Origin of the sequence: Streptomyces sp. NPDC001668, from assembly GCF_042893155.1 — a bacterium.
Lineage (GTDB): Bacteria > Actinomycetota > Actinomycetes > Streptomycetales > Streptomycetaceae > Streptomyces.
This window is the reverse complement of sequence record NZ_JBIAUQ010000021.1, coordinates 55,644-112,637: the sequence shown is the minus strand read 5'-3', so window position 1 is coordinate 112,637 and position 56,994 is coordinate 55,644. Positions and strand designations below refer to the sequence as shown.

The 56,994-nt window shown below is 70.5% G+C and carries 51 protein-coding genes and 1 pseudogene (2 of these 52 running past the window's edge); 19 read left to right on the top strand and 33 right to left on the bottom strand.

From position 1 onward, the window contains the following. A protein-coding gene (locus ACFYZ8_RS41050; protein ID WP_359032298.1) for a sugar ABC transporter substrate-binding protein crosses the window boundary here: on the bottom strand, window positions 1-551 show its start. It extends 787 nt beyond the left edge of the window; only the first 551 of its 1,338 coding nucleotides appear in the window; it begins with the start codon at window positions 549-551; the stop codon falls past the left edge of the window. Between the two features lie 368 nt (window positions 552-919). On the opposite strand from ACFYZ8_RS41050, the gene ACFYZ8_RS41045 reads away from it, so the two are divergent. After that, a complete protein-coding gene (locus ACFYZ8_RS41045; protein ID WP_388541447.1) occupies window positions 920-2,074 on the top strand; it encodes an arabinogalactan endo-beta-1,4-galactanase in 1,155 nt (384 codons plus the stop codon). Window positions 2,075-2,837: 763 nt separating this feature from the next. Here the strand turns inward: ACFYZ8_RS41045 and ACFYZ8_RS41040 are convergent. After that, on the bottom strand, window positions 2,838-4,040 hold the full coding sequence (locus tag ACFYZ8_RS41040) for an FAD-dependent oxidoreductase (RefSeq protein ID WP_359032300.1): 1,203 nt from the start codon (window positions 4,038-4,040) through the stop codon (window positions 2,838-2,840). Between the two features lie 73 nt (window positions 4,041-4,113). Further along, window positions 4,114-5,352, bottom strand: a complete 1,239-nt coding sequence (locus ACFYZ8_RS41035) for an ATP-grasp domain-containing protein (RefSeq protein WP_388541523.1) — start codon at window positions 5,350-5,352, stop codon at window positions 4,114-4,116. Between the two features lie 275 nt (window positions 5,353-5,627). On the opposite strand from ACFYZ8_RS41035, the gene fahA reads away from it, so the two are divergent. From fahA to ACFYZ8_RS40995, 8 genes are all read left to right on the top strand, one after another. Then, window positions 5,628-6,863: a fumarylacetoacetase gene (gene fahA, locus ACFYZ8_RS41030; protein WP_388541444.1), complete on the top strand. Its 1,236-nt coding sequence runs from the start codon at window positions 5,628-5,630 to the stop codon at window positions 6,861-6,863. Between the two features lie 154 nt (window positions 6,864-7,017). Next, window positions 7,018-7,959 (top strand): M56 family metallopeptidase, encoded by a 942-nt coding sequence (locus ACFYZ8_RS41025; protein ID WP_388541441.1) that lies wholly within the window; start codon window positions 7,018-7,020, stop codon window positions 7,957-7,959. 193 nt (window positions 7,960-8,152) lie between these two features. Next, window positions 8,153-8,938 (top strand): GntR family transcriptional regulator, encoded by a 786-nt coding sequence (locus ACFYZ8_RS41020; RefSeq protein WP_388541437.1) that lies wholly within the window; start codon window positions 8,153-8,155, stop codon window positions 8,936-8,938. Between the two features lie 32 nt (window positions 8,939-8,970). Beyond that, on the top strand, window positions 8,971-9,198 hold the full coding sequence (locus tag ACFYZ8_RS41015; protein ID WP_018568287.1) for a ferredoxin family protein: 228 nt from the start codon (window positions 8,971-8,973) through the stop codon (window positions 9,196-9,198). A 16-nt stretch (window positions 9,199-9,214) separates the two neighbouring features. Continuing rightward, entirely contained in the window at window positions 9,215-10,552 is a 1,338-nt protein-coding gene (locus ACFYZ8_RS41010; protein ID WP_359032305.1) for an ABC transporter substrate-binding protein, read from the top strand. Then, a complete protein-coding gene (locus ACFYZ8_RS41005; protein WP_388541432.1) occupies window positions 10,549-11,439 on the top strand; it encodes an ABC transporter permease in 891 nt (296 codons plus the stop codon). Before ACFYZ8_RS41010 ends, ACFYZ8_RS41005 begins: the two co-directional genes overlap by 4 nt. Next, complete coding sequence (locus ACFYZ8_RS41000) at window positions 11,423-12,220, top strand: ABC transporter ATP-binding protein (protein WP_388541429.1); 798 nt, start codon at window positions 11,423-11,425, stop codon at window positions 12,218-12,220. The genes ACFYZ8_RS41005 and ACFYZ8_RS41000 overlap by 17 nt, the downstream gene beginning before the upstream one ends. 11 nt (window positions 12,221-12,231) lie before the next feature. Next, window positions 12,232-15,051, top strand: coding sequence for a fumarate reductase/succinate dehydrogenase flavoprotein subunit (locus ACFYZ8_RS40995; protein WP_388541426.1), 2,820 nt, complete (start codon window positions 12,232-12,234; stop codon window positions 15,049-15,051). Window positions 15,052-15,108: 57 nt separating this feature from the next. Here ACFYZ8_RS40995 and recQ read toward each other — a convergent pair whose 3' ends face one another. Next, a complete protein-coding gene (recQ, locus tag ACFYZ8_RS40990) occupies window positions 15,109-17,115 on the bottom strand; it encodes a DNA helicase RecQ (protein WP_388541520.1) in 2,007 nt (668 codons plus the stop codon). A gap of 221 nt (window positions 17,116-17,336) precedes the next feature. Between recQ and ACFYZ8_RS40985 the strand changes: the two genes are divergently transcribed. Then, entirely contained in the window at window positions 17,337-17,882 is a 546-nt protein-coding gene (locus ACFYZ8_RS40985; RefSeq protein WP_388541423.1) for a hypothetical protein, read from the top strand. A 59-nt stretch (window positions 17,883-17,941) separates the two neighbouring features. On the opposite strand, the gene nuoN is transcribed toward ACFYZ8_RS40985, so the two are convergent. The 14 genes from nuoN to ACFYZ8_RS40915 are packed head-to-tail and all read right to left on the bottom strand — an operon-like array spanning window position 17,942 to window position 34,001. Then, entirely contained in the window at window positions 17,942-19,591 is a 1,650-nt protein-coding gene (gene nuoN / locus ACFYZ8_RS40980) for an NADH-quinone oxidoreductase subunit NuoN (protein WP_359032310.1), read from the bottom strand. After that, on the bottom strand, window positions 19,588-21,159 hold the full coding sequence (locus ACFYZ8_RS40975; protein ID WP_388541420.1) for an NADH-quinone oxidoreductase subunit M: 1,572 nt from the start codon (window positions 21,157-21,159) through the stop codon (window positions 19,588-19,590). Before ACFYZ8_RS40975 ends, nuoN begins: the two co-directional genes overlap by 4 nt. 5 nt (window positions 21,160-21,164) lie before the next feature. After that, window positions 21,165-23,129, bottom strand: a complete 1,965-nt coding sequence (gene nuoL, locus ACFYZ8_RS40970; protein WP_388541418.1) for an NADH-quinone oxidoreductase subunit L — start codon at window positions 23,127-23,129, stop codon at window positions 21,165-21,167. Window positions 23,130-23,143: 14 nt separating this feature from the next. Beyond that, the gene (gene nuoK, locus ACFYZ8_RS40965; RefSeq protein ID WP_003974374.1) at window positions 23,144-23,443 is read right to left on the bottom strand and encodes an NADH-quinone oxidoreductase subunit NuoK; all 300 of its coding nucleotides are present in this window, start codon (window positions 23,441-23,443) and stop codon (window positions 23,144-23,146) included. Further along, window positions 23,440-24,282 (bottom strand): NADH-quinone oxidoreductase subunit J, encoded by an 843-nt coding sequence (locus tag ACFYZ8_RS40960; RefSeq protein WP_359032313.1) that lies wholly within the window; start codon window positions 24,280-24,282, stop codon window positions 23,440-23,442. The genes nuoK and ACFYZ8_RS40960 overlap by 4 nt, the downstream gene beginning before the upstream one ends. Beyond that, on the bottom strand, window positions 24,279-24,929 hold the full coding sequence (gene nuoI, locus ACFYZ8_RS40955; protein ID WP_388541415.1) for an NADH-quinone oxidoreductase subunit NuoI: 651 nt from the start codon (window positions 24,927-24,929) through the stop codon (window positions 24,279-24,281). Before nuoI ends, ACFYZ8_RS40960 begins: the two co-directional genes overlap by 4 nt. Then, the gene (gene nuoH, locus ACFYZ8_RS40950) at window positions 24,922-26,289 is read right to left on the bottom strand and encodes an NADH-quinone oxidoreductase subunit NuoH (RefSeq protein WP_388541412.1); all 1,368 of its coding nucleotides are present in this window, start codon (window positions 26,287-26,289) and stop codon (window positions 24,922-24,924) included. The genes nuoI and nuoH overlap by 8 nt, the downstream gene beginning before the upstream one ends. Next, window positions 26,286-28,790 carry an NADH-quinone oxidoreductase subunit G gene (locus ACFYZ8_RS40945; RefSeq protein WP_388541410.1) on the bottom strand — a complete coding sequence of 835 codons (2,505 nt, stop codon included), beginning with the start codon at window positions 28,788-28,790 and terminating at the stop codon, window positions 26,286-26,288. The genes nuoH and ACFYZ8_RS40945 overlap by 4 nt, the downstream gene beginning before the upstream one ends. Then, window positions 28,787-30,136 carry an NADH-quinone oxidoreductase subunit NuoF gene (gene nuoF, locus ACFYZ8_RS40940; RefSeq protein ID WP_359032317.1) on the bottom strand — a complete coding sequence of 450 codons (1,350 nt, stop codon included), beginning with the start codon at window positions 30,134-30,136 and terminating at the stop codon, window positions 28,787-28,789. The genes ACFYZ8_RS40945 and nuoF overlap by 4 nt, the downstream gene beginning before the upstream one ends. Further along, window positions 30,136-31,017 (bottom strand): NADH-quinone oxidoreductase subunit NuoE, encoded by an 882-nt coding sequence (nuoE, locus tag ACFYZ8_RS40935; RefSeq protein WP_388541407.1) that lies wholly within the window; start codon window positions 31,015-31,017, stop codon window positions 30,136-30,138. Before nuoE ends, nuoF begins: the two co-directional genes overlap by 1 nt. Next, window positions 31,014-32,336: an NADH-quinone oxidoreductase subunit D gene (locus tag ACFYZ8_RS40930; RefSeq protein WP_356587875.1), complete on the bottom strand. Its 1,323-nt coding sequence runs from the start codon at window positions 32,334-32,336 to the stop codon at window positions 31,014-31,016. The genes nuoE and ACFYZ8_RS40930 overlap by 4 nt, the downstream gene beginning before the upstream one ends. Then, on the bottom strand, window positions 32,333-33,076 hold the full coding sequence (locus ACFYZ8_RS40925) for an NADH-quinone oxidoreductase subunit C (protein ID WP_359032319.1): 744 nt from the start codon (window positions 33,074-33,076) through the stop codon (window positions 32,333-32,335). Before ACFYZ8_RS40925 ends, ACFYZ8_RS40930 begins: the two co-directional genes overlap by 4 nt. Next, complete coding sequence (locus ACFYZ8_RS40920; RefSeq protein WP_007383964.1) at window positions 33,073-33,627, bottom strand: NADH-quinone oxidoreductase subunit B family protein; 555 nt, start codon at window positions 33,625-33,627, stop codon at window positions 33,073-33,075. Before ACFYZ8_RS40920 ends, ACFYZ8_RS40925 begins: the two co-directional genes overlap by 4 nt. Before the next feature lie 14 nt (window positions 33,628-33,641). Then, a complete protein-coding gene (locus ACFYZ8_RS40915) occupies window positions 33,642-34,001 on the bottom strand; it encodes an NADH-quinone oxidoreductase subunit A (protein ID WP_007383963.1) in 360 nt (119 codons plus the stop codon). Window positions 34,002-34,735: 734 nt separating this feature from the next. Here ACFYZ8_RS40915 and ACFYZ8_RS40910 point away from each other — a divergent pair. Beyond that, window positions 34,736-35,542 carry a C40 family peptidase gene (locus ACFYZ8_RS40910; protein ID WP_388541402.1) on the top strand — a complete coding sequence of 269 codons (807 nt, stop codon included), beginning with the start codon at window positions 34,736-34,738 and terminating at the stop codon, window positions 35,540-35,542. A 208-nt stretch (window positions 35,543-35,750) separates the two neighbouring features. Here ACFYZ8_RS40910 and ACFYZ8_RS40905 read toward each other — a convergent pair whose 3' ends face one another. Then, entirely contained in the window at window positions 35,751-37,037 is a 1,287-nt protein-coding gene (locus tag ACFYZ8_RS40905) for a geranylgeranyl reductase family protein (protein ID WP_356096880.1), read from the bottom strand. 122 nt (window positions 37,038-37,159) lie between these two features. Between ACFYZ8_RS40905 and ACFYZ8_RS40900 the strand changes: the two genes are divergently transcribed. Continuing rightward, window positions 37,160-37,684, top strand: coding sequence for a GNAT family N-acetyltransferase (locus tag ACFYZ8_RS40900; RefSeq protein ID WP_388541399.1), 525 nt, complete (start codon window positions 37,160-37,162; stop codon window positions 37,682-37,684). A gap of 110 nt (window positions 37,685-37,794) precedes the next feature. Then, window positions 37,795-38,115 (top strand): PASTA domain-containing protein, encoded by a 321-nt coding sequence (locus ACFYZ8_RS40895; protein WP_359032322.1) that lies wholly within the window; start codon window positions 37,795-37,797, stop codon window positions 38,113-38,115. 441 nt (window positions 38,116-38,556) lie between these two features. On the opposite strand, the gene ACFYZ8_RS40890 is transcribed toward ACFYZ8_RS40895, so the two are convergent. Genes ACFYZ8_RS40890 through ACFYZ8_RS40875 form a run of 4 tightly spaced genes read right to left on the bottom strand, consistent with a single transcriptional unit; the run spans window position 38,557 to window position 43,218 of the window. Further along, on the bottom strand, window positions 38,557-39,252 hold the full coding sequence (locus ACFYZ8_RS40890) for a demethylmenaquinone methyltransferase (protein ID WP_388541396.1): 696 nt from the start codon (window positions 39,250-39,252) through the stop codon (window positions 38,557-38,559). Then, window positions 39,249-40,565, bottom strand: a complete 1,317-nt coding sequence (locus ACFYZ8_RS40885; protein ID WP_388541394.1) for an acyltransferase — start codon at window positions 40,563-40,565, stop codon at window positions 39,249-39,251. Before ACFYZ8_RS40885 ends, ACFYZ8_RS40890 begins: the two co-directional genes overlap by 4 nt. Continuing rightward, window positions 40,565-42,874, bottom strand: a complete 2,310-nt coding sequence (locus tag ACFYZ8_RS40880; protein WP_359032325.1) for a bifunctional polysaccharide deacetylase/glycosyltransferase family 2 protein — start codon at window positions 42,872-42,874, stop codon at window positions 40,565-40,567. Before ACFYZ8_RS40880 ends, ACFYZ8_RS40885 begins: the two co-directional genes overlap by 1 nt. Window positions 42,875-42,891: 17 nt before the next feature. Next, window positions 42,892-43,218: a hypothetical protein gene (locus ACFYZ8_RS40875; RefSeq protein WP_359032326.1), complete on the bottom strand. Its 327-nt coding sequence runs from the start codon at window positions 43,216-43,218 to the stop codon at window positions 42,892-42,894. Window positions 43,219-43,610: 392 nt separating this feature from the next. On the opposite strand from ACFYZ8_RS40875, the gene ACFYZ8_RS40870 reads away from it, so the two are divergent. Next, the gene (locus tag ACFYZ8_RS40870) at window positions 43,611-44,663 is read left to right on the top strand and encodes a chitinase (protein ID WP_388541391.1); all 1,053 of its coding nucleotides are present in this window, start codon (window positions 43,611-43,613) and stop codon (window positions 44,661-44,663) included. Window positions 44,664-44,729: 66 nt separating this feature from the next. Here ACFYZ8_RS40870 and ACFYZ8_RS40865 read toward each other — a convergent pair whose 3' ends face one another. The 5 genes from ACFYZ8_RS40865 to ACFYZ8_RS40845 form a co-directional block, all read right to left on the bottom strand. Further along, window positions 44,730-45,278, bottom strand: coding sequence for a hypothetical protein (locus tag ACFYZ8_RS40865; RefSeq protein WP_388541389.1), 549 nt, complete (start codon window positions 45,276-45,278; stop codon window positions 44,730-44,732). A 7-nt stretch (window positions 45,279-45,285) separates the two neighbouring features. Next, the gene (mqnC, locus tag ACFYZ8_RS40860; RefSeq protein ID WP_355747665.1) at window positions 45,286-46,485 is read right to left on the bottom strand and encodes a cyclic dehypoxanthinyl futalosine synthase; all 1,200 of its coding nucleotides are present in this window, start codon (window positions 46,483-46,485) and stop codon (window positions 45,286-45,288) included. A 93-nt stretch (window positions 46,486-46,578) separates the two neighbouring features. Continuing rightward, complete coding sequence (locus ACFYZ8_RS40855) at window positions 46,579-47,307, bottom strand: prepilin peptidase (protein WP_388541386.1); 729 nt, start codon at window positions 47,305-47,307, stop codon at window positions 46,579-46,581. Beyond that, entirely contained in the window at window positions 47,304-49,082 is a 1,779-nt protein-coding gene (locus tag ACFYZ8_RS40850; protein WP_388541384.1) for a serine/threonine-protein kinase, read from the bottom strand. The genes ACFYZ8_RS40855 and ACFYZ8_RS40850 overlap by 4 nt, the downstream gene beginning before the upstream one ends. Before the next feature lie 40 nt (window positions 49,083-49,122). Continuing rightward, entirely contained in the window at window positions 49,123-49,971 is an 849-nt protein-coding gene (locus ACFYZ8_RS40845; RefSeq protein WP_388541381.1) for a menaquinone biosynthetic enzyme MqnA/MqnD family protein, read from the bottom strand. 285 nt (window positions 49,972-50,256) lie between these two features. Here ACFYZ8_RS40845 and ACFYZ8_RS40840 point away from each other — a divergent pair, with 285 nt between their 5' ends. After that, window positions 50,257-50,460 (top strand): cold-shock protein, encoded by a 204-nt coding sequence (locus ACFYZ8_RS40840; RefSeq protein WP_003992177.1) that lies wholly within the window; start codon window positions 50,257-50,259, stop codon window positions 50,458-50,460. Between the two features lie 124 nt (window positions 50,461-50,584). Here the strand turns inward: ACFYZ8_RS40840 and ACFYZ8_RS40835 are convergent, their stop codons facing one another. After that, the gene (locus ACFYZ8_RS40835) at window positions 50,585-51,136 is read right to left on the bottom strand and encodes an XRE family transcriptional regulator (RefSeq protein WP_359032332.1); all 552 of its coding nucleotides are present in this window, start codon (window positions 51,134-51,136) and stop codon (window positions 50,585-50,587) included. Window positions 51,137-51,204: 68 nt separating this feature from the next. On the opposite strand from ACFYZ8_RS40835, the gene ACFYZ8_RS40830 reads away from it, so the two are divergent. The 3 genes from ACFYZ8_RS40830 to ACFYZ8_RS40820 are packed head-to-tail and all read left to right on the top strand — an operon-like array spanning window position 51,205 to window position 52,857. Further along, the gene (locus ACFYZ8_RS40830; RefSeq protein ID WP_359032333.1) at window positions 51,205-51,876 is read left to right on the top strand and encodes an AzlC family ABC transporter permease; all 672 of its coding nucleotides are present in this window, start codon (window positions 51,205-51,207) and stop codon (window positions 51,874-51,876) included. A 14-nt stretch (window positions 51,877-51,890) separates the two neighbouring features. Further along, the gene (locus ACFYZ8_RS40825; RefSeq protein WP_388541517.1) at window positions 51,891-52,187 is read left to right on the top strand and encodes an AzlD domain-containing protein; all 297 of its coding nucleotides are present in this window, start codon (window positions 51,891-51,893) and stop codon (window positions 52,185-52,187) included. A gap of 31 nt (window positions 52,188-52,218) precedes the next feature. Next, complete coding sequence (locus ACFYZ8_RS40820) at window positions 52,219-52,857, top strand: methyltransferase domain-containing protein (RefSeq protein ID WP_359032335.1); 639 nt, start codon at window positions 52,219-52,221, stop codon at window positions 52,855-52,857. 121 nt (window positions 52,858-52,978) lie between these two features. On the opposite strand, the pseudogene ACFYZ8_RS40815 reads toward ACFYZ8_RS40820, so the two are convergent. The 3 genes and pseudogenes from ACFYZ8_RS40815 to ACFYZ8_RS40805 all read right to left on the bottom strand — a co-directional run. After that, window positions 52,979-53,316 (bottom strand): annotated as a pseudogene (locus ACFYZ8_RS40815) (transposase); the annotation flags it as partial. Between the two features lie 20 nt (window positions 53,317-53,336). Continuing rightward, window positions 53,337-55,067, bottom strand: a complete 1,731-nt coding sequence (gene kstD, locus ACFYZ8_RS40810) for a 3-oxosteroid 1-dehydrogenase (protein WP_388541377.1) — start codon at window positions 55,065-55,067, stop codon at window positions 53,337-53,339. Between the two features lie 66 nt (window positions 55,068-55,133). Then, window positions 55,134-55,679: a DUF6817 domain-containing protein gene (locus ACFYZ8_RS40805; RefSeq protein ID WP_388541374.1), complete on the bottom strand. Its 546-nt coding sequence runs from the start codon at window positions 55,677-55,679 to the stop codon at window positions 55,134-55,136. A gap of 157 nt (window positions 55,680-55,836) precedes the next feature. Here ACFYZ8_RS40805 and ACFYZ8_RS40800 point away from each other — a divergent pair, with 157 nt between their 5' ends. Beyond that, window positions 55,837-56,727, top strand: coding sequence for a LysR family transcriptional regulator (locus ACFYZ8_RS40800; protein WP_388541371.1), 891 nt, complete (start codon window positions 55,837-55,839; stop codon window positions 56,725-56,727). 21 nt (window positions 56,728-56,748) lie between these two features. On the opposite strand, the gene ACFYZ8_RS40795 is transcribed toward ACFYZ8_RS40800, so the two are convergent. Continuing rightward, window positions 56,749-56,994, bottom strand: partial view of an ATP-binding protein gene (locus ACFYZ8_RS40795; protein ID WP_388541369.1) — the 3' portion only. Its footprint extends 171 nt past the window's final position; the window shows 246 of its 417 coding nt (coding positions 172-417); the start codon falls outside the window, past its right edge — the gene reads right to left on this strand; the stop codon is at window positions 56,749-56,751.

The following is a 56,994-nucleotide window of genomic DNA, read 5'->3' as shown; positions in this document are numbered from 1 at the left end:
CGGGCGGTCTCGGCGAACTCCGTCCAGGTCTTCGGGACGCTGAGTCCGTGCTTCTTGAAGAGGTCCTCGCGGTAGTAGAACATCAGCGGTCCGGCGTCCTGCGGGATCGCGTAGAGCGCGTCCGTGCCGAGGGTGACCATGCCCCACAGGCCTTCGGCGAACTCGGACTTGGTGCTGCCCGCGTACTTGGTGATGTCCGCCAGGACGTCGTTGGAGACCAGGGTCGGCAGGGACTGGTACTCGACCTGGATGAGGTCGGGGGCGTTGCCGGCCTTCTTCGCGGTGATCAGCTTGGAGACGATCTCGCCACCGCTGGCCTGCTTGGACACGGTGACCGTGATGTCGGGGTTCTTCTTGTTCCAGATCGCGGCGACCTTCTCCATGTTGGGCGCCCATGACCAGTAGGTCAGCTTGACCGGCCCGCTGTCGCTGCCGCCGGAGTCGTCGTCGGAACCGCCGCAGGCGGCGAGGGTGCTGGTGAGGCCGAGGGCTGCGGCCCCGGCAAGGACGCTGCGCCTGCTGATCTGGCGGCGGTTGAGCGACATCTTCATCTCCCCTGACTTGGAACCAGCCGGTCTCGAGACGTCGCGCGTTCGCGGCACCGCCGTGGGGGGAGGTTCTGCGGACGTGACCGAGAGGCTGTGCGCGAGGGCCGCGCGGCTCTGTGATCGTGCACAGTAGAGAATTGTTTCGGCCCCTTGTCAATGGCGAGAGCGTGCGGTTATCTACTTGTTGCCCGCCGATGACAGGGGTGAGGGGAGCTGTGCACGATCACAGAAAATGAGGGTTTTCTGGGGTCGTCAGGCGTAAGCCCGCTCTCCTCACTCCGTTCCCCGGCCTGCCCTGTGTCCCTCACCCGGCCGTCGAAGTCACCGCAGAGCCGGTATCCCCGTGACCGTCCGCGAAAGGACCCCTTGAGATGCGCAGACGCAGTGTTCTCACCGCTGCCGGAGCCGCCGCGCTGGCCGTTCCCATGTGGGGGGCGGCACCGGCCGTCGCCGCGTCCGCCACCGCCGCGTCAGCCACCGCCCGGCGCGGCTGTCTGGAGATCCGGGGCGTCGACATCTCCTCGCTGCCGAAGAACGAGGACCACGGGGCCGTGTACCGCACCGCCGAGGGCCACCGCGCGGACCCGGTCCGCCTGATCGCCCAGGCAGGCGTCACCCACGCCCGCCTCAAGGTCTGGGTGAACCCGGCCGACGGCTACAACACCAAGGCGCACATCCTGCCGCTGGCACGGCGGTTGAAGCGGGCCGGCGTCGGCATCTGGATCGACTTCCACTACTCCGACAGCTGGGCCGACCCGGCGCACCAGACCAAGCCGGCCGCCTGGGCGGGCCTGGACGTGGCGGGGCTCACCCGGGCGGTGTACGACCACACGGCCGATGTGCTGGGCGCCCTGCGGAGACAGGGCACCCCGGCCGGGCTCGTGCAGATCGGCAACGAGCTGAACGGCGGCCTGATCTGGCCCGAGGGCAACTGGGAGCACTTCGACACCATGACCGCCTTCCTCAAGGCCGGTCTGAGCGCGGCCCGCGACACCACGCCGCGGGTCCGCACGATCCTGCATCTGGCGAACGGCGGCGACAACGGGCTGTACCGCTGGTGGTTCGACAACGTGCTGTCGTACGGCGTCGACTTCGACATCATCGGGCTCTCGTACTACCCGTTCTGGCACGGCCCGATCGCGGACGCGGCCGCCAACATGGCCGACATCACCGCGCGTTACGGCAAGCCGTGCGTGATCGCCGAGACGGCGTACCCGTTCACGCTGGAGAGCGAGGACGACGTCAACGACATCCTGAACAGCCCCTCGCAGCTGACCGACGGTTTCCCCGCCACCCCCGAGGGCCAGGCCGCGTGGCTGCGGGCGGTGGCCGACCTCGCCGCCGGTGTGCCGGACGGCAAGGGCCTGGGCTACTGCTACTGGGAGGGGCTTTGGACCTACCGGGCGGGCAGCGGCTGGGACCCGGCGGACCCGTCCTCGGGCAACGCCTGGGAGAACCTGGCGCTGTTCGACTTCCAGGACAGGGAGCTGCCGGGGCTGCGGACGCTGGGGCGGTACCGGTCGTAGGCGGGGTTCTCCGCGGTAAGGGCGGCGGAGGGGTGGTCGGGCTGCATCTCGCAGAACGCCGGGGGTCCAGGCGTCCGTACGCGCGGGCCGGAGCGTACGAGGCCGTTCCTCGCGTGGCGAGGGGGCGGCGGCGGCCGGTCTGCCCGTCGCGGGACGCCGGGGGGCTGCCGTCCGTGCGCGGACCGCGGGGGGCGTACCGGACCACACGGCGCGGGCCTCGGGGGACTACCGGACCACACGGCGCGGGCCTCGGGGACGTACCGGGCCACACCTCGCGTGACGAGGAGGCGGCGGCCGGCCTGCCCGTCGCGGGACGCCGGGGGCCTGCCGCCCGCACGCGGGCCGCGGCATGTACCGGGACCGCACCCACGCGGACCAGACGGCCGCCCGGCCCACCTCTCGCGGGACGCCGGGAGCCTGCCGCCCGCACGCGCACCGCGGCACGGACCGGGACCGCACCCGCGCGGACCAGGCAGCGGCCCGACCTACCCCACGCGGGTCGCCCGGGGCCTGCCGACCGCACACAGACCCCGGCGCGTACCGGGACCGCACCCGCGCGGACCAGGCGGCGGCCGGCCTGCCCGTCGCGGGACGCCGGGACCCCGCCGCCCGTACGCGGACCGCAGGCCGTACCGGACCGCACCGCACCGCGCGGACCCCAGGGGCCGGCCCAACTCCGGCCTCGGCGAGGACACCACCCCGGGCTCCGGCGAGATCGACGCTGCCGTCGACCGGCGCTGGAGGGTCTCAGCCGCCCGTGGGGCTACCCGTGCGCCGCCGCCAAGTGCCGTGCCAGTCTCGGGGAGGCGAACTCCGTGCCGCACACGAAGCGCATCACCGGGCCGTAGGACGACGCCGCCGGCAAGCCGGTGAAGTACAGGCCGGGGACGGAGGAGACATAACCCGCGCCGAGCCTGGGCGTGCCCCGGCTGACGGCCAGCGCGGTGCGCAGTTCGTGGCCGAGGAAGCCCATCGCGGCGAGGTCGACGCGGTAGCCGGTGGCCGCGATGACGTGGTCGGCGGCGAGGCGGTCCATCGTGCCGGAGTGGGTGAGGACCTCCAGGGCCGGGTGGCCGTCGGCCGTGTCCGCCTTGAGGATGCGGTTCACCTCGGTGACCTGGACCTTGCCCTCGAAGCGGTCGCGCAGCCACCACGCGCCGAGCGGGCCGAGGACCCGTCGGACCAGGTAGTGGCGGGCGCCGGCCGGGAGTCGGCGGTAGGGGTGCGGGTAGTAGGTCAGGGCCCACAGCGACCAGGCGCGGCCGAAGGGCGACTCGGGGCGCAGCCTCGGCTGCTTCCAGGGCGGTGCCCCGAAGTCCACACTCCCGCGTCCTCGGGCGACCACCCTGACCTGCGCGCCCGCCTCCGCCGCGAGGACGGCCGTCTCCAGCGCGGACTGGCCGGCGCCGACGACGATCAGCTCCTTGCCGGAGTAGCGGGTGAGGTCGTGGTGCTGGGAGCTGTGGGAGAGCGGGCCGGTGGGGGCGGGGCCGTCGGGCGCGGCGGCGGCCAGCTCCGGGGGCAGGTGGGAGAGGCCCGACAGGCCGGTGGCGACGACGACCGCGCGTGCGGTGAACGACTCCCCCGAGTCGAGCTTGAGCTGGAAGCCGCCCCGCTCGCTGCGGTCCACGGACACGACCCGCACCTGTTCGAGCTCGGGCACCAGCTGCTGCTGGAACCACCGGCCGTAGGCGATGAAGGTCTCCACGGGGACGATGTCCTCGTCCGTCACCAGCCGGGGGATGCCCGCCGCGTCGCAGTAGTCGACGAGGGTGTGGCCGCGTTGCGGCGCGTCGAGGTTGGAGGCGGCCGGCGTCGACTTGAGGAGCATGCCCGCGGGCATGTGGTCGCGCCAGCTGACCATGGGGTCGCCGAAGACGCGCACGGGTATGCCGCGCGCCCTCAGATGGGCGGCGGTCGACAGGCCGAAGGGCCCGGCGCCGATGACTGCTACCGGTTGGATCACGAAGTCCCTCCCCAGGACGTCACGTCGTCACTTCGTGGTGGTGCCGTTGGCCGGCCGGCCGCGTGCTGCCACGTCAGCCGGTCGCGCTGCCGCGGCGGCTGGTACGCCACAGCTGGTAGAGATGTTTCGCGCCGGGCCGCACGAAGCGGCCGAGCATGGTGAGGAACGGCAACGGGTCGTCACCCGCGAGCCAGGCCAGTTCGGTCCCGCTGGGCCGCGCCGGCGCGTGCGGTGTCGTATAGCCGCTGCGGCGGTAGGCGAGCAGGGCGGGCAGGTCGATGTTCTCCACGACATAGCGCCGGCCGGCCCGCTGTTCGCCCTCCGGAACGGCCCGCCCCGTGAGGTCCAGGTGCAGGGCGCGGACGACGTCCACCCCCGACTCGCTCTCGAAGAGCCGGAACTGGGCGCCCATGCGGGGGTTGAAGTCGAGCAGTTTGTACTGGCCGTCGCGCCGGTCGAAGCGCAGGTCGAGGTCGATGACGCCGGTGTAGCCGATCTGTTTGATGAAACGTGCGGCGAGGTCGGCGAGTTCCGGGTTGTCGACGACGTACGCGTTGGCCGTCATGCCCGCGTGCGGCGGCCAGGAGCGCACCTTGACGCCGGTGAACAGGGCCAGCGGGGTGGAGTTGGCGTCGAAGTAGGCGTGCACGATCCAGTCCTCGGCCTCCTCGCGGGGCAGGTACTCCTGGAGGATCACCCCGGGCCGCTCGCCCCAGTCACGGGCGAGGGCGAGCAGCCCTTCACGGGTGGCGATGCGCGTGGTGCCGCCCACGGCCGGCCGGGTGCGCCGTACGAACGCCTCGCGGTTCTTGGCCACCACCGGGAAGCGGGCCTTCTCGGCGAAGGCCACGATGTCGTCGTACGACTGCGGGAAGGCGGCCTCGGGGCTCGCGATCCCGTGTTCCGCGCACAGTTCGTGCAGGCCCTGTTTGCTGGCCAGCCGGCGGGTCAGGCCGGGCTCCACGCGCGGGAAGAGGAACCGGCCGAGGAGGTCGTTCTGGTGCTCGGCGATCAGGACCGCCGCCTCCTCGTCGGTCGGTACGAGAACGGCGGGGCGGCCGATGCGGCGCCCGATCCGGATCAGCCCCTCCACCAGCCGGCCCGGGTCCTCGGTGCCGGTCGTCGGCCAGACGAACGCGCGGGTGAGATAGCGGGAGGCGGCCGCGGGTGTGTAGGGGTCCTCCGTGATGGCGTACATGGGTACACCGAGGCGGCCCAGACTGCGGATCGCGCCGACTCCGCCGTGGTGCAGCGGATAGTCGCCGAACTTGACGATCAGGGCCGGGACCTCGCGGTCGGCCTCGAACGGCACACTGCTAGCGCTTTTGGCCACGATCCCCCCACGCGTCCCCCGACGGACGCGACCCCACCCATCCCGTCCGTGCCTCGCAAAGGACGCTAAGCCGGAATGCAAGCCTCCGAGTATCCCGTACCAGGACATTGCGAACTCTTTAGCCATATTGCTAGCCCTTTAGCCACTCCCGCGACCGGCGCCCCGGACGTAACGTGTGGCGCGACCACCCGGACCGCCACGTGTGCCGCGACCATCCGGTCCGCCCGGCACGCGCGAGAGTGAGGCAGCACCCCATGCCCCCCTTCGATGTCCCCTACGACGTGCCCGAGGGCGACCCCTTCGGCCCGCACAACCTCCCCTACGGCGTCTTCTCGCCGGCCGGCTCCTCCGACCGGACCGTCGGCGTCCGGCTCGGCGGCCACGTCCTGGACGCGGGCGCGGCGGCCGCCGCCCTCGGCTCGCCGTACGTCTCCCTGCTCGCGCAGCCGTCGTTGGGACCCTTGCTGGCCGCCGGCCGCACGGCCTGGTCGGACGTGCGGCGCGCGCTGACCGGGTGGGTGACGGTGCCCGCGCACCAGGAGGCGATCGCGGGCTTCTTCCACCCGCTGTCGTCGGTCGACCTCCACCTGCCCTTCGAGGTGGCGGACTACGTCGACTTCTACGCCTCCGAGAACCACGCCCGGAACGTCGGCCGGATCTTCCGCCCGGACGCCGCGGACTCCCTGACCCCCAACTGGAAGCACCTGCCGATCGGTTACCACGGCCGCGCGGGCACGGTGGTGGTCTCGGGGACGGATGTCGTACGGCCGTCGGGCCAGCGGAAGGCTCCCGCGGACGCGGCTCCCGTCTTCGGCCCTTCCGTGCGGCTCGACATCGAGGCGGAGGTCGGCTTCGTGGTCGGGACGCCGTCCGAACTCGGCCGGCCGGTCGGCCTCGGCGACTTCCGGGAGCACGTCTTCGGACTGTGCCTGCTCAACGACTGGTCCGCGCGGGACATCCAGGCCTGGGAGTACGTCCCCCTCGGCCCGTTCCTCGGCAAGTCCTTCGCCACGTCGGTGTCGGCGTGGATCACCCCGCTGGACGCCCTGGAGGAGGCCCGGGTGGCGCCGCCGGAGCGGACGCACGAGCTGCTGCCGTATCTGGACGACACCGCTTCCGACGTGGAGCCGGGCGGCTACGACCTGCGGATCTCCGTCGCGATCAACGGTCATGTGGTGTCGGAGCCGCCGTTCTCCACCATGTACTGGACGGCGGCCCAGCAGCTGGCGCACATGACGGTGAACGGCGCCTCGCTCAGGACGGGCGACCTGTACGGCTCGGGGACGGTGAGCGGGCCTTCCGAGGGCCAGCGGGGGTCGCTCCTGGAGCTCACCTGGAACGGACGGGACGCGCTGGAACTCCCGGACGGCAAGCGGACGTTCCTCGAGGACGGGGACGTGGTGACGCTGTCGGCGTGGGCTCCCGGCCCGGACGGGGTCCGGGTGGGCCTGGGAGAGGTCGTGGGACGGGTGGTCTCGGGGGGCGTGTGAGGCGTCCGGAGCTGTCCGAGTCCTGCCGCGGGGCGCCCGCTCACGGCATACTGGCGGCGGGCGGCACACGTGGGACGACGTGCCGGCCGCCCCGCAGCGCCTCACCACACAGCCCCACCTCCCCTGTCTCCGATCAGGATCCGGAGCCCGTGGCATGACTTACTGCCTGCTCCTGCTGAGCACCGTCGCCGTGGCGGCCGCCGTGCCGGTGCCGCGCGCGCTCACCCGGGCCGCGTGGCCCGAACGGGAACCGGTCGTCGGGCTGTGGGTGTGGCAGTGCCTGGTCGCCACCGTGCTGCTGTGCTGTCTCACCGCGCTGGTCCTCGGGGCGGCGGCGGTCTTCCACACGGTCCGCGACCATGTCTTCGCCCCCGCGCCCCCGGCCGTGACCGCGGCGTACGACCTGTCGGCCGTGCCGGTCTGGGCGGTCACGCTGACCCTGCTGCTGGCGGCGGGGGCCGGCTGGACCACGGCGATGCTGGCCCGCGAACTGGTCGAGGCCCGGCGGCGCCGCGGGGCCGCCCGTGAGCATCTGCGGGAGCGCGCGCCGGATCTGCCGGCCGGGCTGGGCGCGGCGACGCGCGGTCCGCTGCTGGTGCTGGAGGACGAGTACCCGGACGCGTGGTGGATGCCCGGGAATCCGCCGCAGCTGATCGTGACGACCGGCGCGCTGCACCGGCTGACCGACCACCAGCTGGACGCGGTCCTCACCCATGAGCGCGGCCACGCGCGGGCCCGCCACGACTGGCTGCTGCACCTGTCGACCGCGCTGGCCACGGGGTTCCCGCGGGTCCCGCTGTTCGCCCACTTCTGCGACCAGACACACCGGCTGGTGGAGCTTGCGGCGGACGACACGGCGTCGCGGCGGTGCGGGCATCTGACGACGGCGTTGGCGCTGATCGAGCTGAACCAGCACCGGGGGGTGCTGTCGTGTGCGTCCAGTCATCGGCTGCTGGGTGAGCGGGTGGAGCGGTTGCTGGAGCCGCCGCCGAGGTTGCTGCGCAGGCAGAGGGCGCTTACGTCTGCGACGGCTGCGCTGGTGCCGTTGCTGCCGTTGCTGATCGTTTTTGGGCCGGGGTTGTCGGCGCTGGCATAGGGGTTGTTCGTCGGCTGTCGGCAGGTGGGGGTTGCTCGCGCAGTTCCCCGCGCCCCTGGGTGGGTCCACTCAGGTGGCACATCTCGTCCCGCAGCGCTGGAAAACGCAGGTCAGGAACGGATCTGTCACCGCATCAGGTGGCGCAACAATCCGGCAACACAGGTTTTCCTACCGGCTCGGTATGGTTCCAGCCATGCCACCTACCGACCGTATCCGGGACCACGCCGGCCAGGGCGCGACCACCGTCGCCGCCCGTGCCCGGCGCCGGCTGCGTGCGGACCAGGCACGGCAGCTCGCCGATCTTCTGCGCCACCAGGTCCTCACCGGTGGCTTCGAGGACGGCGCCCTCCCCCACGAGACGATCCTCGCCGCCGACTACCGCGCCTCCCGCAACACGGTCCGCCAAGCCCTGGACCTGCTCCGCGCGGAAGGCCTGGTGGAACGCCTGCCCGGCGTCGGCACCGTGGTCGTCGGCCAGAAGTACCCCCACGGCCTGGACCGTCTCATGGGCCTCGCGGAAACCCTCCGCGAACACGGCACGGTCACCAACGAGGTCCGCACCATGGGCCCCGCCCCCGCCCCGCACCCGGTGGCCCGGCGCCTCCAGGTCGATCCCGGCACCGACGTCCTCTACATCGAACGTCTGCGCCGCCTGAACGGCCTCCCCCTCTCCCTCGACCTCACCTACATCCCGCTCGACCTCGGCACCGCCCTGCTCGGCGCCGACCTGGAGAACACCGACGTCTTCCGCCTCCTGGAAGCCATCACCGGCCAGGGCCTCGGCCACGCCGAGATCACCCTGGAGGCGGTGAACGCGGACGCGCACTCCTCCGCCGTACTGGAAGCCCCGCGCGGCGCCGCCGTCCTCATGCTGGAACGCCTCACGCACCTCGCCGACGGCCGCCCGGTCGACCTGGAGTTCATCCGCTTCCGCGGCGACCGCATCACCATGAGCGGCCTCCTGCACCGCGCCCTGTAGACCCCCCTGCTCGCACATTCCTGGAGACAGCCATGCCCTTGGCGCCCCAGCGGGCCGACGTGCCCGTGACCATCGACGAGTCGAAGTGCATCGACGGCTGCACGCTCTGCGTGGACATGTGCCCGCTGGACTCCCTGGCCATCGACACCAGCAGCGGCAAGGCCTACATGCACGTCGACGAGTGCTGGTACTGCGGCCCGTGCGCGGCCCGCTGTCCCACCGGAGCCGTCACGGTCAACATGCCCTATCTGCTCCGGTGAGAGGCCCCGAACTCCCATGAAACACAAACCAGTTGTCGCCACCCTGCTGTTGCTGGCGCCGCTGACGGCCTGCGGCAGCGCCCAGGCGGGCGACAGCTCCACCGTCACCGTCACCGTCGGCTACCAGTCCAAGACCATCAACACGGTCACCGCCGGCACCCTGCTGCGCTCCCTCGGCTACTTCGAGAAGCAGTTGAACGCCCTGCACGACGGCCACACCTACAAGGTCGACTGGCAGGACTACGCCACCGGCGCCCCGATCACCGCCCAGATGACCGCCGGGAAGATCGACATCGGCTCGATGGGCGACTTCCCGCTCCTCATCAACGCGGCCCGCGGCAAGCAGCTCGGCAAGCCCACCCACCTGGTCTCGGTCACCGGCTACAACCTGCGCGGCGGCCTGAACACGATCGTCACCTCCCCCGACTCGAAACTCGCCTCGCTCAAGGACCTGAGCGGCAAGAAGGTCTCCACCAGCGTGGGCTCCGCCGCCGACGGCACCCTCGTACGCGCTCTCCAGCGGGCCGGCATCGACCCCGACAAGGGCATCGAGAAGCTCAACCAGCAGCCGGCGGTGGGTGCCTCGGCCCTCACGGCGGGCAGTACGGACGCGCTCTCCCAGTTCGTCGCCTGGCCCGGACTGCTCACCTACCAGGGCAAGGCGAAGGCCCTCTACGACGGTGCCGAGCTGAACCTCCCCACCTTCCACGGCGTCACCGCCCGCCAGGACTTCGCCGAGAAGCGCCCGGCGGTCCTGGAGGCGTTCCTGAAAGCTCAGGCCGAGGCCACCGACTACCTCAACGGCCACCCTGTCGCCGCAGCCGAGTCGGTCGCGAAGGCCACCGGTCTGCCCGCCGAGGTCGTCTACCTCTACAACGGAGCCCACGGCATCTCCACCTTCGACCCGGCGGTCAAGCCCCGGCTGATCTCCGCGCTGAAGGACGACGTCTCCGTACTGAAGGCCGCCAAGCTGACCGGCGACATCGACGTGGACTCCTTCGTCGACGACCAGTACCTCAAGAAGGCCCTCGGCGCCGGCTACGCGAGCCGCCTCGCCTCGAAGCCGCCCGCCTCCGCGAGCGAGGTCTGGCCCAAGGGCGCCTCCGCGACCCGCGGCTTCAAGACGCCCGCCGAACTCCTGGCGTACGTCTCCGCGCACAAGGACGGCATCCGCGCCGCCTACGTCCCCGACGCCACCACCGGCACCCTCTGGTTCGCCGACAAGGCGGTCTGGGTTGCCGACGGCGACCGGCTCCTGCCCTTCGTCGCCCCGGAAACCGCGCGGGCGTACGTCCTGGCCCACGGCGGCGCCCGGGTCGTCACCTACGCCGACGCGCTGGAGCGGGCGTCGTGAGCCGGCCCCTCCCGAAAGCCGGCCGGTACGCGCTCAGGGCGGCCTCGCTGGCGGTCGCCCTCGGCGTGTGGCAGCTGCTGACCAGCCTCGACGTCGACCTGTGGCTGCGCTTCTCGCAGTTCCCCACGGTCACCGAGGTGGCGAGCACCTTCGCCGACCGCCTCTCCGGTCCCGACTACTGGACCGACCTCACCGACAGCCTCACCCGCATCCTCACCGGCTTCCTCCTCGCGGCGGTGCTCGGCGTGGCGACGGGCGTGCTCATCGCGCGCTCCCGCCTCGCCGAGGACCTCCTCGGCCCGGTGCTCGAAGTCGTCCGGCCGATCCCCGCGATCGCCCTGGTCCCGGTCGCGATCCTGCTCTTCCCCTCCAACGAGCAGGGCATCGTCTTCATCACCTTCACCGCCGCCTTCTTCCCCGTCCTGGTCTCCACCCGGCACGCGGTCCGCGCGCTGACCCCCGTGTGGGAGGAGGCGGTGCTGACCATGGGCGGCGGGCGGTGGCGGATCCTCGCCTCGGTCGTCCTGCCGGGCGCCTTGCCCGGCATCTTCGGCGGTCTGTCCGTCGGCATCGGCGTGTCGTGGATCTGTGTGATCTCCGCCGAGATGATCTCCGGCCAGTACGGCGTGGGCTACCGCACCTGGCAGGACTACACCGTCGTCGACTACGCGGGCGTCTTCGTCGGCATGGTCACCATCGGCGTCCTCGGCTGGCTCACCTCCACGGCCGTGGAACTGCTGGGCCGCCGCCTGACGCGCTGGCTGCCGAGGACGTCGTACGTCGCCGGGCCCCGGCCGAGGACACCGCGCGCCGCGACCCCGGCGGCGCCCCTTCGTGAGGGACCCCGAACCGAGGCCCAGGAGGCACGCGATGAGCACCTCGTCTGACACCGTCGACACCGTCGTCGATACGGCGGCCCAGGCACCGTCCGGCTCACGCGGCACCCGCCTCACGCTCCGCGGCGCCATCCTCGGCCGCCCCGGCGCACCCGTGGTGACCGGCGTCGACCTGGACATCGCGCCCGGTGAGATCCTCACCGTCGTCGGCTCCTCCGGCTGCGGCAAGTCGACGCTGCTGCGCACCCTGGCGGGCCTGCTCCCCCTGCTCTCGGGCGAGGCCGCCCAGGACGGCCGGCCCCTGACCGGCCCCGGTGCCGAACGCGCCCTGGTCTTCCAGGAGGACGCCCTGCTGCCCTGGCGCACCCTGCGCGCCAACGTCGAACTCCCCCTGGCCGTCAAGGGCCTGCCACGCACCGAACGCCGCGCACAGGCCGAGTCCTGGCTGGACCGGGTCGGACTCGCCGACCAGGCACGGCAGTTGCCGCACCGCGTCTCCGGCGGGCAGCGCCAGCGCGCCCAACTGGCCCGCGCCCTCGCGGGAGCACCCCGCGCCGTCCTCATGGACGAACCCTTCGGCGCCCTCGACGCCCAGACCCGCGCGGGCATGCAGGACCTGCTGGTGGAGGTGCTCCGGGGCACGGGCGCGACCGTCGTCTTCGTCACCCACGACGTGGACGAGGCCCTCTTCCTCGGCGACCGCGTGGCACTCCTCGGCGGCGGCCGCCTGACCGCCGTACGCGACGTGCCGCGCCCGCGCGACCGCACGGCCCACGACGATCCCGCGCGCGTGGCACTGCGGCGCGACGTCCTCTCCTCGCTCGGAACCTGAAAGGCCCCCCGGTGACCACGCCCTCCTTGAACACACCGTTGGAGATCCCCGCCCTCACCGACGCCGAGGAGATCCGCTGTGACGTCCTCGTCGTCGGCGGCGGCACCGCCGGCACCATGGCCGCCCTGACCGCCGCCGAGCACGGCGCGGACGTCCTGCTCCTCGAGAAGGCCCACGTCCGCCACTCCGGTGCCCTCGCCATGGGCATGGACGGCGTCAACAACGCGGTCATCCCGGGCCGCGCCGAGCCCGACGACTACGTCGCCGAGATCACCCGCGCCAACGACGGCATCGTCGACCAGTCCACCGTCCGCCAGACCGCCACCCGCGGCTTCGGCATGGTGCAGCGCCTGGAGTCGTACGGCGTGAAGTTCGAGAAGGACGAGCACGGCGACTACGCGGTCCGCCAGGTCCACCGCTCCGGCTCCTACGTGCTGCCGATGCCGGAGGGCAAGGACGTCAAGAAGGTCCTGTACCGGCAGCTGCGGCGGCGCGAGATGCGAGAGAAGATCCGCATCGAGAACCGGGTCATGCCGGTGCGCGTCCTGACGGCCCCCGAGGACGGGCGTGCCGTGGGCGCGGTCGGCTTCAACACCCGCACCGGCGCGTTCGTGACGGTCCGCGCGGGCGCGGTGATCCTGGCGACCGGCGCCTGCGGCCGCCTGGGCCTGCCCGCCTCCGGCTACCTGTACGGCACCTACGAGAACCCGACCAACGCCGGCGACGGCTACGCCATGGCCTACCACGCGGGCGCCGAGCTCACCGGCATCGAGTGCTTCCAGATCAACCCGCTGATCAAGGACTACAACGGCCCCGCCTGCGCGTACGTCGCCAACCCCTTCGGCGGCTACCAGGTCAACCGGCACGGCGAACGCTTCGTCGACTCCGACTACTGGTCCGGCCAGATGATGGCCGAGTTCGCGGCCGAGGTCGCCTCCGACCGGGGCCCGGTGTATCTGAAGCTGAGCCACCTCCCCGAGGAGTCGATCTCGTCCCTGGAGTCGATCCTGCACTCCACGGAACGGCCCACCCGCGGCACCTTCCACGAGAACCGCGGCCACGACTACCGCACCCACGACATCGAGATGCACATCTCCGAGATCGGCCTGTGCGGCGGCCACTCGGCCTCCGGCGTCCGCGTCGACGACCACGCCCGTACGACCGTCCCACGCCTCTACGCCGCCGGCGACCTGGCCTGCGTGCCGCACAACTACATGATCGGCGCGTTCGTCTTCGGCGACCTCGCGGGCGCGGACGCCTCCCAGTACACGCCCTACGAAGGGGAGTTGCCACCCGACCAGCTCCGCGAGGCGCACGAGCTGATCTACCGCCCGCTGCGCAACCCGGACGGCCCCCCGCAGCCCCAGGTCGAGTACAAGCTGCGCCGCTTCGTGAACGACTACGTGGCCCCGCCCAAGTCCGGCGCCCGTCTCTCGCTGGCCCTGGAGTCCTTCGAGCGGATGCGGGACGACATCGCCGCGATGGGCGCCCGCACCCCGCACGAGCTGATGCGCTGCGCCGAGGTCTCCTTCATCCGCGACTGCGCCGAGATGGCGGCACGCGCCTCCCTGGCCCGTACGGAGTCCCGCTGGGGCCTCTACCACGACCGTCTCGACCACCCTCATCGCGACGACGCCTCCTGGTTCCACCACCTCGACCTGCACAAGTCCCCCTCCGGTGCGATGGAGTTCACGGCCCGGCCCGTGGCTCCCTATCTGGTCCCGATCGACGAGTTCACCCCGGTCGGCGGCCCCTCCCGGCACCTCGGCGAGGTGCACGCCGAGGATGTGGCAACGGCCGGTGCGCGAGACCGGGCGCCGGTGGCGGCGGGGGTGGGCCTCGGGGTGGGCCCTGGCGCGGGCCCTGGCGTGGGAGCGAACTCGCTGCCGACGGGGAGGGGGCCCCTCCCCCCTCCCCACCCCACCCCCACCCCCGAGAACTCCTCCGCCCGCCTCCTCGAACTCGTCGCCCTCGCCGAGGACGAGCCCGAACTCGACGCCCTGCGGCCCTACTTGACCGACCCCGCGCCCGCCGTCCGGCGTGAGGCCGTGGCTGTGCTGACCGAGACCCTGCCCCCGGGTACCGGCCCCGCCCTCGCCCAGGCGCTCCGGGATCCCGCCCCCGAGGTCCGCGCCGCCGCGGCCGCCTCCCTGCGCGAGCTGGTGGAGACGCTCCCGCCCGAACCCGCCCTGCGCGACGGTCTGGCCGCCGCCCTCGCCGAACCGGACCCCGTCGTCCGCGCCGCCTCCCTCGACGTCCTGCGGGCCCTGCGCCTCGGTGACACGGACCTCTTCGCCGGGGCCCTCACCGACGCGGAGATACCCGTCCGCATCGAGGCCGTCCGCGCTCTCGTCTCGGTGGACGCCGCCGAGGAGCTCGCCCGCGCGGCCAGCACCGACCCGTCCCGCGAGGTCCGCGTGACGATCGCCAAGGCTCTGGCGACGGTGTGGGCCCAACGCCCGCTGGACGCCGCCCTCGACGCCCTGACCCGTCTCACCGAGGACCCCGACGCCCTGGTGCAGGGGGCCGCCTACGGAGCGCTGGGCACCACCGGCTGCGCCGCGCCCCTGGCCGCCCGCGCCGTCGCCGCCCTGTCGGCCTCCGCGTGGCAGGTCCGCTCGGGTGCCGCGACGGCACTGTCCGCCGCCGATCCGGACGTGGCCGTCCCCGCGCTCGCCAAGGCCCTCGCCGACCCGAACGCCGACGTCCGCAAGGCCGCCGTCCTCGCCCTGACCCGCCACACGGCCACCGCCGACGCCCGCGCGGCCCTTGCCACGGCGACGTCGGACCCGGACGCGGACGTCAGGGCGTACGCGGCGCGAGCCCTGTGAGGTGACGTGAGGGCGTGCGGCACAACCGCCGCACCCCGCGCCGGAGCCCGGCGGCGGCTATATCCAGCCGTCCTCGGGCTCCGGATCCGCGTCCATCTCGGGCCAGTGGTCCGCGCCGGGATCCGTGTCCCCGGCCGGGCTCGGTGTCTTCGCGGCCGTACGGTCGTCCGTCAGTTCGGCGAGCACCCCGATCACGCCCTCCCCGTACGTCGCGAGCTTCTTCTCTCCGACCCCGCCGACGCTCCCGAGCTCGGTCACCGATGTGGGCCACACGGTGACGATCTCCCTGAGTGTGGCGTCGTGGAAGATGACGTACGCCGGGACGCCCTGCTCACGGGCCTGCTCGGCGCGCCAGGCCCGTAGCGCTTCGAAGGCCGGGACCAGCGCCTCGGGCAGCTCGGCCACCGCGGCCTTGGTCCTGCCCCGCCCGGACGAGGACGAGGAGCCGGCCTTGGCGCTCGCCGGCTTCTTCGGTTCCTTGCGCAGCGGGACCTCCCGCTCCCGCCGCAGCACCGCCCCGCTCGCCTCGGTCAGCACCAGCGTGCCGTACTCCCCCTCGACCGCGAGGAGCCCCTGGGCCAGCAACTGCCGTACGACACCTCGCCATTCGCCCTCGGAGAGCTCCTCGCCGATGCCGAACACGGACAGCTGGTCGTGGTCGAACTGGATGACCTTGCCGGTGCGCTTGCCGAGCAGGATGTCGACGATCTGCACCGCCCCGAACTTCTGTCCGCGCTCCCGCTGGAGCCGCACGATCGTGGACAGCACCTTCTGGGCCGCGACCGTGCCGTCCCAGGTCTCGGGCGGGGCGAGGCAGGTGTCGCAGTTGCCGCAGCCCGTCGGATCCGGTTCCTGGCCGAAGTAGTTCAGGAGCTGCCCGCGCCGGCACTGCGCGGTCTCGCACAGCGCGAGCATCGAATCCAGGTGGGCGGCGGCCCGGCGCCGGAACGCCTCGTCGCCCTCGCTCGACTGGATCATCTTGCGCTGCTGTATGACGTCGTTGAGGCCGTAGGCCATCCAGGCCGTGGAGGCCAGTCCGTCACGTCCGGCGCGGCCCGTCTCCTGGTAGTAGCCCTCGACCGACTTGGGCAGGTCGAGGTGGGCCACGAAGCGAACGTCCGGCTTGTCGATGCCCATGCCGAAGGCGATGGTCGCCACCACGACCAGGCCGTCCTCGCGCAGGAAGCGGGACTGGTGGGCGGCGCGGGTGCCCGCGTCCAGGCCCGCGTGGTACGGGACCGCCTCGATGCCGTTGCGGGAGAGGAACTCGGCGGTGGCGTCCACCGACTTGCGGGAGAGGCAGTACACGATGCCCGCGTCGCCCGCGTGCTCCTCCCGCAGGAAGGCGAGGAGCTGCTTCTTGGGGTCGGCCTTGGGGATGATCCGGTACTGGATGTTGGGCCGGTCGAAGCTCGCCACGAAGTGCCGGGCCGTCGGCATGTTGAGCCGCTGGGTGATCTCCTCGTGGGTGGCACGCGTGGCCGTCGCGGTGAGCGCGATCCTCGGGACGTCCGGCCAGCGCTCACCGAGCACCGAGAGCGCCAGATAGTCGGGCCGGAAGTCGTGGCCCCACTGGGAGACACAGTGCGCCTCGTCGATGGCGAAGACGGCGATCTTGCCGCGGGAGAGCAGGTCCTGCGTGGCGTCCAGGCGCAGCCGCTCCGGCGCGAGGTAGAGCAGGTCCAGCTCTCCGGACAGGAACTCGGCCTCCACCACGCGGCGCTCGTCGAAGTCCTGCGTGGAGTTCATGAACCCGGCGCGCACGCCGAGCGCCCTGAGCGCGTCCACCTGGTCCTGCATGAGCGCGATGAGCGGTGAGACGACGATGCCCGTGCCGGGTCTGACCAGGGAGGGGATCTGGTAGCACAGCGACTTGCCGCCGCCGGTCGGCATGAGGACGACGGCGTCCCCGCCGGCCACCACATGCTCGATGATCTCTTCCTGCTCGCCGCGGAAGGCGTCGTATCCGAAGACCCGGTGCAGCGTGGCCAGTGCCTCGCTGTCGCTCGTGTCCGGTGTCCCGGTGATCCCTGGCATCTCGCTGATACCGCCCATCCCGCGCATAGTCCCGTCCCCCGTACGTCGTCCCTCGACCACTGCCTCCACGATAGGGGCCGGGACCGACAGCGCCGGAGTTATCCACAGGCCGGGCCGATGAGGTGATGTGGTCATTCGATCGGCCGCTGTCACCTGGCGCACCCGTTCGAGCGTGGACATGCTGCTCGGGCGGGCTGGGGAGGTCCGCCTCTCTCCCTTCTCCCTCCAGCACCTCAAGGAGAACCACGATGGCCCCCCGGCCTCTGAAGGCAGTCCTCACCGTCGCGGCGACAGTGGCCTTCTCACTGACCGCCGTGCCCGCGCAGGCGGCCGACCCGGACCCGTTCGTCTGGACGGAGCTGACCACGGCGTACACGGAGACCGGCCAGTACGGCTATGAGCCGTTCGTGTCGAGCGACGGCTACGCCCGCACCGACGAGTGCGTGCCGCATGTGGGCTACCGCTATGTCAACGCGGCTTACACCGGCAGCCTCGACCCGGGGGAGCCCTCTGCCCTGCTGTACGAGGACGGGCCTCGCGGCCGTGAGCTGACCGCGGTGGAGTGGGCCGTCGCGGACACCGGGCAGGCGGCCCCGGAGCTGTTCGGCCAGAAGTTCGACGAGGGGCAGCAGCCGAACCAGTTCACGCTCCGCGCCTGGATCTACAAGAAGAACCCCAGCGGGTTCTTCCACCCCACCCACCCCGACGTGACCTGCGGTCCCGCCGCGGAACCGAGCACGCCCCCGGAGGCCGGCCTGCTCGCGGACATCGACTGGACCGGCCTGGTCACCTGAGCACGGCGAAAGGCCCCGGTTCCCTCTCCGGGAGCCGGGGCCTTCGTACGGAACTCAGGTCACCGCACGAACACTCCCGCCTGGTTCGCCAGGTCCAGGAAGTACTGCGGCGCCACACCGAGGACCAGCGTGACCGCGACGCCGACCCCGATCGCCGTCATCGTCAGCGGTGACGGCACGGCGACCGTCGGGCCGTCCGGGCGCGGCTCGCTGAAGAACATCAGCACGATCACGCGGATGTAGAAGAACGCGGCGATCGCCGACGAGATCACACCGACCACGACGAGCGGCGCCGCGCCGCCCTCCGCCGCCGCCTTGAACACGGCGAACTTCCCGGCGAAGCCGGAGGTCAGCGGGATACCGGCGAAGGCCAGCAGGAACACCGCGAACACGGCCGCCACCAGCGGCGAACGACGGCCGAGCCCCGCCCACTTGGACAGGTGCGTGGCCTCACCGCCGGCGTCGCGGACCAGTGTGACCACGGCGAACGCGCCGATCGTCACGAAGGAGTACGCGGCCAGGTAGAAGAGGACCGACGACACACCGTCCGGAGTGGTCGCGATGACACCGGCGAGGATGAACCCGGCGTGTGCGATCGAGGAGTACGCCAGCAGCCGCTTGATGTCGGTCTGTGTGATCGCGACGATCGCACCGCCGAGCATGGTGACGATCGCGACGGCCCACATGACCGGCCGCCAGTCCCAGCGCAGGCCCGGCAGGACGACGTAGAGGATCCTCAGCAGCGCGCCGAAGGCGGCCACCTTGGTCGCCGCCGCCATGAAGCCGGTGACCGGGGTCGGGGCGCCCTGGTAGACGTCCGGCGTCCACATGTGGAAGGGGACGGCGCCGACCTTGAACAGCAGGCCCATGACGATCATCGCCGCGCCGATCAGCAGCAGCGCGTCGTTGCCCATGGTGTCGGCGAGTGCCGGGTCCACGGTGGTGATCGTGCCGTCGACGACCCGCGCGATCGTGCCGTAGGACACCGAGCCCGCGTAGCCGTACAGCAGGGCGATGCCGAACAGGGTGAACGCGGAGGCGAACGCGCCGAGCAGGAAGTACTTGACCGCGGCCTCCTGCGACATGAGCCGCTTGCGGCGGGCCAGCGCGCACAGCAGGTACAGCGGCAGCGAGAAGACCTCCAGGGCCACGAACAGCGTCAGCAGGTCGTTGGCGGCCGGGAAGATCAGCATGCCGGCGACGGCGAAGAGCAGCAGCGGGAACACCTCGGTGGTGGTGAACCCGGCCTTGACGGCCGCTTTCTCGCTGTCGCTGCCCGGCACGGAGGCGGCCTGCGCGGCGAACGAGTCGACGCGGTTGCCGTGCGTCTCGGGGTCGAGCCGCCGCTCGGCGAAGGTGAACAGGCCGACCAGTCCCGCCAGCAGGATCGTGCCCTGGAGGAACAGGGCCGGTCCGTCGACGGCGATCGCGCCCATGGCCGCGATGCCCGCCTTGGTGGTGGCGTATCCGTCGGTGGCCAGGGCGACGACCGCCGCGAAGGCGGCGCACAGGGCCACCACGGAGACGAACAGCTGGGCGTAGTAACGGGACTTGCGCGGGACGAAGGCCTCGACCAGCACTCCGATGATCGCCGCGCCCACGACGATCAGGGTGGGTGACAATTGCCCGTATTCGATCTTCGGCGCGTCGATCTTGGAGATCGGGTCGGCCGCGGTTGTCCACAGGCTGTGGACGGCTACTGCGCTCACTTGGCCGCCTCCACCTCGGGCTTGGGGTCCTTCTTGTGTACGTCGGACATGGTCGACTTCACCGCCGGGTTCACGATGTCCGTGACGGGCTTCGGGTAGACGCCCAGGAAGATCAACAGGACGACCAGCGGGGCGACGACCACGAGCTCACGCGCGCGCAGGTCGGGCATCGCGGAGACCTCCTGCTTCACCGGGCCCGTCATCGTCCGCTGGTACAGGACGAGGGTGTAGAGCGCGGCGAGCACGATGCCGAAGGTCGCGATGATGCCGATCGCCGGGTAGCGCGCGAACGTGCCGACCAGGACCAGGAACTCGCTGACGAAGGGCGCGAGGCCCGGCAGCGACAGGGTGGCGAGTCCGCCGATCAGGAAGGTGCCGGCGAGCACCGGGGCGACCTTCTGGACACCGCCGTAGTCGGCGATGAGCCGCGAGCCGCGCCGGGAGATCAGGAAGCCGGCCACCAGCATCAGCGCGGCCGTCGAGATCCCGTGGTTGACCATGTAGAGCGTCGCGCCGGACTGGCCCTGGCTGGTCATCGCGAAGATGCCCATGATGATGAAGCCGAAGTGCGAGATCGACGCGTAGGCCACCAGGCGCTTGATGTCCCGCTGGCCGACCGCGAGCAGCGCCCCGTAGATGATGCTGATCACCGCGAGGACGAGGATCACGGGCGTCGCCCACTTGCTGGCCTCCGGGAAGAGCTGGAGGCAGAAGCGGAGCATCGCGAAGGTGCCCACCTTGTCGACGACCGCCGTGATGAGGACGGCTACCGGTGCGGTGGCCTCCCCCATCGCGTTGGGCAGCCAGGTGTGCAGCGGCCACAGGGGCGCCTTCACCGCGAAGGCGAAGAAGAACCCGAGGAACAGCCAGCGTTCGGTGTTGGTCGCCATGTGGAGCGAGCCGTTGGCGCGCGCCTCGGCGATCTCCTGGAGGCTGAAGTTCCCGGCGACCACGTAGAGGCCGATCACCGCGGCCAGCATGATCAGACCGCCGACCAGGTTGTAGAGCAGGAACTTCACGGCGGCGTACGAGCGTTGGGCCGCCGCGTGCTCGTCGGAGCCGGCGTGGGCACGGTCCCCGAAGCCGCCGATGAGGAAGTACATCGGGATCAGCATGGCTTCGAAGAAGATGTAGAACAGGAAGACATCGGTGGCCTCGAAGGAGATGATCACCATCGCCTCGACGGCCAGGATCAGGGCGAAGAAGCCCTGCGTCGGCCGCCAACGCTTGTTGCCGGTCTCCAGCGGGTCGGCGTCGTGCCAGCCCGCGAGGATGATGAACGGGATCAGCAGGGCGGTCAGCGCGAGCAGCGCCACCCCGATGCCGTCCACGCCCAGTTCGTAGCGGACCCCGAAGTCGGCGATCCAGGCGTGCGACTCGGTGAGCTGGTAGCGGTCGCCGTCCGGGTCGAAGCGGACCAGGACGGTGATCGCGAGGGCGAGTGTGGCGAGCGAGACGAGCAGCGCCAGCCATTTGGCCGCGGTGCGCCGCGCGGCCGGCACGGCGGCCGTGGCGATGGCCCCGATCGCCGGGAGCACCGCCGTCGCTGTCAGCAGAGGAAAGGACATCGGTATCAGACCGCCCTCATCAGCAGGGTCGCGGCGACGAGGATCGCCGCGCCGCCGAACATCGAGACCGCGTACGACCGCGCGAAGCCGTTCTGCAGCTTGCGCATCCGCCCGGAGAGCCCGCCGACCGAGGCCGCCGTGCCGTTGACCACGCCGTCGACCAGGGTGTGGTCGACGTAGACCAGGGACCGCGTGAGGTGCTCTCCGCCGCGGACCAGGACGACGTGGTTGAAGTCGTCCTGGAGCAGGTCGCGGCGGGCGGCCCGGGTGAGCAGCGACCCGCGCGGGGCGACGACCGGGACCGGGCGCCTGCCGTACTGGAGCCAGGCGATAGCGACGCCGACGACCATGACGGTCACCGTGGCCGCCGTGACCGTGGTCGCGCTGATCGGAGCGTCTCCGTGGCTGTGCCCGGTGATGGGCTCCAGCCAGTGCAGGAAGCGGTCGCCGATGCTGAAGAACCCGCCCGCGAAGACCGATCCGAAGGCCAGCACGATCATGGGGATCGTCATGGACTTGGGGGACTCGTGCGGGTGGGGCTCGGCGTGCTCACCGTGGTGCTCGGCGGCGGGCTCGGCGCTCGGGGCCTCCGGGGAGCGGGTGGGCTGGTTCTTCCAGCGCTCCTCCCCGAAGAACGTCATCAGCATCACGCGCGTCATGTAGAAGGCGGTGATGGCCGCGCCCAGCAGAGCGCATGCCCCGAGGATCCAGCCCTCGGTGCCGCCCTTGGCGAAGGCCGCCTCGATGATCTTGTCCTTGGAGAAGAAGCCGGACAGGCCCGGGAAGCCGATGATGGCGAGGTAGCCGAGGCCGAACGTCACGAAGGTGACCGGCATGTACTTCCGGAGGCCGCCGTACTTCCGCATGTCGACCTCGTCGTTCATGCCGTGCATGACCGAACCGGCGCCGAGGAAGAGGCCGGCCTTGAAGAAGCCGTGCGTCACCAGGTGCATGATCGCGAAGACGTAGCCGATGGGGCCGAGGCCCGCGGCGAGGACCATGTAGCCGATCTGCGACATGGTCGAGCCGGCCAGCGCCTTCTTGATGTCGTCCTTCGCGCAACCGACGATCGCACCGAACAGGAGCGTGACGGCACCGACGACGGTGACGACGAGCTGGGCGTCCGGGGCGAGGTTGAAGATGTTGGCGGAGCGGACGATCAGGTAGACGCCCGCGGTCACCATGGTCGCGGCGTGGATGAGGGCCGAGACCGGGGTCGGACCCTCCATCGCGTCCCCGAGCCAGGACTGCAGCGGGACCTGGGCGGACTTGCCGCAGGCGGCGAGCAGCAGCATCAGGGCGATGCCGGTGAGCGTGGCCTGGGATGCGCCCTCGACGAGTCCGGGCTTCTCATGGGAGCCGAGGACCGGGCCGAAGGCGAAGGTGCCGAAGGTCGTGAACATCAGCATGATCGCGATCGACAGGCCCATGTCGCCGACGCGGTTGACCAGGAAGGCCTTCTTGGCGGCGGTGGCCGCGCTGGGCTTGTGCTGCCAGAAGCCGATCAGCAGGTAGGAGGCGAGACCGACGCCCTCCCAGCCGACGTAGAGCAGAAGGTAGTTGTCGGCGAGGACGAGCAGGAGCATCGCCGCGAGGAACAGGTTCAGATAGCCGAAGAAGCGGCGGCGGCGCTCGTCGTGCTCCATGTACCCGATCGAGTACAGGTGGATCAGCGAGCCGACGCCGGTGATCAGCAGCACGAACGTCATCGAGAGCTGGTCGAGGCGGAATGCGACGTCCGCCTGGAAGCCCTCGACCGGCACCCAGCTGAACAGGTGCTGGGTGAGCGTGCGGTGCTCGGCGTCCTTGCCCAGCAGGTCGGCGAAGAGGATGGCGCCGAACACGAAGGAGGCGCCGGCGAGCAGCGTGCCGATCCAGTGGCCGACGGCGTCCAGCCGCCGGCCGCCGGTCAGCAGGACCGCCGCTCCGAGCAGAGGCGCCGCGATGAGCAGCGCGATGAGGTTGTCCACGATTCAGCGACCCCTTACAGCTTCATCAGGCTGGCGTCGTCGACCGAGGCCGAGTGGCGGGAACGGAACAGCGACACGATGATCGCGAGCCCGACCACGACCTCCGCGGCGGCGACGACCATCGTGAAGAAGGCGATGATCTGGCCGTCGAGATTGCCGTGCATCCGGGAGAAGGCGACGAACGCGAGGTTGCAGGCGTTGAGCATGAGCTCGATGCACATGAACACGACGATCGCGTTGCGCCTGATCAGTACGCCGGTGGCGCCGATCGTGAACAACAGGGCGGCGAGGTAGAGGTAGTTGACCGGGTTCACTTCGACGCCTCCTTCTTGAAGGTGGCCGGTTCGATCGCGGTCCGCTCCAGGCGTTCCTCGGCGCGCTGCTCCAGCGCCTTGAGGTCGTTGAGGGCCTCGGCCGAGACGTCACGGATCTGGCCGCGGTCCCGCAGCGTCTTGCTGACCGTGAGCTCGGAGGGGGTGCCGTCGGGCAGCAGGCCCGCGATGTCCACCGCGTTGTGCCGGGCGTAGACGCCGGGGGCGGGCAGCGGCGGGACGTGCCTGCCCTCGCGGACGCGCTTCTCGGCCATCTCGCGCTGGGTCAGGGCGCGTTCGGTGCGCTCGCGGTGGGTGAGCACCATGGCGCCGACGGCGGCCGTGATCAGCAGGGCGCCGGTGATCTCGAAGGCGAAGACGTACTTGGTGAAGATGAGGGTCGCCAGACCCTCCACGTTGCCACCCGCGTTGGCCTGGGTGAGGCCGTTGAACTGCTTCAGGGAGGCGTTGCCGATGCCCGCGAAGAGCAGGATGCCGAAGCCGAGCCCGCACAGCAGGGCGAGCCAGCGCTGGCCCCTGATGGTCTCCTTGAGGGAGTCCGCCGCGGTCACGCCGACGAGCATCACCACGAACAGGAACAGCATCATGATCGCGCCGGTGTAGACGACGATCTGGACGACGCCGAGGAAGTAGGCGCCGTTGGCGAGGTAGAACACCGCGAGGATGATCATGGTGCCGGCGAGACAGAGCGCGCTGTGCACGGCCTTCTTCATGAAGACGGTGCACAGGGCGCCGATCACGGCGACGGTGCCGAGGACCCAGAACTGGAAGGCCTCGCCGGTGGAGGTCGCGTACGCGGCGAGCTGGAGCGGTGCGGTCATCGCTCGATCACCTTCTCCGAGGCCGGTTCGTCCGCACCGAAGGTGGAGTCGGCCTCCTGGACCACCTCGCCCTTGGAGACGGCGACCTGGGGCACGGTGCCGGGCGCGGCCTCGGTGACCAGGCCCCGGTAGTAGTCCTGCTCGTCGGTGCCGGGGTAGATGGCGTGGGGCGAGTCGACCATGCCCTCCTCGAGACCGGCGAGCAGCTGCTCCTTGGTGTAGATGAGGTTGGCGCGGCTGGAGTCGGCGAGCTCGAACTCGTTGGTCATCGTCAGCGCGCGCGTGGGGCACGCCTCGATGCACAGGCCGCACAGGATGCAGCGGGCGTAGTTGATCTGGTAGACGCGGCCGTACCGCTCGCCCGGGGAGTAGCGCTCCTCGTCGGTGTTGTCGGCGCCCTCCACATAGATGGCGTCGGCGGGGCAGGCCCAGGCGCACAGCTCGCAGCCGACGCACTTCTCCAGGCCGTCCGGATGGCGGTTGAGCTGGTGCCGTCCGTGGAACCGCGGAGCGGTGGTCTTCTGCTGCTCCGGGTACTGCTCGGTCAGCCGCTTCTTGAACATGGCCTTGAAGGTCACGCCGAAGCCGGCGACGGGGTTCATGAAGCCGGGCTTCAACTGCTCGGTCTCCTTGGGCTCCTCAGCCATCGGACGCCTCCTTTCCATCCGTAGATGCGCCGTCACTCTGAGTATCGGACCCACCACTGACAATCAGCTCCCGCTCCCGTCGGGGGCGGCGCCTCGGCACGGGTGCGACCTCCTGTCCGGGCAGTGGTGGCACGGGGAACCCGCCCGCCATCGGGTCGAATCCGGCCGGTTCCGCGGCGGTCTCGGCGGCCGTCTTCGACTTCTCGCGGAACATGTCGGCGACGAAGGAGAGCAGGAGCAGGACCAGGACTCCGCCGCCGATGTAGAGGGCGATGTCGGCGAAGTCGTAGTTCTCGTTGCGCAGGGTCCGCACGGTCGCGACGAGCATCAGCCACACCACGGAGACCGGGATGAGGACCTTCCAGCCGAGCTTCATCAGCTGGTCGTAGCGGACCCGCGGGAGCGTGCCGCGCAGCCAGATGAAGAAGAACAGCAGCAGCTGCACCTTGATGACGAACCAGAGCAGCGGCCACCAGCCGTGGTTGGCGCCCTCCCAGAAGGTGGAGATGGGCCAGGGGGCCCGCCAGCCGCCGAGGAAGAGCGTGGTCGTCACGGCCGAGACGGTCACCATGTTCACGTACTCGGCGAGCATGAACATCGCGAACTTGATCGACGAGTACTCGGTGTTGAAGCCGCCCACGAGGTCGCCCTCGGACTCGGGCATGTCGAAGGGGGCGCGGTTGGTCTCGCCGACCATGGTGATGACGTAGATGATGAAGGAGACCGGCAGCAGGACGATGTACCAGCGGTCCTGCTGGGCCTCGACGATCGCCGAGGTGGACATCGACCCGGAGTAGAGGAACACCGAGGCGAAGGCGGCGCCCATGGCGATCTCGTACGAGATCATCTGCGCGCAGGAGCGCAGGCCGCCGAGGAGCGGATACGTCGATCCGGAGCTCCAGCCCGCGAGCACGATGCCGTAGATGCCGACCGAGGCGACCGCGAGGATGTAGAGCATCGCGATCGGGAGGTCGGTGAGCTGCATCGCGGTGCGGTGGCCGAAGATCGAGATCTCGTTGCCGGAGGGGCCGAAGGGGATCACCGCGATCGCCATGAAGGCCGGGACGGCCGCGACGATCGGCGCGAGGACGTAGACGACCTTGTCCGCGCGTTTGACGATGACGTCTTCCTTCAGCATCAGCTTGATGCCGTCGGCGAGCGACTGGAGCATGCCCCAGGGGCCGTGCCGGTTGGGGCCGATGCGCAGCTGCATCCAGGCGACGACCTTGCGCTCCCACACGATGGAGAACAGCACGGTCACCATCAGGAAGGCGAAGCAGAAGACGGCCTTGATGACGACGAGCCACCAGGGGTCGGTGCCGAAGACCGAGAGGTCTTCCGCGGCGAGGTACGGGCTCATGCCTCCACCTCCTTGGGGGCTTCGGCGGCGAGCGTGGCCGGGCCGATGTGGACGAGGGAGCCGGGCCGCATCCCGGCGTCGGAGGCGACGCCCCCGCCGGTGGAGTTCAGCGGGAGCCAGACCACGCGGTCGGGCATCTCGGTGATCTGCAGCGGCAGTTCGACGACTCCGGTCTTGCCGGTCACCGCGAGGAGGTCGCCTTCCTTGACGCCCGCCTCGGCGGCCGTCGCGGCCGACACACGCGCGCGTGCCGCGTGCCGGGTCCCGGCCAGCGCCTCGTCGCCCTGCTGGAGGAGGCCCTGGTCGAGGAGCAGCCGGTGTCCGGCCAGCACGGCCTCTCCGGCGGCGGGCCGCGGCAACTGGGCCGCGCTCTCCAGCGGTTCGGTTCCGCGCGGTCCGTCCCAGGGGCCGAGCCGGTCGATCTCCGCGCGCGTGGTGCGCAGATCCGGCAGGCCCAGGTGTACGTCCATGGCGTCGGCCAGCATCTGGAGCACCCGTGCGTCGGTGGGCGCGAGGCGGCGGGTCATCTGGTCGGGCTTGAGGGCGGCCTCGAAGAAGCGCACCCTGCCCTCCCAGTTGAGGAAGGTGCCGGCCTTCTCGGCGACCGCGGCCACCGGCAGGACGACGTCCGCGTGCTCGGTGACCTCACCGGGCCGCAGTTCCAGCGACACCACGAACCCGACCTCCTGGAGCGCTTCACGCGCGCGTGCCGGATCGGGCAGGTCGGCGATCTCGACGCCCGCGACCACCAGCGCCTGGAGTTCGCCGGACAGCGCGGCCTCGACGATCTGACCGGTGTCCCGGCCGTAGCGGTGCGGGAGTTCGGCGACTCCCCAGACGGAGGCGACCTCCTCACGCGCGCGCGGGTCGGTGGCCGGACGGCCGCCCGGCAGCAGCGACGGCAGCGCGCCCGCCTCGACGGCACCGCGCTCTCCGGCCCGCCGCGGGATCCACACCAACTGCGCCCCGGTCGCGGAGGCGGCCCGCGCGGCGGCGGTCAGTCCGCCCGCCACGGCGGCGAGGCGTTCGCCGACGACGATCACCGCGCCCGCGGTGCGCAGCGCCTCGGCGGCCCTGCTGCCGTCGTCCTCCAGGCCGACTCCGCCGGCCAGCGCGTCCAGCCACTCGGTCTCGGTGCCGGGGGCGGCGGGCAGCAGGGTGCCGCCCGCCTTCTCCAGACCGCGGGTGGCGTACGTGGCGAGGGAGAAGACCTTCTGGCCGTGCTTGCGCCAGGCCTTGCGCAGCCTCAGGAAGACGCCGGGCGCCTCCTCCTCGGCCTCGAACCCGACCAGCAGAACGGCGGGCGCCTTCTCCAGGGCGGTGTACGTGACGCCCGTACCGTCGAGGTCACGGCCGCGGCCGGCGACCCGCGCGGCCAGGAAGTCGGCCTCCTCGCTGCTGTGCACGCGCGCGCGGAAGTCGATGTCGTTGGTGTCGAGGGCCACGCGCGCGAACTTGCTGTACGCGTAGGCGTCCTCGATGGTGAGGCGGCCGCCGGTGAGGACTCCGGCCCGGCCGCGTGAGGCGAGCAGCCCCTGGGCTGCGATCTGGAGCGCCTCCGGCCAGGACGCCGGGACCAGTTCGCCCTCGGGGTTGCGGACCAGCGGGTGCTCCAGCCGGTCACGCTGCTGCGTGTACCGGAAGGCGAAGCGCCCCTTGTCGCAGATCCACTCCTCGTTGACCTCGGGGTCGTTGGCCGCGAGCTTGCGCATGACCTTGCCGCGCCGGTGGTCGGTGCGGGTGGCGCAGCCGCCGGAGCAGTGCTCGCACACGCTCGGGGAGGAGACCAGGTCGAAGGGGCGGGAGCGGAATCGGTACGCCGCCGAGGTGAGCGCGCCGACCGGGCAGATCTGGATGGTGTTGCCGGAGAAGTACGACTCGAAGGGGTCGCCCTCGCCGGTGCCGACCTGCTGGAGCGCGCCCCGCTCGATCAGTTCGATCATGGGGTCGCCCGCGACCTGGTTGGAGAAGCGGGTGCAGCGGGCGCACAGCACGCACCGCTCGCGGTCGAGGAGCACCTGGGTGGAGATCGGGACGGGCTTCTCGTAGGTCCGCTTCTTGCCTTCGAAGCGGGACTCGGCCTGGCCGTGGGACATCGCCTGGTTCTGCAGGGGGCACTCGCCGCCCTTGTCGCAGACCGGGCAGTCCAGGGGGTGGTTGATGAGGAGGAGCTCCATCACACCGTGCTGGGCCTTCTCGGCGACCGGCGAGGTGAGGTGGGTCTTCACCACCATCCCGTCGGTGCAGGTGATGGTGCAGGAGGCCATCGGCTTGCGCTGGCCCTCGACCTCGACGATGCACTGGCGGCAGGCGCCGGCCGGGTCGAGGAGGGGGTGGTCGCAGAACCGGGGGATCTCGATGCCGAGCTGTTCGGCGGCCCGGATGACCAGGGTGCCCTTGGGCACGCTGATCTCGGCGCCGTCGATCGTCAGCGAGACGAGATCCTCCGGCGGGACCGCCGCCTCTCCCCCGCCCGAGGGAGTGCTGGTGGTCACGGTCATGCGTTCACCTCCGTGCGGGAGTCGGCCCAGACCGTCGACTTGGCCGGGTCGAAGGGGCAGCCGCGGCCCGTGATGTGCTGCTCGTACTCCTCGCGGAAGTACTTCAGCGAGGAGAAGATCGGCGAGGCGGCGCCGTCGCCGAGGGCGCAGAACGACTTGCCGTTGATGTTGTCGGCGATGTCGTTCAGCTTGTCGAGGTCGGACATCACGCCCTTGCCCGCCTCGATGTCGCGCAGCAACTGCACGAGCCAGTACGTGCCTTCACGGCACGGGGTGCACTTGCCGCAGGACTCGTGGGCGTAGAACTCGGTCCAGCGGGTGACGGCGCGCACGACGCAGGTCGTCTCGTCGAAGCACTGCAGGGCCTTGGTGCCGAGCATGGAACCGGCGGCGCCGACGCCCTCGTAGTCGAGGGGGACGTCGAGGTGCTCCTCGGTGAACATCGGCGTGGAGGAGCCGCCCGGCGTCCAGAACTTCAGCCGGTGGCCGGGCCGCATGCCGCCGCTCATCTCCAGCAGCTGGCGCAGCGTGATGCCGAGCGGGGCCTCGTACTGGCCGGGACTGGCGACATGGCCGCTGAGCGAGTAGAGCGTGAAGCCCGGGGACTTCTCGCTGCCCATCGACCTGAACCAGTCTTTCCCCCTTTGGAGAATCGCGGGAACCGACGCGATCGACTCCACGTTATTTACAACAGTCGGGCAGGCGTAGAGGCCCGCGACGGCAGGAAAGGGGGGACGGAGCCGCGGTTGACCACGGCGGCCTTCGAGCGAGTCGAGCAGTGCGGTCTCCTCACCGCAGATGTACGCGCCGGCGCCCGCGTGCACGGTGATGTCGAGATCGAGGCCGCTGCCCAGGATGTTCTGTCCGAGGTAGCCGGCCGCGTAGGCCTCGCTCACGGCCGAGTGCAACCGCCGCAGCACAGGGACGACTTCACCACGCAGATAGATGAACGCATGCGAAGACCTGATGGCGTAACACGCGATGATCATGCCCTCGATGAGGCTGTGCGGGTTCGCGAAGAGGAGCGGGATGTCCTTGCAGGTCCCCGGCTCCGACTCGTCGGCGTTGACAACTAGATAGTGCGGTTTTCCATCTCCCTGCGGAATGAACTGCCATTTCATCCCGGTGGGGAAGCCGGCGCCGCCGCGGCCGCGCAGACCGGAGTCCTTGACGTACGCGATCAGGTCGTCCGGTGACATCGCGAGCGCCTTGCGGAGCCCCTCGTATCCCTCGTGCCTCTTGTAGACGTCCAGCGTCCAGGACTTGTCCTCGTCCCAGAAGGCCGACAGCACGGGTGCGAGCAGCTTCTCGGGGCTGGTGTCTTTCAGTTCGGGTGCCAAGGTCATCACTCCCCCTCCTCGGCGGTGGGCCCGGCCGGGTGGGCCGGGTCGGAGGCCGACGTGTCCTGTGGCGCGTCGTGCGAGCTCAGGTGCTCCGACGGGGACGGCTCGTGGGCGCCCCGGTCCTGCGGTGCGCCGTCGTGGCCCTGCGATGCTCCTTCGCGCGGATGGACCACGCGCGCGGGTGCGGCCTCTCCCCTGGCCAGGCGGAGGCCCACCAGCGACGCGGGTCCCGCCCCGCCGCTTGCCTCGACGGCCCCTGGCCGCTCGTCGGGGAAGCCGGCGAGGATCCGCGCGGTCTCCTTGAAGGTGCACAGCGGCGCCCCGCGCGTGGGCTCGACCGGACGCCCCGCGCGCAGGTCGTCGACGAGCCGCTTGGCGGTGGCCGGGGTCTGGTTGTCGAAGAACTCCCAGTTGACCATCACGACCGGCGCGAAGTCGCAGGCCGCGTTGCACTCGATGTGCTCCAGGGTGACCTTGCCGTCGTCGGTGGTCTCGCCGTTGCCGACGCCCAGGTGCTCCTGGAGCTCGGAGAAGATCGCGTCGCCGCCCATCACCGCGCAGAGGGTGTTGGTGCAGACGCCTACCTGGTAGTCGCCGGAGGGCTTGCGCCGGTACATGGTGTAGAAGGTGGCCACCGCGGTGACCTCGGCCGTGGTCAGCTCCAGGACGTCCGCGCAGAACTGCATGCCGGTGCGCGTGACGTGTCCCTCCTCCGCCTGCACGAGATGCAGCAACGGCAGGAGCGCCGAGCGGGAGTCCGGGTAGCGGGCGATGATCTCGCGCGCGTCCGTCTCCAGGCGGGCTCGGACGTCGTCCGGGTAAGCGGGGGCGGGCAGTTCGGGCATGCCCAGGCTGACGCCCCGCTCGGAAGAACTCGTGGTCACCGGTCGACGCCTCCCATCACGGGGTCGATGGACGCGACAGCGACGATGACGTCGGCGACCTGGCCGCCCTCGCACATCGCCGCCATGGCCTGAAGGTTGGTGAAGGACGGGTCGCGGAAGTGGACCCGGAAGGGGCGGGTGCCGCCGTCGGACACCGCGTGCACCCCGAGTTCGCCCTTGGGTGACTCGACGGCCGCGTACGCCTGGCCCGGCGGGACCCGGAAGCCCTCGGTGACCAGCTTGAAGTGGTGGATCAGGGCCTCCATGGAGGTGCCCATGATCTTCTTGATGTGGTCGAGGGAGTTGCCGAGCCCGTCGGGGCCGAGCGCGAGCTGGGCGGGCCAGGCGATCTTCTTGTCGGCGACCATGACCGGGCCGGGCTGGAGCCGGTCCAGGCACTGCTCGACGATCCTGAGCGACTGGCGCATCTCCTCGAGCCGGATCAGGAAGCGGCCGTAGGAGTCGCAGGTGTCGGCGGTCGGGACGTCGAACTCGTAGGTCTCGTATCCGCAGTAGGGCTGTGCCTTGCGCAGGTCGTGCGGCAGGCCGGTGGAGCGCAGGATGGGGCCGGTGGCGCCGAGGGCCATGCAGCCCGCCAGGTCCAGGTAGCCGACGTCCTGCATACGGGCCTTGAAGATGGGGTTCCCGGTGGCGAGCTTGTCGTACTCCGGGAGGTTCTTCTTCATCTTCTTCACGAACTCGCGGATGTGGTCCACCGCGCCGGGCGGCAGGTCCTGCGCGAGTCCGCCGGGGCGGATGTACGCGTGGTTCATCCGGAGGCCCGTGATGAGCTCGTAGATGTCGAGAATCATTTCACGATCACGGAATCCGTAGATCATGATCGTGGTTGCGCCGAGTTCCATGCCGCCGGTGGCGATGCACACCAGGTGCGAGGAGAGCCGGTTCAGCTCCATCAGGAGCACCCGGATGATCTCCGCGCGGTCGGGGATCTGGTCCTCGATGCCGAGGAGTTTCTCGACGGCGAGGCAGTAGGCGGTCTCGTTGAAGAAGGACGTCAGGTAGTCCATGCGCGTCACGAACGTGGTGCCCTGCGTCCACGTGCGGAACTCGAGGTTCTTCTCGATGCCCGTGTGGAGGTAGCCGATGCCGCAGCGGGCCTCGGTGACCGTCTCGCCGTCGATCTCCAGGATCAGGCGGAGCACTCCGTGGGTGGAGGGGTGCTGCGGGCCCATGTTGAGGACGATGCGCTCGTCGTCGGCGCGGGCCGCGGCCTGGACGATCTCGTCCCAGTCGCCGCCGGTGACCGTGTAGACGGTGCCCTCTGTGGTCTCCCGAGGGGAGGCATGCGAAGTGCTCACGAGTACGACCTCCGCTGGTCCGGAGCCGGGATCTGGGCGCCCTTGTACTCGACGGGGATGCCGCCGAGGGGGTAGTCCTTGCGCTGCGGGTGGCCCTGCCAGTCGTCCGGCATCATGATCCGCGTCAGGGCCGGGTGACCGTCGAAGACGATCCCGAAGAAGTCGTACGTCTCGCGCTCGTGCCAGTCGTTGGTCGGATACACCGAGACCAGGGACGGGATGTGCGGGTCGGCGTCCGGCGCGCTGACCTCCAGACGGATCAGCCGGTTGTGGGTGATCGAGCGCAGGTGGTAGACGGCGTGCAGCTCGCGCCCCTTGTCGTGGAGGTAGTGGACCCCGCTGACGCCGGTGCAGAGCTCGAAGCGCAGGGCCGGGTCGTCGCGGAGGGTCTGTGCGACGCGCAGCAGGTGCTCGCGCTCGATGTGGAAGGTGATCTCGCCGCGGTCGACGACCGTCTTCTCGATCGCGTTGTCGGGGAGCAGTCCCTGCTCCTCCAGGGCGCCCTCCAGTTCGTCGGCGACCTCGTCGAACCAGCCGCCGTAGGGGCGGGTGGCCTCCCCCGGGAGCCGGATGGAGCGGACCAGGCCGCCGTAGCCGGAGGTGTCGCCGCCGTTGTCGGCGCCGAACATGCCGCGCTGGACGCGGATCTCCTCGCCGCCGTCGCCGCGCTGGCCGGGGAGGTTGGAGCCGCTCAGCTCCTTCTCCGGGTTGGCTCCGTTGGTGCCGTTCGCGTCGCTCACCGCAGCAGCCCCTTCATCTCGATCGTGGGCAGGGCCTTGAGCGCCGCCTCCTCCGCCTCGCGGGCCGCCTCCTCGGCGTTCACGCCGAGCTTGGAGGACTGGATCTTCTGGTGGAGCTTGAGAATGGCGTCCATCAGCATCTCGGGCCGTGGCGGGCAGCCGGGCAGATAGATGTCGACCGGCACGATGTGGTCGACGCCCTGCACGATCGCGTAGTTGTTGAACATGCCGCCCGAGGAGGCGCAGACCCCCATGGAGATGACCCACTTGGGGTTCGGCATCTGGTCGTAGACCTGCCGGAGCACCGGCGCCATCTTCTGGCTGACCCGGCCGGCGACGATCATGAGGTCGGCCTGGCGGGGCGATCCCCGGAAGACCTCCATGCCGAAGCGGGCCAGGTCGTAGCGTCCGGCGCCCGTGGTCATCATCTCGATGGCGCAGCAGGCCAGTCCGAAGGTGGCCGGGAAGACCGACGCCTTGCGCACCCAGCCCGCGGCCTGCTCGACGGTGGTCAGCAGGAAACCGCTCGGCAGCTTTTCTTCGAGTCCCATGAGTTAAAGGCCCCTCAGTCCCATTCCAGGCCGCCGCGCCGCCATACGTACGCGTACGCGACGAAGACGGTGAGCACGAAGAGCAGCATCTCCACGAGCCCGAAAACACCCAGGGCGTCGAAGGTGACGGCCCAGGGGTAGAGGAAGACGATCTCGATGTCGAAGACGATGAAGAGCATCGCCGTCAGGTAGTACTTGATGGGGAAGCGCCCGCCGCCGGCCGGCGTGGGGGTCGGCTCGATGCCGCACTCGTAGGCCTCGAGCTTGGCCCGGTTGTACCGCTTCGGACCGATCAGCGTGGCCATGACCACGGAGAAGATCGCAAAGCCTGCCCCGAGGGCTCCCAGTACGAGGATGGGCGCATAAGCGTTCACCGCTCCTCGCTCCTCTCAGTCGGCACTGACTGCTGGCGATGGCATCGGACTCACACCCGACTCATACGTCCCTCTGACCTCCGTCGGCCCCGACGAAGATCGCGAACATGTGAAGCAGGTCACAAGCCCAACTGACCCGCATCTTATGCCTGCCGGTCTGTGATCTGCGACACGGGGTATTGCACAAGCTTTGTGATCTCCACCACCCGACGAAGGATCATGAAGTCGGATCAGCGGTGATCTTCACACGTGAAGCGTCCGAGTGATCACCAGAGGTGACATTTTCGCTCGTCGGCGCAGGTCGGGAGAGGCGTCTCCATATCAAGAGGGTTCCCCTGCATGCAAATTGGCGCTGGACGCGACTGCTTGATAGAGGACCGCGTTCACACATCAGAGGGAGACGCGAGGGCGAGTGTGGACACGTGCACACATTCACGAGCTCCGATCGCGTTCGGACGCAGCCGTCGCCGTAACCGTTGCGTGACCTCCGCCACACCCATTGGAGATCCAGAAGAAGGGGGCTTGGCCATCGGCCCCAACGGATGGTAGCTGCGGGGCAATTCGGGCGTAACAGCGAAAGTCCATGATCACAGCCATGATCACGAGAGTCCGCAATGTCCGTTACGGCGTCAATAAAGGGCGGCACACCACGAATTCGGGGCCTCCGTTGAACAACTGTGGCGCAGCCCACGTTTCTTGAAGGTATGGAGGAGCCCCTGATACCAGTTGGTCTCATGTCCCACACCGCTCACATACGCAGCCACCGGAAACCCCGCCGCAGCGCGACGACTTCGATCGCCGTGCGTGCCGGAGTCGCCGGTGGCGTGCTCAGCATGGCAGCGGCGGGCGCGTCGGCTTCGGCGTTCGCCGCCGAGTCGACGACGCAGACCCTCGAACTGCCCACCCTCTCGGCCGACCTGGGCAGCCAGGTCGCCGAGTCCGCCGACGCGATGCAGCAGGCGGCCGCCAACTACCAGCTGCAGGCCGAGCGTGACGCGGCCGCCGCAAAGGCCGCGAAGCAGGCCAAGGCGGACCTCGCGGAGGCCAAGAAGAAGGCGGAGGCCAAGAAGAAGGCTGAGGAGGCCCGCAGGGCCGCCGCCGAGGAGGCCGCCTCGCGCAGCTCCCAGCGGACCACCCTGTCCGCCTCGGCGAGCGCCAGTGTCTCCACGAGCTCGTCCACGGCCACCGGTTCGGCCGCGGCCGTCATCGCCTTCGTGAAGGCACAGGTCGGTGACGCCTACGTCTCCGGCGGCACCGGCCCCAACTCCTGGGACTGCTCCGGCCTCGTCCAGGCCGCGTTCAGCCAGATCGGCGTCGACCTGCCGCGCGTCTCGCAGGACCAGTCGACCGCGGGCACCCAGGTCTCGCTGAGCAACCTCCAGCCGGGCGACATCCTGTACTGGGGCAGCGCCGGCAGCGCGTACCACGTGGCGGTGTACATCGGCGACGGCATGTTCGTCGGCGCGCAGAACCCCTCGACGGGCGTCGCCGAGAAGCCCCTGTCCTACGACCCGCCGACCGGAGCGGTGCGGGTGCTCTGACACCGGGACACCCGGGGACATCGACACCGGGACACCCGGGGACATCTGGTCACCGGGCAGCACGAACATACGGAAGGGCCGCAGCCGCTCGGGGGCTGCGGCCCTTCCGTTCTCCTGTGCGGGGTTGAGGTGTTCGCCCGCCGGGCGGCCGGCGCCGAGGCGCTGAACGGCGGTCAGGGCATCGCCGGCGCCTGAGGGCGGGCCCCCGTCACGCCTTCGGCGCCACCTTGCTCAGCCCGTTGATGATCCGGTCCATCGCGTCGCCGCCCGTGGGGTCGGTGAGGTTGGCGAGCATCTTGAGGGTGAACTTCATGAGCAGCGGGTGGGTCAGTCCGCGCTGCGCCGCGATCTTCATGACCTTCGGGTTGCCGATGAGCTTCACGAAGGCGCGGCCCAGTGTGTAGTAGCCGCCGTAGGTGTCCTTGAGGACCTGCGGGTAGCGCTGGAGGGCGATCTCCCGCTGGGCGGGGGTCGCGCGGGCGTGGGCCTGGACGATGACGTCGGCGGCGATCTGGCCGGACTCCATGGCGTAGGCGATGCCCTCGCCGTTGAAGGGGTTCACCATGCCGCCGGCGTCGCCGACCAGGAGCAGGCCCTTGGTGTAGTGCGGCTGGCGGTTGAAGGCCATGGGGAGGGCCGCGCCCCGGATCGGGCCGGTCATGTTGTCGGGGGTGTAGCCCCACTCCTCCGGCATGGAGGCGCACCAGGCCTTGAGCACCTCGCGCCAGTCGAGCTCCTTGAAGGAGTCGGAGGTGTTCAGGACGCCGAGGCCGACGTTCGAGGTGCCGTCGCCCATGCCGAAGATCCAGCCGTAGCCGGGCAGGAGACGGTCCTCGCCGGGCCCGCGGCGGTCCCACAGCTCCAGCCAGGACTCCAGGTAGTCGTCCTCGTGGCGGGGGCTCTCGAAGTACGTCCGTACGGCGACGCCCATCGGCCGGTCCTCGCGGCGGTGCAGGCCCATCGCGAGGGAGAGCCGGGTGGAGTTGCCGTCGGCGGCGACCACCAGGGGCGCGTGGAAGGTGACTTCGCGCTTCTCCTCGCCGAGCTTCGCGTGGACGCCCGTGATGCGGCCGGTGCGGTCGTCGACGATCGGGGCGCCGACGTTGCAGCGCTCGTAGAGCCGCGCCCCGGCCTTCTGGGCCTGGCGGGCGAGCTGCTCGTCGAAGTCGTCGCGCTTGCGGACGAGGCCGTAGTCGGGGAAGGAGGCGAGTTCCGGCCAGTCGAGCTGGAGGCGTACACCGCCGCCGATGATCCGAAGGCCCTTGTTCCGCAGCCAGCCGGCCTCTTCGGAGATGTCGATGCCCATGGCCACGAGCTGCTTGGTGGCGCGCGGGGTGAGGCCGTCGCCGCAGACCTTCTCGCGCGGGAACTCGGTCTTCTCCAGGAGGAGCACGTCGAGGCCGGACTTGGCGAGGTGGTAGGCGGTCGTGGAGCCGGCCGGCCCCGCGCCGACGACGATGACATCGGCGGTGTTCTCGGACAGGGGCTCGGTCACGTCGGGATCTCCCCAGGCTCGGAATCAAGTTCGGAATCAAGTTCTGAATCCGCGTGCCGACCGGCACTGGACATGGGCAGTCTATTCAGCAGAATTGATCACCTGGCTGAAGGGCTGCCCCAGTGAACCGAGCTCTGCCCGTGGTACGGCTGCGTGTCCCCACCGACGAGGACGCCGTCGCCTGGCACCGGGTCTTCGACGACCCGGACGTCATGGAGTTCCATGGTGGCAAGTCCGCGGAGTTGTACGTCTACGAGGAACTCACCGCGCGGCAGCGCCGGCACGACGCCGAGCTGGGTTTCTGCCTGTGGACCATGGTCGACGAGGACGGGCGGGTCATGGGCTTCACCGGTGCCCAGCCGTGGCCGCGGGACTGGGGGCCGGCGGGCGAGATCGAGATCGGGTGGCGGCTCGGGCGGGAGCACTGGGGGCGGGGGTACGCCACGGTCGCCGCGCAGATGACCTTGGACCGGGTCAGGGCGGCGGGCGTCCCGAGCGTGGTGGCGATGGTCAGACCCGGCAACGAACGGTCGATCGCGGTCGCCAAGCGACTCGGAATGGAACTCGCGGAGACCTTCCCGCACCCTGTGCTGCCGGAAGAGGCGCTGTGCTTCAGGCTCTCCCTGCAAGAGAGTCACGCAGGGTAGCGGTCTGCTACAGAAAGCCACGCGGCACTTCCGGGCGCCACTGGGCCGGAGTTACCCTTTCAGTACCGCTGGGGGTGACATTTGTGCACATAACACCCAAGACGCCCGAAGTGCGCGTACCGCGACTGGTCGGACTCATGGCCGTCGACGCGCGCGAGACGGCCCAGGCACAGGGCCTCTTCGTCAATGCGCCGGATCGGAAAGACTTCCATCTGGCCGTCGTCGACTATGTCGTACGCCAGTACCCACAGGCCGGCGCGGAGGTGCCGCGGGACTCGGTCGTGTACGTCTGGTTCGACCGCGGCCCCGGCGAGGGCGGCGGAGGCGTCCACGAACCCCGCGTCCCGAGGCCCCCCAGAGGCGGCCTCCAACGGGAACTGGACGAACCGGGAGACCCGTACGCGGTGCGCTGTACGACGGGTTTCGGTTGACGGCGGGCCCGGCATCCCCGGCGAGACGAACATCCCGAGGGGGCCGACGCCGACTGGTGCGCTGTACGACGGTCTGACCAGCGACGCCCGAGGGACCCGCGCGGCTCTCCCCGCCAACCACGGATCAACGGCCCCGGCCGGGCAGACATACCGGGCGGGCCGCCGACTCGGAGCCAACCCCGGCAACCCGCGCCTACATGGCGATCGCCGACCGAGTCGTCGGCGCGGACGGGCGGACGCTCGCCGGGACGGAGAAGGCGGGACGAAGGCGCCGCCCGGCTCTCTCGTCGACCACGACGAACAGCCCAGCCAGGCAGACGTACTGGACTCATCGGCGGCGGTGAACAACCCGACGCCGCGCGCTGTCGCCGGAGATGCCCGAAAGGTGCCGCACGACACGACACCGTGTCCTCGCCGCGCGGCGGTGGCCCCAGGAGCCGCTCAGCTCTCCTTGACGCCCCGGTGCAGGGCCACGATGCCGCCCGTCAGGTTTCGCCAGGCCACCTTCGACCAGCCCGCCTTCTGCAGGCGCTCCGCGAGGGCCGGCTGGTTCGGCCAGGCGCGGATGGACTCGGCGAGGTAGACGTACGCGTCGGGGTTGGAGGAGACCGCGCGGGCGACCGGCGGCAGGGCGCGCATCAGGTACTCGGTGTAGACCGTGCGGAAGGGCGCCCAGGTCGGGTGCGAGAACTCGCAGATCACGACCCGGCCGCCGGGCTTGGTCACCCGGTACATCTCGCGCAGCGCGGAGTCGGTGTCCTGGACGTTGCGCAGCCCGAAGGAGATGGTGACGGCGTCGAAGGTGTCGTCCTTGAAGGGCAGCTTCGTCGCGTCGCCCGCGGTGAACGGCAGCCAGGTGTGCTTGCGCTTGCCGACCTGGAGCATCCCGAGCGAGAAGTCGCAGGGCACGACATAGGCGCCGGTGCGGGCGAAGGGCAGCGAGGAGGTGGCCGTGCCCGCCGCCAGGTCCAGGATCTTCTGGGCGGGGCGGGCGTCGACAGCCCTGGCGACCTCCTTGCGCCACACCCGGTCCTGGCCGAGCGACAGCACGTCGTTGGTCAGGTCGTACCGTTCCGCCACGTCGTCGAACATCGAGGCGACTTCGTGCGGCTGCTTGTTCAGGGAGGCGCGGGTCACCTCCCCATTCTTGCAGGCCGCCCTCCAGGAAGGAGCTGCGGCTTCTTCTTGGCGGCCACGTCCTCCACCCATCCGCACAGCAGCACGAACACCGCGATGAGGATCCAGCCGATGCCGAACATGAACCACTGGCTCTCCAGCGGCAGCCATTTCTCGAACGCGGGCACGTTCCAGAACTGGTCGATCAGCGGCACGGCGAGGATCAGCGCGATCTCGTGCCACAGGTAGATCGTCACCGCGCGGGAGTTGAAGACCGTGACGAGGCGGTCCGTCCGCCGGAAGCGGGTCAGCCAGGCGAAGTCGATCCCGAACCGCGACTTGGCCCACATCAGCAGCATCACGTACCCGGCGGACCAGAAGGCCTGCGCGAGAGGGATGTCGTCGAGGTCGTACGACCCCGTCTCGGCCTGGTGGGTGAAGGCGTACCAGCCGCCGAAGGCGATCGCGGCGAGCGAGAGCACGACGACGGCCACCGGCTTGAGCCGGTCCAGGACCTTGTCCCGGTGGGCGAAGCCGAGGATCCAGCAGAACAGGAAGGTGGCCAGGTCCAGCAGGGCCGTGCCGAGGCGGTTGTCCGGCGGCTCCCACAGGAAGCTGAAGACCACGATCGGGACCAGGGACAGCAGCAGGACCGGCACCGGGGCCAGCCGGAACACCTTCAGCAGCACCGGGGACAGCAGCACGAACCAGAGGTAGGTGCGCAGGTACCAGAGGATCTCCCAGGCCTGCTCGCCCCACCCGTTGCCGGGCGGGTCGCCGAGCGGCACGATCCAGTAGACGATCTGCCAGCCCGGCATCCAGTCGTGGACCAGCATCGCGAGGACCACGAAGACGCCCCAGAACCAGAACGGCGGCAGCAGACGGCGCATCCGGCTCCTGACCACCTGGAGCGCCGGGCGTTCCAGGGACTTCGCCATCAGCGTCCCGGCCAGGCCGAACATGATGCCCATGGAGGGGAAGACCATGCCGGCCCAGGCCCACCCGAAGGTGTGATACGCGACGACCCGGATCAGGGCGACGGCCCGGAGGGTGTCGAAGTAGCGGTCGCGACCCGGGGGCCGAGACGGAGGCTTCTCCTCCTCCGTCCCGGCGTCGGTGGGAGCGGCGGGCACCGGTGGCTCCGGCTCCGGCTTTGGCTCCACACCCTGTCCGCAGTAGTAGCCGTGGTCGACGTACTCCTGCGGATACGGCTGCTGCGGCTGCCGTGCGTACGGCTGCGGCTGCGGCTGCGGCTGCGGCTGCTCGACGTACCCCGAGTACCCGTACTCGTAGCCGTACCCCTGCTGCTGATACCCCTGCTGCTCCCAGCTCATCAGCCGACCCCCGCCGGGGTGCCGACCTCGCCGGTCCGCTTCAGCTTCTGCCAGCGCAGGCGGCCGCCGGTGAGGGCGGTGATGCAGGAGTGGATGAGGACGAGGTACATCATCTGGCGGTAGGCCAGCTGCTGGAGCGGCATCATCAGCAGATAGCGGTACTGCTCCTTGTCCAGCTTGAAGGCGTACGCCGCGCACACGAGCTGGACGGCCAGGACCGCCAGCCACGCGTACAGCGCCGCCTGGAAGTCGATGAAGATCATCGAGTAGGCGGTGAACACGTCGATCAGCGGGGCGAAGACCGGGGTGACGATCTGGAAGATCACCACCAGCGGCATGCCGACCCGGCCGAAGCGGCCCGAGGGCCCCTTGTCGGTGAGGGACTTGCGGTGCTTCCACAGCGCCTGCATGGTGCCGTACGACCAGCGGTAGCGCTGCGACCACAGCTGCTTCAGGGAGCCGGGCGCCTCGGTCCACGCGCGTGCGTGCTCCTGGTAGACGACCCGCCAGCCCGCGCGGTGCATCGCGATGGTGATGTCGGTGTCCTCGGCGAGGGTGTCCTCGCTCATCCCGCCGACCTGCAACACGGCTTCCCTGCGGAAGGCGCCGATCGCGCCCGGGATGGTGGGCATGCAGCGCAGCAGGTCGTACATGCGGCGGTCCAGGTTGAAGCCCATCACGTACTCGATGTGCTGCCAGGCGCCGATGACCGTGTCGCGGTTGCCGACCTTGGCGTTGCCGGCGACCGCGCCGACCTCGGGGTCGGCGAAGGGCTGCACCAGCTGCCGTACGGTGTCCGGCTCGAAGACGGTGTCGCCGTCCATCATCACGACGATGTCGTGGCTGGCGTTGCGGACACCGTTGTTGAGGGCGGCCGGCTTGCCCGCGTTCTCCTGACGGATGACGCGGACGTTGGTCATGCCGAGGGCTCGGGCCGCCTCGCGCGAGATCTCGGAGGTGCCGTCCGAGGAGCCGTCGTCGACGACGATGATCTCGATCGGGTGGGTGCTTTTCGCCAGCGACTCCAGGGTGTTGGCGATGCACTCCTTCTCGTTGTACGCCGGGACGATCACCGTCACCGGCCGGGTGACCGTGGGTCCCCAGCTGAAGCGGCGTTTGTTGCGCTGTCTGTAGTGCCGGCGGGCGAGGATCAGCATCATCCCGAACCGGCCCATGACGGCCACGCCCACGATCACGAGTCCGACGGACAGCGTGGGCACCGTGTACTCGGCGACGGCGACGGCGGCGATGAGCGCCTTGCCCTCGTAGAGGGTGGTGCCGGTGGCCTCGCGGTGCGCGGCCTGGAGGCGGTCGGTGCCGTTCTGGTTCCCTCCCTGGGGCTGTCCGCCTGTGGCACCCTCACCTGCGGCGCCCGTCCCCGCGGCGCCCGCCGGAGCGTTCGCCTGCCGGCCCCCCTGAGCACCGGTGTTCTGCGCCTCGATGACCCCGCTGATGGTGGTGAAGGTGTAGCCCTTCGCCCGCATCTTCTCGATGTACTTCGGCAGTGCCTTGATCGTCTGCTCGCGGTCGCCACCGGCGTCGTGCATCAGCACCGAGGCACCCGAGGTGCCCGACGGCGTGGCCCACTTGACGATCTTCGAGATGCCCGGCTTCTTCCAGTCGTCGCTGTCGGTGTCGACGAAGACGCTGGTGTAGCCCTCCTCGCCGAGCTTCTTGTAGACGGGCCAGCTGTAGTTGTCGATCGCGTCCGTCTCCGAGGAGTACGGCGCCCGGAACAGCGTGGTGGTGATGCCCGCCGCGCCCGCGAGGGCGAGCTGCGTCTGGGTCATCTCGCGCCGGATGCGGGCGTCGCTCTGGTAGGAGAGGTCGACGTGGGTGAAGGTGTGGATGCCCACCTCATTGCCCTGGTCGACCATGTCCTTCACGATCCCGGGGTAGCGCGAGACCATCGAGCCGACCAGGAAGAAGGTCGCCGGGACGTCGTACTTCTCCAGGACCTCCAGGACCTGGGGGGTGTACGTCGGGTTCGGGCCGTCGTCGAAGGTGAGGGCGATCGTCTTGTCCGGGACCGAGGTCGTGACGGCCTGGCCGCCCCGGAAGCTGATGATCGGCCCGCCGTTGAGGATCTTGTCCGGCACCTTGCTGCCGCTGGCCCCGTCGCGCACGCGCTGGTCGCCGCCGACCTCGGCGCGCAGATAACCGTCGAGCAGCATCACGCTGGTCAGGCCGAGCAGGAGCAGCAGGGCGAGGATGACCCGCGGTTTCTGCAACGCCGCGGCCTTGCCCGCCGCCCGCTCGATGCGGGAGGGGGCACGCCGGCGGCCGCGGGAGGGCGTCGTCGTGGTCATGTGGTGGGCCGTTCCGGTCAGTGGGAGGCCGCGGAAGCCGTCGGAGTGGCGGTCACGGTCGGGGCCGCGCTCGGCGGAGCACCCGTGGCGACGCCGGCGGGCGGAGTACCGGTGGGCTGGGCCGGCGGGGTGCCGATACCGCCCTGCGGCTGGGCGCCGCCGGGACCGGAGTTCGGGGAACCGCCGGGACCGCCCCCCGCGAAGGGCAGCAGCGTCGTGCTGGAGACGCCGATGCCCATGAAGGCCAGGCCCAGCACCACGGCGTACCCGAGGGACAGGACGCCCAGGAGAAGGCCGATCCGGCGCAGCAGCTTGGAGCGGCGTCCGGAGTTGTCAACGAACACGGGACCGTCGGCGGGCCCGCTCCTACCGCGTTTGCGGCGGCGACCGTGCGTGTCCGCACGGTTTTCGATGGCAGTCTCGGAATGCATTCCCCAGACATTAAGGAGTCTTTATGTGACCAAGACTGACGTTCTTGTGAGGCACATATGAGAAACGTCTTAACCTGTGTTTCTCCTGAGAGAACGCCGGAACGCCTGCGCAGGCCACCATGGAGGGAAGTGGGCCGAATACCCTATTCACTCCACCCCGTTGGTTCGATTTGCGCATTTCCATCCATGGATCTACTGTGCATCGACTGTCGCCTTGAACGCCGGCTTCGTGTGAGACGTTCTCCTTTCGAATATCCCTTTGTTTCGATCCTGAGACGAAAATCACGAGAGCGGGTGCATGAACGATGCGGGGTTTCCTGAGGCCGGCCGCCGGGCTCACTTGCCTGTTTGCCCTGGCCATGACGGGATGCTCGGCCGACTCGGACGACACCCCGGACGCGAAGACTGCCGGACGGAGCAGCGCGTCCCCCTCGACGTCACCGTCACCATCGGCGTCGGCGTCGGAATCCGGGTCCTCGGTCACCGCGTACGCGCCCTACGTCAGCGCTGACGAGGCGTCCGACAACGACTCCGCGGGGTCGCCCTCGGTGTACAACCTCGCGTTCGTGATCGCCGACGGGAGTGCCTGCACGCCGTCCTGGAACGGTACGGCGGCTGTCGGCAACTCCTCCGTCACGTCCCGGATCAGCGCGCTGAAGGAGGACGGGGCGGAGGTCCGGGTCTCCTTCGGCGGGGCGTCCGGCAGGGAGCTGGCCGAGACCTGTTCGAGCGCGGCGAAACTCGCGGCGGCCTACGGGAAGGCCCTGGACGCGGCCGGTTCCTCGCTCGCCGACTTCGACATCGAGGGGGACGCGCTGACGGACTCCGACTCGGTGGATCTGCGGTCCGAGGCGATCGCGTTGCTCCAGAAGGAAAGGAGCGATCTGCGCGTCTCGTTCACTCTTCCCGTGATGCCGTCCGGGCTCGACGACGACAGTGTGGCTCTGCTGGAGTCCGCGAACAACAAAGCGGTCGAGGTGTCGACGGTCAACATCATGACGATGAACTACGGCGAGTCGTACGACGGGGACATGGGGGATTACGCGATCACTTCGGCGAAGGCCGCGCAGACGCAGTTGAAGGAGGTCTTCGGTACGTCCGACTCCACCGCGTGGCGGGCCATGGCACTCACCTCGATGATCGGGACGAATGACGTGGACGGGGAGACGTTCACGTTGTCCGACGCGGCGCAGGTGCGGGAGTTCGCCGAGTCGAAGGAGGTGGCCTGGGTGTCGATGTGGTCGACGTTCCGGGATCAGCAGTGCGAGTCGGGGAACTCGGACGAGGACGACCCGCTGACCAACTGCAGTGGGGTTTCCCAGTCGGCGGGGGCGTTTGGGGAGGCTTTGGCCGGTTGAGTTTCGGGTGCGGGCCGGTGGGGGCTTGTCGCGCAGTTCCCCGCGCCCCTAAAAGCCTGAAAGCCTCTACCTGCGCCTGTGCAGCAAGCGGCCCTTGATCACCGTCGCCACACACTCCGTGGCGTCGAAGGCGGCGAACGTCGCGTCCGTGCCGGGCAGCAAAGCGTTCCACGGGCCCTCTGTGAAATCGTGCTCGATCGTCAGGCCCGACCTGTGTACGGCATCGATCACCGCGGGGCGTCGCAGCGGGCCTCCCACGGCCACCGTCCCCTGCGCCAGCAACCGCTGCACACCCCGCCTCGCGCTCGCGCCCCACCGTGCGTCGGTCATGTCGAGGGCGGACAGCGCCTCGCCCGTGATCGGCTCGCTGCCCAAGTCCTCCCGGGGGTCCGGGTGGTAGGACCGCTCCAGGAATTCCGGGCCGTGCGGGTTCAGCAGACCTGGGGTGATGCGTCCCGGCCAGCGGCGCACCCGTGCCGTCGGATGGGCGGCCGCCAGGTCCTCGTACGTCCCCACGGCCGCGATCTGCCGTCCCTCGACCAGTACCGCCCCGCCGGGCAGCGAAGGCCTCTCGCCGCCCGGGACCACCAGGTCGGCGGTGTGGATCGTCAGCAAGGCGGGCCTAGTTGGAGGCGAGGATCTTCAGCTCGGGGTGGGCCGTGCCGCCCTCGATCGCCGTGGAGGAGATGTGGGACACCACGCGCGCGTCGACCGGGTCGTCGGCCGGGTCGTCGTGGACGACGAGGTGTTCGTACGTCGTCGAGCGCTGGGCCGGGACACGGCCCGCCGTGCGGATCATGTCGATCATTTCCTGGAGGTTGGAGCGGTGCTTGGCACCGGCCGCCGAGACGACGTTCTCCTCCAGCATGATCGAGCCGAGGTCGTCCGCGCCGTAGTGCAGCGTCAGCTGGCCCGCGTCCTGGCCGGTGGTCAGCCAGGAGCCCTGGATGTGGGCGATGTTGTCCATGAAGAGCCGGGAGATGGCGATCATCCGCAGGTACTCGAAGATCGTGGCCTGGGTGCGGCCCTTCAGGTGGTTGTTCATCGGCTGGTACAGGTAGGGGATGAAGGCGCGGAAGCCGCCCGTCCGGTCCTGTACGTCACGGATCATGCGCAGGTGCTCGATGCGCTCGGCGTTGGTCTCGCCGGTGCCCATGAGCATGGTGGAGGTGGACTCCACGCCCAGGTTGTGCGCGGTCTCCATGATCTCCAGCCAGCGCTCGCCGGACTCCTTGAGCGGCGCGATGGCCTTGCGGGGCCGCTCGGGGAGCAGCTCCGCGCCCGCGCCCGCGAAGGAGTCGAGACCGGCCGCGTGGATGCGCTGGATCGCCTCTTCCACGCTCACCTTGGAGATCCGGGCCATGTGCTCGACCTCGGAGGCGCCCAGCGAGTGGATCACCAGCTGGGGGAACTCCTTCTTGATGGCGGCGAAGTGCTTCTCGTAGTACTCCACGCCGTAGTCGGGGTGGTGGCCGCCCTGGAACATGATCTGGGTGCCGCCGAGTTCGACGGTCTCCGCGCACCTGCGCAGGATGTCGTCCAGATCGCGCGTCCAGCCCTTGTCCTTGGCGGTCGGCGGGGCGTAGAAGGCACAGAACTTGCACGCCGTGACGCACACGTTCGTGTAGTTGATGTTCCGCTCGATGATGTACGTCGCGATGTGCTCGGTGCCCGCGTACCGGCGGCGGCGCACGGCGTCCGCGGCGGAGCCCAGCGCGTGCAGCGGGGCGTCGCGGTAGAGGTCGAGCGCCTCCTCGGGAGTGATGCGCCCACCCTCGGCGGCACGGTCGAGGACGGACTGAAGGTCGGCCTTCTCGGTCACCGGGGCGTGCCTTTCGTCAAGGGTTCGGGCGGTCTGGGCCAGCCTACGCCAGCCCTGTGACAAGCCGGATGTCAGGCCGCGTCCGCCCCGTTCTCAGGCCGTGTACGCACCGATCAACAGCCCCGCGTACGCCCCCGCGATCAGGAACGGCCCGAACGGGATCGCCGTCTTGCGTCCCGCCTTCCGCACCAGGACCAGGGCACCGCCGTAGAGCGCGCCGAGCAGGAAACCGGCGAAGGTGCCCAGCAGCACGGTGTCCCAGCCGTACCAGCCGAGGACGGCCCCCGCCCCGAGGGCCAGCTTCACGTCGCCGAAGCCCATGCCGCCGGGGTTGACGCGCCACAGCACCCAGTAGCCGGCGCCGAGCGCGAGGGCGCCGAACAAGGCGTGCGGCCAGGTCCCGGTGTGCTCCGGGACCAACGAGACGACTCCGAGCAGCGCGAGCGCGGCGGCCGCGAGGGGCAGGGTCAGCGGGTCGGGCAGTCGTCTCACGCGCAGGTCGATGACGGCGAGCAGGACGCCCACGGGGGCGAGCAGCAGCCAGACGGCGATCTCCGGGCGGGTGCCGGTGGCGGCGGCGAGGGCGGCGCAGAGGAGGGCGGTGAGGGTGGGGAGGAGCAGGGCGCCGCGACCGTACGACTGCTGCGTGCCGCAGTTCCGGCACCGCGCCCGGCCGAGCCAGCCGGCCAGGGGGTGTCCGGCGGGGCAGGTGGTCCGCCATGGCTCCCCCGTCGGAACGGAGAAGCGGTGGGCCGCGCGCGGCAGCAGCGCGCCCGTCGCCGCTCCCCACAGCGCGGCCACGACGACGAGCAGCTGTGTCACCGGCCGACCTTCGACATCCGGGCCTCGGGGTAGCCCTCTGCCTCGCTCTCCGAGGTGTACTTCAGGTCGTCGCCCACGGCGGTGAGGCGGACCGTGTGCGGGGTGGGGTTGCAGCCGGGGTGGTTGTCCTCGGCGCCGGCGGCCGTGGTGACGAGTTCCTTGTCCGTGACCTTCTTCAGGGTGAGGACATCGGTGCATACGGCCCCGAGGGCGTCGGTCTGCTGGAGCCGGCCCAACTCCCCGCCCACGGCCACCTCCTTGACGGTGATCCGGAAGGTGCCCATCGGCAGGCTCCCGCCGAGGCCCGTGCCCCGGCCCTCCCAGGTGCCGAGATAGCGGGCGGGCACCTCGGAAGGACCGCTCGACGCCTCGCCCGACGCCTCGCCCGACGGCGACGGGGAGACCGAGGACGGCGACGGCTTGGAGGCCGACGGCACGGAGCTCGGCGCCGAGGAGTACGCGTCGTTGCCCGGCCCGGAACTCGCCGAGTCGTTGTCGCCCCGCCCCGGCAGCAGGTCGAACACGAACACCGACCCCACGGTCACCGCGGCCAGCGCCCCCGCGACGGCGAGCGCCACGGTGCAACTCAGCCGACGGCCGCGCCCGTTGTCACCGGGGACGGCGGTGGCGGCCACGGAGACGGAGAGCCTGCCGGGGCCGGAACCGGGACTGGAACCGGGACCGGGACCGGGCCGCCTGTCGGAGGGCACCACCGTCTCGGGCGTGACCGGAAACGCCGGGGGCCCGACCGCGTCAGCCGGAGGCGCCCCCGCGGACACCACCGGCATCACCGGCATCACCGGCGGCGGCCCGAACGCGCCGACCGAAGGACTGCTGAACCCCACCGGCCCGGAGGCCCGCTCCCCCGCCTGCTCCCCCACCGCCTCAAGGTTCAACAGCTGTACGGCACTGCGCCCCACCTGCTCGACCAGTGCCCCCGGCAGCCACCCCGCCGCCACCAGCCGCGCCGCGCCCTGCGGAGCCAGTCGCCGGGCCACCTCGCCCGGAGTCGGGCGCTCCTGGGCCGACTTGGCCAGGCACGCCTCGACGACCTCCCGCAACTCACCGCTGAGCGATCCGAGTTCGGGTTCCTCGTGGACGACCTTGTAGAGGAGGGAGGCCGAGGAGTCCCCGGGGAAGGGCGGCGTACCGGTCGCCGCGAACGCCAGGACCGCGCCCAGGGAGAAGACGTCCGCCGCGCCCGACACCTGCTTGCTGAGGATCTGTTCGGGGGACATGTAGCCGGGTGAGCCGATGGAGACGCCCGTGGAGGTGAGGGACGCGGTGCCGTCCGTGGCGCGGGCGATGCCGAAGTCGATGAGGAGCGGGCCGTCGACGGTGAGCAGGACGTTGGAGGGCTTGACGTCCCGGTGGACGAGCCCCAGGTCGTGGACGGCCGCGAGCGCCTCGGCCAGCCCCGCCCCCAGGACCCGTACGGAATGCTCGGGCAGCGGCCCCCCGTCCGCGACCGCCGTGGCCAGCGAGGGGCCCGCCGCGTACCCGGTGGCGACCCAGGGCACCGCGGCCTCCGGGTCGGCGTCGAGGACCGGCGCGGTCCACGCCCCGCCGACTCTGCGCGCCGCGTCCACCTCGCGCCGGAAGCGGGCGCGGAACTCCTCGTCCAGCGCGAAGTGCGGGTGCACGATCTTGACCGCGACCGTGCGGCCCCCGGCGCTGCGGCCGAGGTAGACCCGGCCCATGCCACCGGAACCGAGCCGGCCGAGCAGCCGGTAGGGGCCCACGCTGGTGGGCTCGTCGACTCCGAGCGGCTGCATGCTGCCTCCCCCGTAAGGCCCCTGAAGGTTCGGATGCAGATTAGGGCTGAAGCAGTTCCACCTTCACGTCCCCGGGGAAACCCGTCGTCGGCCCCACCCGCCGCGCGAACTCGGTGACCGCCGCCAACTGCGGGGCCCCGAACCGGAAGTCCAGGGTCGTGAAGTACTTCTCCAGGACCTCCTCGTCGAAGGCCTCCCAGCGGGCGGCCTGCTCGGCGACCTTGCCGACTTCCTCAAGGGAGAGGTTCCGGGAGGCGAGGAAGGCCTCGTGGACCTTGCGGGTGATGACCGGCTCGCGTTCGAGGTAGTCCCGGCGGGCGGCCCAGACGGCGAAGACGAACGGCAGCCCGGTCCACTCCTTCCAGAGCGAGCCGAGGTCGTGGACCTGGAGGCCGAAGCGCGGCCCGTCGAGGAGGTTCGCCCGCAGCGCCGCGTCTCCGATGAGTACGGCCGCCTCCGCCTCCTGCATCATCAGGCTGAGGTCGGGCGGGCAGGTGTAGTAGTCGGGCCGCACGCCGTAGCGGTCGGCGAGGAGGAGCTGGGCGAGACGGACGGAGGTGCGCGAGGTCGACCCGAGGGCCACCCTCGCTCCGTCGAGCTCGTCCAGCGGGACCTGCGAGACGATGACGCAGGACATGACCGGGCCGTCGCAGCCGACGGCGATGTCGGGGAAGGCGACCAGGTCGTCCGCGTTCTTGAGGAACTCGACGAGGGTGATGGGCCCGATGTCGAGATCTCCCTGCACCAGCTTCTCGCTGAGCTTCTCCGGGGTGTCCTTCGTGAGCTCGAAGTCGAGGAGCGTGCCCGTCCTCGCGAGCCCCCAGTACAGGGGCAGGCAGTTCAGGAACTGGATGTGGCCGACGCGCGGCCGGGTGCGAGAATTGTCCACATCGCGACACTAGACCCCTTGGGGTACGCTTCGGACTCCGGCCCCGGGGTCAACCACCACGCGATCTTCAAACATCCGGGTGACGTGATCTTGGCCTCTATTGCTTTCGGCTGCCCGCGTGCTACGCTCGCCGCAAGTTGCAGTTTGGTTTCCCTTGCAGTACAGAGCCTGCGGAGCATGTAACCGCAGGCTCTAGTCGTTTTCAGAAGAATGCAGTTGTGCGGCACTGTTTTCACACTTGCAGGTTCTGGAGCAGGGCAACCCTTTTGGGCCCAAGGAGGGCTTATGGCTACCGGAACCGTGAAGTGGTTCAACGCCGAAAAGGGCTTTGGCTTCATCGCCCAGGAGGGCGGCGGCCCCGACGTCTTCGTCCACTACTCCGCGATCAACGCGAGCGGCTTCCGCTCGCTGGAGGAGAACCAGCAGGTCTCCTTCGACGTGACCCAGGGCCCGAAGGGCCCGCAGGCGGAGAACGTCACCCCCGTCTGAGCGATCCCGTCTCATAGTGATCCCGTCTCATAGGCGCTCCAGCCTCTGATCCGGACCTGAATGCAGTACCCAAGGAGCCCCGCGCCGCACGGCAGCGGGGCTCCTGCCTTTCGCTCTCCCGTCCTCACACGTGCTGCATGACGAGCACGAACGTCGTGCCGGGGTCGAGCGCCTCGTACGAATGGGCCACGTCTCCGCGATACGTCATGTAGTCGCCGGGATCCAGCTCGACCTCCTCCCCGGCCGGTCCGGCCTTCACCCTCCCCGTGCTCACGATCAGGTGCTCCACCGAGCCCGGAATGTGCGGCTCCGATTCCCGCACCGCTCCCGGTTCGGCCCGCAGGTGGTAGATGTCCCGGCGGGCCCCGGGCGGGCTCGCGGACAGCAGGGTGGCCGCGAACTCGGCCCGCTCCGAGGCCACGCTCGGGCCCCGCCCCGCCCTCACCACCTGCACGGAGGACACCGGCGGCTCCACCAGCGCGCTGAACGGCACGCCGAGGGCCACACCCAGCGCCCACAGCGTCTCCACGCTCGGATTCCCCCCCGCCGCCTCCAGCTGGGACAGCGTGGACTTCGCGATCCCAGCGCGCTTGGCCAGCTCGGAGAGCGAGAGACCGGCGCGGGTGCGTTCACGGCGGAGCGCGGCGGCGATCCAGTCCAGGGGGCGTTCGGGCATGCTGTTCGCTCCATCGGTACGATTGTTCGCCTTGACGAACGTGACTCCTGCCGTCCAGTGTAGTGAACATGCGTACGGCAGAGCGAACAGCCTTGGTCCGTGACAGCGCGCTCGTCTGGATGGCGAGCGGGGTCGTGGGCGTCTCCTTCGGCGCGATCGCCGTCACCGGCGGTCTGCCGGTGTGGGTGCCGGTGGTGATGTCCCTGGTGGTGTACGCGGGATCGGCCCAGTTCAGCGCGGTCGGCGTCCTGCTGGCCGGGGGCGGTCCGGTCGCCGCGGCGGCCACCGGGCTCCTCCTGAACACCCGTACGGCGGCCTTCAGCCTGGCCGTCGCCGACCTCCTCGGCCCGGGCCGCCTCACCCGCCTCCTCGGCGCCCATCTCGTCGCCGACGAACCGGTGGCCTTCGCGCTCGCGCAGAGCGACCCCGGCCGCCGCCGAGCCGCCTTCTGGATCTCCGGGGTCGGCCTGTTCGTCGTATGGAACACCGCCGTCCTGCTGGGCGCGCTGGCCGGCAGCGCCCTGGGCGACACCGGCACCTACGGCCTGGACGCGGCCTTCCCCGCCGTCCTCGTCGCCCTGGTCCTGCCCACCCTGCGCAAGGATTCCGCCGTACGACGGTCCGCGCTGCTCGGCGCCGCCCTGGCCCTGGCGGTCGTACCGGTGGTCCCGGCGGGGGTGCCGGTGCTGCTGGCGCTGGCCGGGCTCGTCGCGTACGGCCGTCGGGGGGCCGCGGCGTGAACGCGACGGTCGCCATGATCCTGGCGCTCGCGGTCGGGACGTACGCCTTCCGGCTGGTCGGTCCTGTGCTGCACGGGCGGGTGGAACTGCCCGAGCGGGTGCAGGAGTTGCTGTCGGCGGGCGCGATCGTCCTGCTGGTGGCGCTGCTGGCGACGGGAGCGCTGACGGAGGGCGGCGGGTTCGCGGGGTGGGCGCGGCCGGCCGGGGTGCTGGTGGGAGGTGTGCTCGCGTGGCGGAGGGCGCCGTTCGTGGTGGTGGTGCTGGGCGCGGCCGGCGCAACTGCCGTACTGCGGGCGGCCGGAGTGGGGTGAGTGTCAGTGGGGGCCGCTAGGGTCCCCGGCCATGACCGACACCGACTTCGTGACCACCACCCGCACCTTCTACGACGCCGTCGCCGAGGACTACGCGGCCCAGTTCCGCGACGGGCTCGCCGAGTCACCACTGGACCGGGCGGTGCTCGCCGCCTTCGCCGAACTCGTGGGCAAGGACGGGACGGTCGCCGACCTGGGCTGCGGGCCCGGGCGGGTCACGGGACACCTCGCCTCCCTCGGTCTGTCCGTCTTCGGGCTCGATCTCTCGGAGTCGATGCTGGCGATCGCCCGGCGGGAGAACCCGGGGCTGCGGTTCGAGCGGGGCTCGATGCTGGAACTGGACCTTCCCGACGGAGCGCTCGCGGGCGCTCTGTCCTGGTACTCCTCCATCCATACCCCCGTGGACGAACTCCCCCGTCTCTTCGCCGAGTTCCACCGGGTCCTGGCACCGGGCGGCCACCTCCTCGTCGGCTTCCAGGCCGGCGACCAGGACCGGCACCACGACGGGCCCTGGGGCCACCCCGTGGCGCTGACCTTCCTGAGGCGGCAGCCGGAGCAGATCATCGAGCTGCTCCGCGCGGCCGGGTTCACGCTCGTCTCCCGGACGGTGCGCGAACCCGACCACGGGGAGGTGTCGCAGCAGGCGGCGCTGATCGTGCGGCGCGACTAGGGCCTGTCGTTTGGATCCGACGCGGAGCGATGGGGACCCGACAACGCCGCTGGGGCCCCTCCACGCCTTCTCCTCCCGGACTGACCCCCATCGTGCGCTCGATCACCCAGAGATGCCGGCCCAAATGGATCTTCGAGCCCTTCGTGCCCCGGTCGACAGGATTCTGACCTGTCAGGTCCCCCCTTTCAGGGCCCGCATGTTCACCGAGTCGATGGCGCAGCGCGACCAGTCCAGCTCGCCGCGCGGACCCAGCTCGTCGAGGAGGAGGCGGTGAAGCTTCGCCCGGACCCGGGCGGCGGTCCACCCGGTGAAGCGCCGGTGCGCGGCCGGACCCGACGGGCCGAAGACCGGCGGCGACTGCCGCCAGGTGCAGCCCGTCGTGGCCACGAAAATGATCGCGGCCAGCACCTCGCGATCCCCGTACCGGCGTCGGCCACCGCCCGGCGGCCGCGATGGAGCAGCCCCAAATGAGATGACGTTCAAAGCACCCCGGCGAGATCCCTGGCCGCGACGTACCCGAACGTCATCGCGGGGCCGATCGTCGAGCCCGCGCCCGCGTAGCTGTGGCCCATGACGGCCGCGCTGGCGTTCCCGGCGGCGTACAGGCCGGGGACGACGGAGCCGTCGGGGCGCAGGACGCGGGCGCGGGCGTCGGTCACCAGGCCGCCCTTGGTGCCCAGGTCGCCCGGGACGAGCCGGAAGGCGTAGTACGGGGGCAGCCAGAGGGGGGCGAGGCAGGAGTTCGGGAGGACCGACGGGTCGGTGTAGTAGTGGTCGTAGGCGCTGTCGCCGCGGCCGAAGTCCGGGTCGTCGCCCTTCAGTGCAAGGGAGTTGAAGCGGTCGACGGTGGCGCGCAGGGCGGCGGCCGGGACGCCGATGGACGCGGCGAGGGCGTCGAGCGTCCATTCCTTGTGGGCGGCGCCCGAGCCGTACCAGTCGTCGGGGAGGACGAAGGTCGGCGCGATGTCCCGGAAGAGGTACCGGTTGCGGTAGTTCTGGTCGACGATCAGCCAGCACGGGATGTCGGGGTCGGTCGGGTTGCGGTCGTACATGGTGTGGACGACGTCGCTGTAGGGGGCGGCCTCGTTGACGAACCGCCGGCCGGCCGCGTTGACGACGAGACCGCCGGGGAGGGTGCGCTCGGCGAGGCAGAAGTACGGCTCGTCGGGGAGCGGGATGGCCGGGCCCCACCAGGCGTCGTCCATCAGCGCGACGTCGGCGCCGAGTCGCTGCCCGGCCCGGATGCCGTCCCCGGTGTTCTCCTTCGCCCCGACGGTCCACTGCGTGCCGATGGGCTGTCGCTGGTACTGGGCCCGCATCGCCGCGTTGTGCTCGAAGCCGCCGGAGCCGACGACCACGCCCCTGCGGGCCCGGAAGAGACCGGCGGGGGTCACCGCTCCGGCGACGGTGCCGTTCTCGACGTGGAGCTCGGTGAGGGGGGTGTTGAGGCGGACGGGCACGTTCGCGTCCAGGAGTCCCTTCCTCAGCGCGGCCGCCAGGGACTGGCCCATGGTGAGCGGTGTCTGTCCGAGCAGGGCCGCCTTCGTGCCGCGCGCCAGCGCCTCGGCGGCGACGGCGGCGCCCTTGACGCTGACGGCGGACAGGGCGAGCCACTTGTAGTCGGCGCTGAACACGACCAGTCCGGCGGGGACGTCGAGGTACGGCGGGTTCAGATGGGCGAGTTCGGCGCCGAGGAGCTTGCCGTCGAACTGGTCGGGCTCGATGGACCGGCCGTTCGGGAGGCCGCCGGGGAGTTCGGGGTAGTAGTCGCTGTAGCCCTCCATCCAGCGGAAGCGGAGCGGGCTGTTGGCCATGACGAAGGAGATCATCGCGGGGCCGTGTGCGAGGAAGGCCCGCTGCCGGGCGGCGGGGACGTCCGGGCCGACGACGGCGGCGAGGTAGGCGGCCGCCTTGGCGGGGGTGTCCGGGACACCGGCGGCGAGGATGACGGGGTTGTTGGGGATCCAGATCCCGGCCCCGGACCGGGCGGCGGAGCCGCCGAAGGTGGGCGCCTTCTCCAGGACCACGGTGCTGAGCCCCTGCTTGGCGGCGGTGAGCGCGGCGGTCATGCCCGTGGCGCCGGAGCCGATGACGACGACGTCGTACGTGCCGGCGGCCGGCAGGTCGGCGGCGCGCGCGCCCTGTTGCACACCGGCGGCGACGGCCGCCCCGGCACCGGCGGCCAGCAGATGTCTTCGGGTCACACTCATGGTCGGGTCCCCCCGCGGTTGGTATGGACGAAGAGGTCCGGAACGTCGCGCGGGGGTCTTGAGAAGTCAAGGGGTGTGGAGGACGGCGAGGGTGTCCCGCCAGGCGGGTTGGCTGAGGAGTGGCCTGAACCGGGTGAGCAGGGCGAGCAGTTCGGGGCCCCAGCGCTCGCGAAAGAGCGGGTCCCGGCGGGCGAGGTCGAGCTCGTTGGCGGCGGTCAGCTCGGCGAAGTCCCTGCACACGAGGGGGTCGGGGGCGTACGTCCGTCCGGTGAACCGGTCCCGGAAGCGGGGTTCCAGAAGGTGGGGGTAGGTCGCCGCGCGGTCGCAGCTCGCGTAGAAGTGCACGATCGCCTCGGCGTCCGGGCCGATCGCGGAGGCGAGTTCGGTACGCCGGTCCAGCGGAAGCAGGCCGGTGGGGAAGCCGTCGGTGCCGTAGAAGGCGTGGCAGAGGCCGGCCACCTGAAGGTCGGGGCGGGCTTCCCAGAGGGCGAGTTGGATGCGGACGCGTTCGAGGTGGGCGAGGAGCGTGCCGCCGGGGTGAGGAACGCGGTCGGCACCGAGCCGCCGTAACAGGGCTCTGGCTCCGGCTGTGCGGGTCGCCTGCACGGGCACCGAACTCCTCGGCAGAAGGGGTGGGTTGGGTCGGCACCCGCTCCTCCCGGGTGTGGAAGCGGGTTGCCGCCCGGGCCCTGAGGAGATCGTCGTACGCGCACTCGCCCCAGTCAATCCTAAGAATTTGTCGCTGGACCCAAGTGCTAGCTTGGAGGTCATGACTCTCGACGACCTGCGTGTCTTCGTGGCCGTGTGCCGCGCCGGAAGCCTCAGCGCGGTGGCCCGTGACCTGGACTGCACCCAGTCCGCGGTGAGCCAGCACGTGAAGCGGCTGGAGCGGGAGACGGGGGTCGGCCTGCTGGAGCGGCAGCCCAGGGGAGTCATGCCGACACAGGCCGGGCGGGTGCTGGAGGCGGCCGCGGCGGAGGGCATCGCGGGTCTCGATCTCGCCCTGCGCCGCCTGCGCGAGCTGGTCGACGGGGAGAGCGGGTCGGTCCGGGTGGCGACGGGCGCGACGACCGTACGGCACTTCATGTCGGACGCGGTGGTGGCCTTCCGGCAGCAACACCCGGACGTCAGCCTGGAGTTCAGGACCGAGAGCTCCAGCCGGGCCTGCTTCGACGCGCTGGCCGACAGCAGTCTCGACCTGGCGTGGATCACGCTCGGGGCGCCGGTGCGGGGCATAGAGCAGCGGCCGGTGAGGGAACTGCCGTGGATGCTGGCCGTACGGGCCGACGACCCGCTCGCCCGGCGCGCCCACGTGGAGGCGGCCGACCTGTCCGGCCTACGGCTGATCCGCCTCCCCCCGAACTCCACCTCCGCCGCCCATCTGGACGCGGCCTGCGCGGAGTTGGGCGTCCGGTTCGCCTTCGACACGAGCGTGGCCGACTGGGACACGGCACTGCTGCTGGCCGAACTGGGGCTGGGGCGGGCGGTGGTGCCCGCCCTGCCGGGACTGACCGTGCCCGGTGACCGGGGGGACCTGCGGCTGGTACCCCTCCCCGCGCTGCGCCCCCTCTCCGTCGGCTGGGCGGTACGCCGCTGGGACGCGCTGTCGCCGCCGGCCCGGGCGTTCGCCGACACCGTGGCGGACACCTGCCGGAGCTGATCTCGGACATGCGCCCTGTCATCACCCGAGTGCGATCTCGGCCCACACCGTCTTGCCGACGTCCCGCTCCGTGACGCCCCAGGTGTCGGCGAGGAGGGTGACGAGGATCAGGCCGCGGCCGTGTTCGCCGTCCGCCTCGCGGATGAACCTGAGCCTGCGGTCGCCCCGCGCGTCGCTCACCTCGATACGCAGCGTGTTCTCGGGGAGGAGCAGGAGGCGCAGCTCGAAGTCCCTTCCGGGGACGCGGCCGTGCGTCACGGCGTTGGC

Bases quoted from the DNA above. Each gene is read 5' to 3' on its own strand.
- ACFYZ8_RS41045 (WP_388541447.1), top strand. From the start codon at position 920: ATGCGCAGACGCAGTGTTCTCACCGCTGCCGGAGCCGCCGCGCTGGCC.
- fahA (WP_388541444.1), top strand. From the start codon at position 5,628: ATGCCCCCCTTCGATGTCCCCTACGACGTGCCCGAGGGCGACCCCTTC.
- ACFYZ8_RS41025 (WP_388541441.1), top strand. From the start codon at position 7,018: ATGACTTACTGCCTGCTCCTGCTGAGCACCGTCGCCGTGGCGGCCGCC.
- ACFYZ8_RS41020 (WP_388541437.1), top strand. From the start codon at position 8,153: ATGCCACCTACCGACCGTATCCGGGACCACGCCGGCCAGGGCGCGACC.
- ACFYZ8_RS41015 (WP_018568287.1), top strand. From the start codon at position 8,971: ATGCCCTTGGCGCCCCAGCGGGCCGACGTGCCCGTGACCATCGACGAG.
- ACFYZ8_RS41010 (WP_359032305.1), top strand. From the start codon at position 9,215: ATGAAACACAAACCAGTTGTCGCCACCCTGCTGTTGCTGGCGCCGCTG.
- ACFYZ8_RS41000 (WP_388541429.1), top strand. From the start codon at position 11,423: ATGAGCACCTCGTCTGACACCGTCGACACCGTCGTCGATACGGCGGCC.
- recQ (WP_388541520.1), bottom strand. From the start codon at position 17,115: ATGCGCGGGATGGGCGGTATCAGCGAGATGCCAGGGATCACCGGGACA.
- ACFYZ8_RS40985 (WP_388541423.1), top strand. From the start codon at position 17,337: ATGGCCCCCCGGCCTCTGAAGGCAGTCCTCACCGTCGCGGCGACAGTG.
- ACFYZ8_RS40975 (WP_388541420.1), bottom strand. From the start codon at position 21,159: ATGTCCTTTCCTCTGCTGACAGCGACGGCGGTGCTCCCGGCGATCGGG.
- ACFYZ8_RS40960 (WP_359032313.1), bottom strand. From the start codon at position 24,282: ATGACCGCACCGCTCCAGCTCGCCGCGTACGCGACCTCCACCGGCGAG.
- nuoI (WP_388541415.1), bottom strand. From the start codon at position 24,929: ATGGCTGAGGAGCCCAAGGAGACCGAGCAGTTGAAGCCCGGCTTCATG.
- nuoH (WP_388541412.1), bottom strand. From the start codon at position 26,289: ATGAGCCCGTACCTCGCCGCGGAAGACCTCTCGGTCTTCGGCACCGAC.
- ACFYZ8_RS40945 (WP_388541410.1), bottom strand. From the start codon at position 28,790: ATGACCGTGACCACCAGCACTCCCTCGGGCGGGGGAGAGGCGGCGGTC.
- nuoF (WP_359032317.1), bottom strand. From the start codon at position 30,136: ATGACCTTGGCACCCGAACTGAAAGACACCAGCCCCGAGAAGCTGCTC.
- ACFYZ8_RS40920 (WP_007383964.1), bottom strand. From the start codon at position 33,627: ATGGGACTCGAAGAAAAGCTGCCGAGCGGTTTCCTGCTGACCACCGTC.
- ACFYZ8_RS40910 (WP_388541402.1), top strand. From the start codon at position 34,736: ATGTCCCACACCGCTCACATACGCAGCCACCGGAAACCCCGCCGCAGC.
- ACFYZ8_RS40885 (WP_388541394.1), bottom strand. From the start codon at position 40,565: ATGAGCTGGGAGCAGCAGGGGTATCAGCAGCAGGGGTACGGCTACGAG.
- ACFYZ8_RS40880 (WP_359032325.1), bottom strand. From the start codon at position 42,874: ATGACCACGACGACGCCCTCCCGCGGCCGCCGGCGTGCCCCCTCCCGC.
- ACFYZ8_RS40870 (WP_388541391.1), top strand. From the start codon at position 43,611: ATGCGGGGTTTCCTGAGGCCGGCCGCCGGGCTCACTTGCCTGTTTGCC.
- ACFYZ8_RS40850 (WP_388541384.1), bottom strand. From the start codon at position 49,082: ATGCAGCCGCTCGGAGTCGACGAGCCCACCAGCGTGGGCCCCTACCGG.
- ACFYZ8_RS40840 (WP_003992177.1), top strand. From the start codon at position 50,257: ATGGCTACCGGAACCGTGAAGTGGTTCAACGCCGAAAAGGGCTTTGGC.
- ACFYZ8_RS40835 (WP_359032332.1), bottom strand. From the start codon at position 51,136: ATGCCCGAACGCCCCCTGGACTGGATCGCCGCCGCGCTCCGCCGTGAA.
- ACFYZ8_RS40830 (WP_359032333.1), top strand. From the start codon at position 51,205: ATGCGTACGGCAGAGCGAACAGCCTTGGTCCGTGACAGCGCGCTCGTC.
- ACFYZ8_RS40825 (WP_388541517.1), top strand. From the start codon at position 51,891: ATGATCCTGGCGCTCGCGGTCGGGACGTACGCCTTCCGGCTGGTCGGT.
- ACFYZ8_RS40820 (WP_359032335.1), top strand. From the start codon at position 52,219: ATGACCGACACCGACTTCGTGACCACCACCCGCACCTTCTACGACGCC.
- kstD (WP_388541377.1), bottom strand. From the start codon at position 55,067: ATGAGTGTGACCCGAAGACATCTGCTGGCCGCCGGTGCCGGGGCGGCC.
- ACFYZ8_RS40800 (WP_388541371.1), top strand. From the start codon at position 55,837: ATGACTCTCGACGACCTGCGTGTCTTCGTGGCCGTGTGCCGCGCCGGA.